Origin of the sequence: Sphingobacterium sp. UBA6645, assembly GCF_002455685.1 — a bacterium.
Classification (GTDB): Bacteria; Bacteroidota; Bacteroidia; order Sphingobacteriales; family Sphingobacteriaceae; genus Sphingobacterium; species Sphingobacterium hotanense.
Map to the genome: position 1 here is coordinate 1 of NZ_DKLH01000022.1, position 57,671 is coordinate 57,671.

The window sequence follows — 57,671 nt, forward strand, 5'->3', positions numbered from 1 at the left end:
TCTGTTTAAACCAAAGGTTCAGAAAGCATGTCTAATATCTAATGTCTATTAAAGATATCCAGAGAAGCCATGCTCTAATGTCTTATATCTGATAACTATTATCTCCTTTAAACGACTTCGATAATTTTATTTTAATAATGTAAGGAGAGAAATTATTAAGAAATTATTGGTTTTGTAGATAATTGTTTACAAAATTCGTATATTGCTTCGGGATAAGCGGTAAAATGAGAAATCATCCCATACCGACTACTATGTTTAGTAAATCCCATCCTACTTATACTAGCTATCTATGAAATCAATTAATGTTGCTCTAATAGACGACAGTTCTATTTATCGTGAATTGCTGAAGATGATTCTGCGCTCTGTTCCTGATTACAAGTTTAATATATTGTTTGAAGCTGAAACGTTAGTGGGTATAGAAGATAATAAACAATATCATGAAGAATTGGATGTGATTCTTTTAGACATCATGATGCCTGATATTGATGGTGTCACCGGGATTCCTATTCTACAAGACTTATTTCCTACTAGTTCAATTATCATGGTTTCGGATGTTGAAAGTCCGGAGGTAAAGGAGGAGTGCATTGAGAAGGGAGCGATGAGTTATATTATCAAGAGTGCGGTGCAAACTAGGCTTGCTCCAGAGATTATTGCGTATTGCAACAATTAAGTATATAACATATATTTAAAGAAAGGTCGGTATTTATATATCGACCTATTTTGTTTTATAAGAGCCTTATTTTATTGGATCTTGTGTTTTTCACTTTTAAGCGTGAAAGCACTATAATAACATTATTACATAAGCGTATCGCCTTTTTTTCCTAATTTACTGATTGTTATAACGACTCAACTTAATCGTACGGAAATTATTTTCCAAGACTTATGAAAAAGAAAACACTGATTATTGTTCTGGTAGCTCTGGCTGTACTAGGGGGTATGATTTTCTACCGGATTAGCAGTAATAAAGAAAAAGACGCCAAGAATGCCGGTCCAAGAGGCGGGGGGCGATCCGCTGCTAAGGTATATGGAAAAGTAATTCAAGGACAAACTTTCTCGGACTTTTTAACGCTATCGGGCTCGATTGAAGCGGACGAACAGATCGAATTGCATACAGAAATCTCCGGTATTGTGGAGTCCATTAATTTTTCGGAAGGTGGGCGTGTGGGCAACGGACAGGTGTTGATTACGTTAAATGATGCGGAGCTACAAGCTCAGCTTGCACAAGCAAGAACGAGGAATAACCTTGCCGCAGAGAATGAGCGCCGGGCAAAGCTTCTTCTCGAAAAGGAAGCAATCAGTCAGGAGGAATACGATATCGCGAGTGCTGATTTTCGTACTGCTCAATCTCAAATCCAACTCATCCAAGCTCAGTTGAGCAAAACAGTTATTCGTGCTCCTTTTTCCGGAACTATCGGCTTACGTAATATCTCCAAAGGAAGTTATATTACCCCAGCGACTAGTATTGCAAAGCTTGTCAATATGAATCGCCTCAAGGTATCCTTTTCCATTCCTGAGAAATATGCCAATAAAGTACGCGTTGGAAGTCAGATTAAATTTGATGTTCAAGGTGTTGAAGGTGATTTTTCCGCTAAGATTTATGCTACGGAACCTTCAGTAGAAGCGAATACTAGAACACTATTGGTGAAAGCCATTTCTACGAATACTGGAAATCAACTTATACCTGGTACTTTCGCCAATATCGTCTTTCCTTTAGAAACTATTGATAACGGGTTACTAGTTCCAGCCGAAGCCTTAATACCTATTCAGAATGGAAAGAAAATCTTCGTGATGAAGAATGGTTTAGCGACGGAGGTTTTGGTTGAAACCGGCGCAAGAACAGACGCAGATATCCTGATTATATCAGGACTTAATCCTGGTGATACTGTATTGACTTCTGGAGTTATGGCGCTTAGGAATGGAACACCTGTACAAGTGACGCTGCGATAAGAAAGGAAAAATGAGTTTATCTACCATAAGTATCAAAAGGCCCGTTCTGGCCATCGTCATGAATCTCGTGCTGATCCTGTTTGGAATCATCGGCTACACCTTTTTGGGGGTCCGGGAATACCCGTCCATTGATCCTGCGCAGATTTCAGTCCGTACGAGCTATGCCGGAGCCAATGCTGATATCATCGAATCGCAGATTACCGAACCTTTAGAAAAGTCGATTAACTCCATTGATGGTATCCGTAATATCTCTTCCTCTTCCAATCAAGGTTCTAGTAATATCACCATAGAATTCAATTTAGGGAAGAACCTAGAGGAAGCTGCCAATGATGTTCGTGATAAAGTATCTCAAGCGCAGCGAAATCTACCTCAGGATATTGATGCTGCACCGGTCGTGTCCAAAGCTGATGCCGACTCTGAGCCGATCATCACCATGACCATGCAAAGTGCAACACGGAATGTACTTGAACTATCAGATTATGCTGAGAATGTTATAGCCCAACGTCTGCAAACTATACCGGGCGTAAGTTCTGTCCAGATATGGGGACAGCGTAAATATGCGATGCGTCTATGGATAGACCCGAATAAGCTTGCTTCTTACGGATTGACCGTATTGGATGTTCGTGCAGCATTGAATACACAGAATGTCGAGTTGCCATCCGGTAAACTTACAGGAGCTAATACCGAGCTTGCCATTAAAACTATTGGTAACCTTGCTTCCGAAGAGGAGTTTAATAATATCATCATCCGCGCAGACAATAACCGTGTGGTTAAATTAGGCGATGTGGGGAATGCTGCTTTAGAAGCTGAGAATTTCGAAACAAAGATGTCGGATTCCGGATACCCGATGGTGAGTTTAGCCATTATACCACAGCCAGGAACCAACTATCTAGAGATTGCCGAACAATTCTATAAAGAATACGATAAACTGCAGAACGAATTGCCGGAAGGCTTCGAACTCAATATTGCTATCGATAATACGCTCTTCGTGAAGAAAGCCGTTTTGGAAGTAGTAGAAACGCTCTTGATCGCTATTGTATTAGTAGTATTGATTATCTACATCTTCTTCCGTAATTGGTCGATTGCCTTCAGGCCTTTGATTGATATTCCCGTATCCCTAATAGCTACATTCTTTATCATGTATTTATGTGGGTTCTCCATCAACGTATTGACTTTGTTGGCCATTGTACTCGCAACGGGTCTGGTGGTGGACGACGGTATTGTCGTCACGGAAAACATCTTCAAAAAGGTAGAAGAAGGGATGTCGCCAATACAGGCAGCGATCAAAGGATCCAATGAGATCTTCTTTGCCGTTATTTCGATCTCCATCACCCTAGCGGCCGTATTCCTACCTGTTATCTTCTTAGAAGGCTTCGTAGGGCGGTTGTTTCGAGAGTTTGGGGTCGTCATCGGGGCGGCCGTCCTCATATCGGCTTTCGTATCATTGACCTTGACCCCGATGCTGAATGCTTACCTGATGAAAGGCGGTGAGCAAAAGAAATCTAAATTCTATACGCGGACAGAGAAGTACTTCGAAATGATGAATACCGAATATGCCGGCGCGTTAAAAGGCTTTCTAAACCATAGATGGCTAAGTTTTGCCACTATTATCGGCTGTTTCGCATTGATCTACTTGTTTTACCAACTCTTACCGAAAGAAACCGCTCCTTATGATGATAGAAGTTATATCAGTTTAAGAGTCACAGCACCAGAGGGTGTCTCGTATGACTATATGGATCGTTTCATGACCGATCTGACCATGTTGATCAATGATTCGGTACCTGAGAAGAAGGTAAGCTTGGTGATTACTTCTCCAGGCTTCGGATCTGCTTCTTCCAACTCAGGATTTGTGAGGTTGGGATTAGTGCAGCCGGACGAACGCGAGCGAAGCCAAGCGGAGATCGCTGACGACCTATCCCGATTAACACGGGGCTATTCAGAAGGACGTGTCGCTGTTTCGCAGCAACCGACCATCTCAGTCAACCGACGTGGAGGTTTGCCAATACAGTACATCATCCAAGCACCTAACTTCCAAAAACTGGAAGAGAAGATTCCGGAATTTATGGAAGAATTGTCGAAAGAGAATACTTTCTCGATGACCGATGTGAACTTGAAATTCAATAAGCCGGAGGTATATGTATCGATTGATCGTGAAAAAGCACAGACACTTGGTGTGTCGGTCTTGGACGTTGCACAAACCTTGCAGATGTCTTTAGCTGGACAGCGCTTTGGCTACTTCATGATGAATGGTAAGCAATATCAGGTGATGGGACAGTTTGACCGTGCTGATCGTGCTACACCAATGGATTTGGCTGCTATTTTCGTTAAGAACAATCGCGGCGAGCTGATACAGTTGGATAATATCGTTGAGCTAGAAGAGCGCAGCAGTCCGCCACAACTTTACCATAACAACCGTTATATGTCGGCGACGGTGTCTGCTGGTCTCGCGCCGGGACGAAGCATGGGTGACGGTATTGATGCGATGGAACGGGTTAAAGAAAAAGTATTGGACGAAACCTTTACCACCGACTTAGGCGGTGAATCGCGAGATTTTGTAGAGAGTGGATCGAATACGATGTTCGCATTCGGGTTAGCAGTGTTACTGATCTTTCTAATCCTAGCAGCGCAGTTCGAGAGCTTCATCGATCCAATTATCATCTTGATCACCGTGCCGATGGCGGTGGCAGGAGCGATGTTTTCTTTATGGCTATTCGGACAGTCCTGGAACATCTTTAGTCAGATCGGAACCATTATGTTGATCGGGCTTGTGACGAAGAACGGTATCCTGATTGTTGAATTTGCCAATCAATTACGAGAACAAGGCTATAAAAAATACGAAGCGGTCGTGGTCGCTTCGGAATCACGCTTAAGACCTATCCTAATGACCTCTTTAGCAATTGCGTTAGGCGCATTGCCGATTGCGCTGTCTTTAGGCGCCGCATCGACCAGCCGTATGGGTATGGGGGTCGTAATTGTTGGCGGAACGATGTTCTCCCTAGTGTTAACTTTGTTCGTTATCCCGGCATTCTACCTGATGCTATCCAGAGATAAGAAGCCACATCCAGAATTTGAAAATATTGAAGAATAATAACATGAGAATAGTTGCTGTCATATCCTTTATTGTGTGCTTTGTGTCGATTTCTCGAGCGCAAGGACTATTGACGGTCAGGGAAGCAGTGGAAACTGCGTTAGAGAACAACTTTGAAATCAAGCTGTCGCAGAACGATCTACGCGTTGCGCAAGAGAATGTGACTTACGGCAATGCCGGGATGTTGCCGACTGTTACGGGAAATTTCTCTCAAAACAACAATCTTCAAAACTCCACGCAGACCCAAGCGTCAGGAGAGGAACGCTCCTTAAGGAATGCCAAGAACAATAGCATGAACTATGGCGTTAGCATTGGTTGGACCATCTTTGACGGTCTAGGCATGTTCTCGCGCTATGATATCTTAAAGGAAAATCAAAAGCTTGGCGAAGTCGAACTGAAGCGAACGGTATTGAATAAGGTGTCGGAAGTTATATCAACCTATTTCACGATTGTCGAGCAGAACAACCTCCTGCAAGCAATAGACTCCAGCATCATTATCTCGAAAGAAAGGTTGCAGACTGCAGAGAACAGGTTCTCCATTGGAAAGGCATCCCGCTTGGAAGTTCTGAATGTGCAGGTGAATTTAAATGAGGACGAGTCTACTCGATTGCGGCAGGCAGATGTTGTAAAAAACTTGAAGATTACCTTAAACAGCCTAATGGCACGCGACCTCAGTATAGAATTTGATGTTGAACGCGATGTTGAATACGACGATACCTTGATTCTAGATGAACTGATGCAGAAAGCTAAGCAGCACAATCCCGACCTGCAGCTTATCGCGATCAACAGAAGGATGGCCGAGCTCGAACTAAAAAGAGTGAAAGCCGCACGCTATCCAACGGTTCGACTCAATACCGGCTATAACTTCTCCGAGACTGAATCCAGCTTAGGATTCGTTTCCCAATCCAATTCGCGTGGATTAAATTATGGTGTTACAGCCTCCGTGAATATCTTCGATGGCTTTAACCAACGTCGCAATGAGCGTGTCGCAAAGATCCAGATTGAAAGCGCCGACCTATTGATCGAACAACAGAATCTGACCATCAACACAGCCATCGCAACAGCATTCCAAACTTATCAAACGAACCTATCCTTAGCTCGCCTCGAAGAGACGAATGAAGATATTGCACGCCAGAACTTAAACATAACCCTAGAGAAATATAAGATAGGCTCCATCTCCGCCGTCGAATTCCGCGACGCCCAAGAGAACTTCATCAACGCCGTATCCCGTTTCAACACCGCAAAACTGCAAGCCAAGCTCTCAGAACTTCAATTGAAAGAGATTATTGGGAATATCGATCTGAATTAGATATTAGATGATAGACATTAGACATTAGATGCGTAGGACGCCACTTAATTGACAATAGTAAGTAGACTCAATTATTTAGACCGTTATGCTCTAATATCTAAAATCTAATTTCTAAAATCTAATACGAACAAAGCCGCTCTTTCTAGAACGGCTTTGTCTTATAATTTACGAAATGTCTTTGAGTAGTTGAGGATGTTTTCTATCGTCTTTTCGTTTGGATCTTTTGCAATCTGTTGAATGCAGTTTTTGATCTTTTCAGCGAAAACCTCTAGTTGAGTATCTTCATGTAAGTCTGTACCAAGACCTTCGTAATTTACATCTTTTACAGGAGTAGAATTTTCCACCATAAGCATCTTGATTTATGTTTATTATCTAAACGGAAGATACAAAGTATTATTGTGAAAAATTTAACATTTTTTTACTTTTTCTTTGAAGACAGTTTGTTAGCTTCTACGACCGCCTTGTATGCATTCACAATACCGCCGCTTATGCTGATTTCATCTAAATAAACACGCTTCGAACCAGACTCGCCTTTGATCTTAACTTTCTGATCCACTTTCGTTACGCTCTTTAAAATCACGTCTTTCACTTGTGCTGCTGTCAAGTCAGGGTAGTAGGAGCGGATCAATGCTGCCAAACCTGCCACAACTGGCGATGCCATACTGGTCCCTTGTTGGTCTTTGTATTTCGAACCTGGTACGGTAGAGTTGATCTTTACCCCAGGAGCAAATACATCTACACTGCGGTAACCATAGTTAGAGAATTCAGCTAATAAGTCGCCGTCTACTTTCCAACCTGTAGCACCAACAGTGATCCAGTTCTTCGCTTCACCGACCACAGCATCAAGACTGTCTGTGAAATATTTCATCGGGTAGTTCTTTACGACATCATTGTCCTTCGAATCATTACCTGCAGCATGTACTAATAAAACGTCTTTCGATTCCGCATATTTGATAGCGTCATCTACCGTTTTCTTGTTATACACATAGCCTTTACCGAAGCTCATATTGATTACGCGAGCACCATTATCTACAGCATAACGAATAGCGTTCGCTACATCCTTATCGCGCTCATCACCATCAGGGACATTTCTAACGGTCATGATCTGTACATTGTTTGCCACACCGTTCACACCAAGCTTATTATCGCGCTTCGCACCAATAATACCTGCTACGTGCGTTCCGTGCTCCGCATCTGGACCAGTTACATCATTATTCCCATAATGACGTTCTGTAGCATCCTCATAATTATCACCAACGATATGTCTAGAATCGTATTCCTTATTTAAATGATACTCTACTTGATTAGAAAAATAGGTAGCACCTTCTTTCAGATCTTCGTAAAACTTATCGAATGTAGTTTTGTCAAGTTCCTTTTTCGCAATGCGGATCGCCATTTTCTGACGGTCAGAAGTTGCTTGGAAAGCATCTAAATCTGCTTTTGTAATATCCTTAGGCTCTTTGTTCAATCCTTTGATCATTCCATCGAACTCCTGCTTCAAACGGCCATAGTTCAAGTTTCCGAATTGTGCCTCATCCATTTTGGAAGTATAATCGGTGATCATTTTCTGATAAGCGACAAACTCTCTACGTTCCTTTTCAGACAGAGGCGTAGTTGGAAGAACAGAGATATATTTAGGTTCGTAAAGGCGAATCAAGCGAGTAACCTCTAAATTATCGTATGTTACGTTTTCACCCTTCGCATTTCCCAAAAAGTTCCATCCGTGAACATCGTCTATATAACCATTGCCGTCATCGTCTTTGCCATTACCAGGGATTTCTTTTGGATTGGTCCATAGCACATCCTTTAAATCCTCATGTTTGATATCGACACCGCTATCCAATACCGCTACGACTACAGGCGTCGATTTACGGCCTTTCAATAGTTCATAAGCTTTCTCTGTACTAATTCCCATTACCCCATCTTTCTGGAAATCTAGATTATACCAGTTTGCTGGAGGCGCGTCTTTATCTTGTTTTTCTTGAGCAAATCCCAATGTCGGCAAAAGTCCGAACGCTAAGTAGCATAATAGTTTATTTGTTTTATGCATGTTTCAAAATTTATGTTTTAGCAAATATAATTTATTCGCCGCTTGCGAATTGTTAATAAATCTAAAAAGCGGCTAATTTTGAGTATTTTTATCGTTGCAAAACAAACCATTTACTAGATATGAGCAATAAATTGATAATAAGTTTAATTTTAGCAACTATGATATCTTCTTGTTCTACAGATAAGAACAGCAATAAAAAGGCCATAAAATGGCCGGATGCGACCGCCCCTGTTGCGGCAGAAAAAGCCCATCAGCGCGTTATTCATGGCGAGTCTGTCGATGATCCTTACTATTGGCTGAACGATTATTTTAAGAAAGGTGCTGATTCATCAGCGGTCGTAGCCTACCTCGAGGCCGAGAATGCGTATACCGATACGATGATGAAGGATACAGAGGCGCTACAGAGCAAGCTGTTCACGGAAATGAAAAATCGTATTAAAGAAGCGGATGAGTCTGTTCCTTATTTGATGAATGGGTACTATTACTACCGCAAGACCGAAGAAGGAAAGCAATATTATAAATACTGTCGTAAGAAGGGCAGTTTGGATGCGCCAGAGGAGGTTATCTTAAATGTAGATGATATGGCGGAAGGATTTCCTTATTACTCGGTATCGGGCATAGCAGTGAGTCCGGACAATAAGATGGTAGCTTATGGTGTGGATACTGTTTCGAGAAGAGAGTATGTTATCCATGTGAAGAACCTGGAGACTGGTGAAATATTGAAAGATAGAATTTCACAGACATCGGGAGATCCGGTATGGGCGGCCGATAACAAGACCTTGTTTTATACCGCAAAACATCCGGTAACATTATTGAGCGAAAAAATAAAGAGACATAGCTTGGGTCAGCCGAGCAGTGCGGATGTCGTTGTTTATGATGAAAAAGATAATACCAACTACATTGGTGTTTGGAAATCGAAGGATGATAAATACATTTTCATCTATTCGGGTGGTACTTTGAGTTCGGAAACCCGTTTTATCAAGGCAGATGAACCTTCCGCAAACTTTACTGTTTTCCAGCCGCGAATTAAAGATGTATTATACAACGTGACGCCACTTGCTGATCGTTTCTTAATCCATACAAACGATAATGCGAAGAACTTCAAGATTATGGAGGCTCCATTAGACAAACCGGGAAAAGAAAATTGGAAAGAGTATATCCCGCACCGTGAGGATGTATTGATCGAGGGTATCGACGAGTTTGCTAATTATTTGGCGATTTCTGAACGCAAGAACGGCTTAACGAATTTGGCTATCCGCAATTTAAAAGATAATTCGCAACATTACCTTGACTTCGGCGAGGCCGCGTACACCGTTTATCCAAGTACAAACGCCGAGTATAATTCAGATGTCCTTCGTTACGGTTATACTTCATTAGTCACTCCTTCGTCAACCTTCGATTATGACATGAAGACCAAGGAGAAAACCTTGTTGAAACAGCAGGAAGTTTTGGGCGGATACGATGCAGGGCAATATGTAACAGAGCGTATTATGGCGAAAGCTAAAGACGGCGTGCAGGTTCCGATTTCCATTGTCTATAAAAAAGGAACGAAGAAGGACGGGCAAGCGCCATTATTATTATATGCTTATGGATCGTATGGTGCGTCGATGGATCCGAGCTTTAACTCCGGACGTCTTTCGCTATTAGACCGTGGATTCATCTATGCTATAGCGCATATCCGCGGTGGCGAAGAAATGGGACGTCAATGGTATGAGGACGGAAAGATGATGAAGAAAAAGAATACGTTCACCGATTTTATCGACTGCGGACAATTCTTGATCAATCAAAAATATACCTCCGAAGAACACTTGTATGCACAAGGCGGAAGTGCCGGCGGACTATTGATGGGCGCTATTATCAATATGGCTCCAACCTTATGGAATGGTGTTATTGCTCAGGTTCCATTCGTTGATGTGGTGAACACGATGTTGGATGAAACGATTCCATTGACGACGAACGAATATGACGAATGGGGCAATCCGAACAACAAAGAGGCATATGATTATATGAAGTCTTATTCTCCATACGAAAATATAGAAGCCAAGGAATATCCAAATCTTCTAGTGACTACAGGCTTGCACGATTCACAGGTGCAGTATTTCGAACCCGCGAAATGGGTTGCAAAGCTGCGCAAAGTGAAGAAAGGCGATAATGTGATCCTATTGAAGACTGATATGGATTATGGTCATGGCGGCGCTTCTGGTCGCTTCGACTATCTGAAAGATGTCGCTTTAAACTATTCGTTTTTGCTGAAGTTAGAAGGCATTACCGAATAGGTATAAGACATAAACAAACTCATACTTAGTCAAACCCAATAAACCCCCCTATCATAGCCCTTTCGAAGCGGTTGTGATAGGGGGGTGTATTGGGTTTAAAAGGGTTCTATGTCGAAGCAGTCTCGGCCAAAAATAGAATTGTCTAAGATAGAATCTTAGACAAGTAGATCGGAAGGTGCGACCCTTTAGGGGGGTACCTCAATTTAAAAATTGTTTAAAGTAATATTATTTGCCAGCGTCCGATTCGGCCTGGCATAGAAGTGAAGCTCGATAAGATTATTGATGCTCTTGTTGTTCGATTTCTCTTGAATCAATTTGGTGTTGCTTGTAGTTACGCACAGCATTCTTGCTGGCGGTTTGAGATACCAAGAAGCCGATGATAGCAATAACCGTCACCACGACAATCCCCCAAACATGCTTTTTCTTGTCCTGCTTTACTAACCAGTACATAAAATAAACGTAAGGGATGACAAATATGACAAAGAAGAAAATGCTAGGACCTACCATGTTGTTTTTAAAATTTGGAACAAAATTAAGTATTTATTTGTTCTTCAGAAAATTGGGTAGGTTATTAGATGGAATTCTGACAAAAGATTGATGATGCTGACTGTTTGGAACGAGGGTTATTATGAAGCAGATGCAAAACTGCTACAAGCTTGTAGCAGTTTTATCACGGGGCAAAATTTGTTATGATTATACAAAGTACAACCGCATTATGCAATTGCGTTTAACACCAATTTGTTTTAAGGACGTTATAAGTCTATTGTTCAAACAATGTTTTTTTAAACGTTTTAAAGATTCAAGAGTCTTATTAGCAGTCTGGCAATGATGGATTTGGCTTGTTGGAGATAAAATAAAAAATCTACAATTATATTGCATAAAAGAAAAAAATAATTGTTTACTTTTGCGCAGTCTGATTACAGCGATCAACAGAATATAATGAACTATAAAAAGGTATATATGAACACATTTGACCGAGCTTTACACAAGCTGGGGGTGAAGGTTTATTATGCGCTTCGTTCATTTAGTTGTCCGCTTCTACGATTCCGACGACCTATTCTGCCTCGAGCTTGATTCTGAGGCAGGCAAACTCCAATTTTAAGGTTCATCACGCTCGATGGATTCTGATCAAAATTTAATTTACAGTTTTTTAGAATACCTCGGTATTTATTTTTTAGGTCGACATTATTAATGACAATCTCTGATTTTTTGATTATTCCCGCAACAGCAGCTCATGTGGAGTATGCGGATGATATTTGTAATGAAATGTTCGAGTCTGCAAAGGCTCGCGGAACAGGTATTGCACGTCGTAAGCCGGAATATGTAGCCCGTAAGATGGATGAGGGCAAAGCGGTCATTGCTTTGCATAAAGATGGTCGATGGGCGGGTTTCTGTTATATCGAAACTTGGAGCCATGGTGATTACGTTGCTAATTCGGGGCTTATCGTCAATCCAGAATTTCGTAAGGTCGGCTTGGCAAAGGCCATCAAAAAGCGCGTATTCGAATTGTCTAGAGAGAAATATCCGAAGGCTAAGATATTTGGTTTAACAACGGGTTTGGCGGTGATGAAGATCAACTCTGATTTGGGGTACGAGCCGGTTACTTATTCGGAGCTGACGCAAGACGAGGAGTTCTGGAAAGGTTGTCAATCCTGTGTTAACTATGATATCTTGATGTCTAAAGACCGCAAAAACTGTATGTGTACGGCGATGTTATGGGATCCGGTCGAGAAAGAGCGGGAATTGAAGGAGAAGATACAGCGTCGTGCGGAAGCGAAAGAACGTTTGGATCGAATTTCGAAGAAGCAATCGTTGTTGAAGCGTATTGAAGCGAAGCTATGGAAATCGACCAAAAAGTTTGTTGCCAGTATAATTCCTGTAGGGGTGAAGCCGGTTAAAGGATTTTAAATTGTTATTTTTGTAATTATCAGCATATTAATCATTATAAGATGAAAAAAGTAGTTTTAGCATTTAGTGGCGGATTAGATACCTCATTCTGTTGCATCTATCTATCTCGTGATTTGGGTTTAGAAGTTCATTCTGTTATTGTAAACACGGGTGGATTCTCTGACGAAGAGTTGCAAGCTGTTGAAAAGAGAGCTTATGAATTGGGCGTTAAATCGCATACTACCATTGATGAAACTGAAGACTACTACCGCGATACGATTAAGTATTTGATTTTTGGAAACGTGTTGAAGAATGCGACTTATCCATTGTCTGTATCTGCAGAGCGTGTTTGCCAAGCGACAGCTATTGCAAACTACTGTAAGAAAATCGGTGCTGAGTGCGTTGCGCACGGTTCTACGGGTGCTGGAAACGATCAGGTTCGTTTTGATATGATCTTCCAGACTTTAATTCCGGGGATCGAAATCATTACGCCAATTCGTGATCTAAAATTATCGCGCGAAGCGGAAATTGAGTATTTAAACAATCATGGTGTTGAGTATTCCGCAGAGAAAGCTAAATATTCAATCAATAAAGGTTTGTGGGGAACATCAGTTGGTGGTGCTGAGACTTTGACGTCAAATCAGTACTTGCCGGAGTCGGCATGGCCTACGCCTGTTACTTCTAGCGAACCTCGCCAGATTACGATCGATTTTGAAAAAGGTGAGCCTGTGGCTTTGAACGGTGAGAAGATCGGTGCAGTGAAGGTTATTCAAGAGTTACAAGCGATTGCACAGCCTTATGGTATTGGTCGCGATATTCACGTTGGAGATACGATCATCGGTATCAAAGGTCGCGTGGGATTTGAAGCTGCTGCTTCTGTAATCTTGATCAAGGCACACCATACCTTAGAAAAACATACGTTGACAAAATGGCAATTATCTTGGAAGGACCAATTAGCGGCTTTCTACGGTAATTATATGCACGAAGGCCAAATGCACGATCCGGTGATGCGCGATATGGAAGCTTTCCTAAAGAGCTCGCAGGAGACCGTGACAGGCCGTGTATTCGTTGAGCTTCACCCATACCGTTTCGTTATTATCGGAATTGAATCAGAGCATGATTTGATGTCGAACAAATTCGGTAGCTATGGCGAAATGAACGAGGGCTATACGGGCGACGATGTGAAAGGTTTCTCGAAAATCTTTGGTAACCAGACCATCATCTGGCATAAAGTGAACGGCAAAGGCTAAGAAATATAATAAGGCACAGTAGTTTACTGTGCCTTTTTTAATTGAAGATACTATGGAAAAAATTAAAGTAGGAATTGTTGGGTCTGCAGGATATACCGGTGGAGAATTGCTTCGTATCCTGATCTTCCACCCCCAAGTGGATATTGTATTTGCTAATAGTGCGTCAAACGCTGGAAACAAGCTGTCTGATGTGCATAACGATTTGTTTGGTGATACTGATTTGACATTTTCCTCTGATTTTCATTCAAATATTGATGTTTTATTTCTGTGCGTAGGGCATGGTGATGCGAAAAAGTTTTTAGATGCAAATCCTGTGGATCCTAGCGTAAAGATTATTGATCTTTCGCAAGATTATCGTCTGCGTGCGAACACGGCTTATCAAGGAAAGGACTTTGTTTATGGTCTGCCCGAATTGAACAAGGATAAGATCAAAGAAGCGCAGTATATTGCTAACCCGGGCTGTTTTGCTACGAATATACAGTTAGCCTTATTGCCGCTGGCGAGCAAAGGTTTATTGCCGGAACAAATCCATGTGAATGCAACAACAGGATCAACAGGGGCAGGGCAGAAGCCATCGGCTACGACGCATTTCTCCTGGAGAAATAATAACCTATCTGCCTATAAATCATTTGAACATCAGCACCTGCAGGAGATCTCCGAATCCTTAGACCAGCTGCAGGAGGGTTTTCTTTCTACGGGTGAGGGGTCTTTGTTGGAGCGTGCAGCGGAGAAAATCAATTTTATTCCGCAGCGGGGTGATTTTGCGAGAGGTATTTTTTCGGCAATTTATGTTGACTTTGATTTATCGGAAGCTGCCGCATATGAGCTGTATGAGTCTTTTTATGCAAATCATCCTTTTACCCATGTTTCCAAAGCGAATATAGACTTGAAACAAGTGGTCAATACCAACAAGAGCATTATCCATTTGGAGAAGCATGATAATAAGTTGCTGATTTTGAATGCTACAGATAATCTACTGAAAGGTGCGTCGGGACAGGCTGTGCAGAACATGAACCTCATGTTTGGTCTGGATGAAAGAGAAGGGCTGAGATTGAAGTCTGTTGGATTTTAGGCTAGATATTAGATATTAGATTAGACATTAGATTTTAGAACTTTCTGGGCCGAGTATTTTTTCGGAAAGAACCTATTAGAATTAGATATTCGGTTTAAAAAATGGTTCATCCTTGAAATTAAGTTAAAATAAAAAGGAACCCGCTCAGCGAGTTCCTTTTTATTTTATCCGATGTTAGGCGTCTAATGTCTAAAATCTAACATCTAATGTCTAATAATTATCTTTCTAAAAGATTTACTTTTCTTTCGACCGATACGTTGTCACCAGTGATTGCATTACCGTCTTTATCGATTAGCGTAAGTTTCACTGTTGCTTCTCCTTTAGGAAGGTTCAATACCTCGTATGGGGTCCATTGATCCAAGATAAATTCTTGACCGTTGATTGTTGCTTTTACTTTGTTTCCGTCTGCAGAAAGCGTTGTATTGTTGATGAAGAAGTCTAACAATAATACATTCGTTTCATCGCCTTTGTAATCGCCTTTCGGACGGCTATAGAACAACGAAGGTTCTGTAGGTGTCGGCTCTTCTGTAATCTTCGCATCAGCACCTACTTTAAACTTAATCAATTTCGCTGCTTCAGCAGTTTTGATAGACTCGTGGAATGAGCGCGACAAGAAAGATAGCAAGTAATGCTCCGAGTTTACAGGAACTGTAAAGGTGTGTTCTGGCTTATATAATGCAACGTATGGTGTGTTATCCAAAATAAAGTGGATATGCTGTCCGTCGTGCGAATTTGCCATGTGGTGCGTATGTTCGGTCTGCTCAGTCAGATTAAAGTTCTGTACGTCGTATTTTACGGTAATCTTAGCAGAGTCTGCGCCAGCTTTGACAGATTCTATCGAAGCGATCTTTAAAGTTGCTCCTGGGAACTCTTTAGCATGTTGAAGGGGATTAACAGCGATAGCACCTACTGAATCGGCTAATGCTGTTGTATCTTTTACTTCTCCATCTTTGTTCTTCGTGGATTTGTTATCACATGATGCAAAGAGAGCTGTCGCCGCTAACAATGCACATACTGTTTTCATCGTTCTCATATTAAATTATTTAGTCGAATTAATGTTTATTATTTACGAACAAGTGAAAGCAATAATTGTTTGCATTTTATTGAAATACAATATCCAAGGACTCTTTGATTTTCGCTAAAGTCTGCGTTAGGTCTTCCTCCGTATGCGCTGCGGAGATAAATCCGACTTCATATCCCGAAGGACCAAAGTAGACGCCACGGTTCAATAATTCGCGGTGCATTTTCTTATAGAACTCCATGGAAGCAGGGTCGATTTGATCGGCACGTTGGATTTTCTCTTGTTCGGTAAACGCGAACCAGAAGATAGAACCTATCGTGAATATCTTGATTTGATAGCCACGTTCAGCGATAAAGCTACGTAGTTCTTCAACAAAAGCTTGAGTAGTTTGCTCTAATTTCTCGTAGAAACCTGGTTGTGCTAAGATGGATAATGCGGCGATACCTGCGGCCATGGCTACGGGGTTTCCTGCCAATGTTCCTGCTTGATACACTGCGCCATCGGGTGAGATACAGCTCATCAATTCTTTTGAAGCACCATATGCTCCAACAGGCATACCACCACCTATAATCTTACCGTAGGTCAGGATGTCTGGTTGAATATCATAGTATTTTGAAGCACCTTCAAAACCTAAGCGGAAACCGGTAATAACCTCATCGAAAATTAATAGGGCACCGTTTGTTTTCGTGATTTCGCGTAGGAATTTGATGTACTCTTTGTCTTGAATTAAAAGGCCATTATTTGCTGGCACCCCTTCGATAATAACAGCAGCGATTTGATCTTTGAAATCAGCAAAAACCTTTTCTAATGCTTCTTTATCGTTCAATGCAATCACGATGGTTTCATCAGCGAACGCCTTTGGAACACCAGCCGACGAAGTTTCACCAAAAGTAACCAATCCGGATCCGGCTTTCACAAGAAGAGAGTCGGAGTGTCCATGATAACATCCTTCGAATTTTACGATTTTATCACGTTTTGTATAACCTCTAGCTAAACGAATTGCCGACATGACGGCTTCCGTTCCGGAGCTCACAAAACGTATTTTCTCGATTTTCTTATTGTTGTTTAAGATCAATTCTGCAAGTTCATTCTCCAAGGCAGTCGGCGCACCAAAGCTTAATCCTTTGCCTAGTTGATTTTGTACCGCTTCGCGGATTTCAGGGTTGTTATGACCTAAGATTAGCGGCCCCCAAGAACAACAGTAGTCGATAAATTCATTGCCATCAGCGTCCCATAAATGAGCTTTGTCGCCACGTTCGATAAATAATGGTGTACCATAAACGGATTTGAAAGCACGAACCGGAGAATTTACGCCTCCCGGGAAATATTGCTTAGCTTTTTCAAATAACTCGGCTGATTTTTCGCGTGAAATATCTGAAACAGATGTTGTCATAGTATAATGTATTTTGTTAAGTACACAAAGATACGAGTATTTAGAACTTAGCGGTTTTTATTCTGTCCTTTTTCCCTGCTTGTCATTTGTTTCCTCAGGATTTAAGCTAGTCTTTACATTCGCTAGACTTTCGTGTTATAAAATGCGCAGCATGTTACAAAAGCGAATCATCTTTATAAAAAGTGAGGTACACAATTTCGATGGATAGACTTCAAGAGGAAACATTTTATTTAATATACACTCATACAAAAAATAAAATAGGTTTACAGCATCTTATTTAATCCAATAAAGTTATTGCTTACAAATAGCTTAACTGTTTTGCCTTCCGGGAGGAACCGGCAGTAGACGTTCTTTGAAATCTTGATAATCATACTTCTGCAATGCAGGAAAGCCTCAGAGGTATGATAATTCCATTTTGGTCTTTTGCGAATAAGATACACTCCGCATATATTAATAACAAATAAAAAAGCCACCGATAAGGTGGCTTTTTCTTGAAGGTGTAGCCGACCATAGGTCTAACTACTAAGTACTAACTACTAAATACTAGTCAGTCTATTTACCTTCTTCTAATACTTTAGTTACTAATTCAGCAGCTTCTTTTAATAAGATTGCTGAGTAAACTTGTAAACCTGACGCATCGATAAGGTCTTTTGCTTCTTTAGCGTTAGTACCTTGTAAACGTACGATGATTGGCACAGGGATATTTCCGATTTCGTTGTAAGCATCAATAACACCTTGAGCAACGCGGTCACAACGAACGATACCACCGAAGATGTTGATTAAGATAGCTTTTACGTTAGGGTCTTTTAAGATGATGTTGAAACCAGCTTTAACAGTCTCTGCATTTGCAGTACCACCTACGTCTAAGAAGTTAGCAGGCTCACCACCAGCTAATTTGATGATGTCCATGGTAGCCATCGCAAGACCAGCACCATTTACCATACATCCAACGTTTCCGTCTAATTTAACGTAGTTTAAGTTTGACTCACCAGCTTCTACTTCTGTAGGATCTTCTTCCGTGATGTCGCGTAATGCAGCGATATCAGCGTGACGGTATAAAGCATTCTCATCTAAGTTTACTTTCGCGTCTACTGCTAAGATTTTGTTATCAGAAGTTTTTAATACTGGGTTGATTTCGAACATAGAAGCATCGATAGAATCGTATGCTTTGTATAGAGCAGCTACAAACTTAACCATGTCTTTGTGTGCAGCGCCTGATAATCCTAAGTTGAAAGCAATCTTACGTGCTTGGAAGCCTTGTAAGCCTACTTTAGGATCGATCTCTTCTTTGAAAATTAAGTGAGGAGTTTTTTCAGCAACCTCTTCAATGTCCATACCACCTTCTGTTGAGTACATAATGATGTTGCGACCCGTAGCACGGTCTAACAATACAGACATGTAGAATTCTTTTGTTTCACTCTCTCCAGGGTAGTAAACATCCTGAGCGATTAAAACTTTGTTAACTTTTTTACCTTCTGGACCAGTCTGCGGAGTTACTAATTGCATACCGATGATGTCAGTAGAACGTTGTAATACTTCATCATGGTTTTTTGCTAATTTCACACCACCACCTTTACCACGGCCACCCGCATGGATTTGTGCTTTTACCACAACCCAATCCGAGTTGAATTCTTCTTTCATTCTTTTCGCAGCCTCAACAGCTTGCTCTGGGGTTTCAGCAACAATACCTTCTTGTACTGCTACTCCGAAACTCTTAAGTATTTCTTTTCCTTGATATTCGTGAATGTTCATTGATAAAAAAATTTGCTGTAAAAATAGCGTATTTATTCGGAAGGGACAAGTTATTATTTTCATAAATGTCTATTTCTGGCCGAAGTTTACCAATAGCAGAAAGGGAGCTGCTAATTTTTTTACTATTTTCGCAGTATGATCTTAAAGGCCAATAATATTTTTAAATCCTATGGTGATCTTCCGATATTAAAGGGAGTCAGCGTATCGGTTAATAAAGGTGAAATTGTTTCCATTGTAGGGGCTTCCGGCGCGGGAAAAAGTACGCTTCTGCATATTATGGGGACATTGGACAAGCCCGATAAAGGCACCTTGATGATCGAGGGGGTCGATGTGTTTTCATTGAGTGAGAAGAACCTGAGTGATTTTAGAAATAAGCATATTGGTTTTGTATTCCAATTTCATCATTTGTTGCCCGAGTTTACGGCATTAGAGAATGTTTGCATTCCTGCGTTTATCGCTGGGATGGACAAGGGCCAGGCGGAGAAGAGAGGGATGGAGTTGCTGGACGTTTTGGGGGTTGCCCATCGTGCGAAACATAAGCCCTCGGCGATGTCGGGAGGGGAGCAACAACGAGTATCTGTTGCGCGCGCCTTGATAAACGATCCTACTATCGTGTTAGCCGATGAGCCTTCGGGAAATCTAGATTCGGAGAATGCGGCATCTTTACATCAGTTGTTTTTCGACTTGCGCGATAAGATGCAACAGACTTTCGTCATCGTGACGCATAATGAGGACTTGGCTCGCATTTCAGATCGTACCATCCACATGCGCGATGGTTTAATTTACTAGTATGGAGAAGATATTGATTACCTATGGCACACGTGCGTTAGCACAGCGTGTGGCCCAAATGATAAAAGAGAAGTTTGAAGTGCAGTTTGCAACTTCGGAGTCCATTCCGTCGGTGCTACAAAAGCAGTATATCCCAATTCCTAATGGAGTCAATCCTACCTTTGCTCATGAATTGTTGAAACTCTGCCTGGATAATCAGATTAACTATCTGTTGGCATTGGGATTTAAAGAGCTCGAGACCCTAGCTGAAGCGAAGTTGCTGTTCGAAGAATATGATATTCATTTGCTTGGGCCGGATTTAGAGGAGTTGAAGGAACTCTTCGTGCTTCAAAATCCCAATAAGGAGCTGGAGCTGCAGCTCGTTCATCATGGCGTAAATGTGTTGGACGGACAGAGCGTTCAGTTTACAGGCTCGGGTCTGATGGTACTTTCGGATGAAGGTGAGGAGTTTGCATTGTGTACTATTTAATCAAATCATGACAATTTCAGAATTTCCAAAAGACAAGAAGGTCTATCTGTTCGAGTTGGACGATGTTTTGTATCCTAAGCAGGATTTCTTGTTACAAGTCTATTATTTATTTGCTCAATTTTTAGAGTTTACGGAGGCTAGGCCGATCTCGGCAGAGATGACTGCGTTTATGAAAGACACGCTTTTGTCGAAAGGCGAAGAAGCGGTGTTCGCTGCGACTGCAGAACAGTTTGCTCTGAAAGAAGAGTATCGCGAAAACTTTGAGCGATTACAGGTAAATGGGCATCTTCCGCTGAAGTTGTTCTTGTTTGATGAGATCAAGAATCTTTTCAAGGAACTCTCGGCATCAGGGAAACAGATCGCCGTTCTGACCAAAGGCAACCCTGCCTTACAGTTAAATAAATTGCGACATATCGATTGGGAGGGTTATGATAAGAAACTTAAAGTTTATTTTGTAGACGAGTTAGCCTTCCGAGATATTGAACCTTTTAGTTATATTGCTTCTGAAAATAATGTAAATGTGGAAGATTTACATTTCTCAGATACCAATTTGACTAGAAAAAAACCATGAAATTCAGAATTACCCTTGTTCTCGCTCTTTTCTTAGCAGCGTTCGCATCCTGTAAGAAGGATGGACCAAATCCGGATGCCGATAAAGAAATATTACTTCGCGACTCCACCTATTATTATTCGCTTGTACTATCATTATGGACAGATAAAATCCCTGAGCCTAAGATGAAAAGTAAAGATGAGATAGATTTACGTGCTTTTACAGGAAATCTTTCCACGGCGGAGCAAGTGTTGGATAAAGTGAAGAGCTATACGACATTGGATCGATTTAGTTTTATCGACCGCGAAGGGGTGGTTGGTGAAGAGATCGGGCAAGGACTACATAAAGAGTTCGGATTGGTACCTGATTATTTCTCGCCGGACCAAACAGCCCAAAATGCGAAGCTTTATATCAAGCTTGTACAGAAGAATTCCCCTGCCGAGGCTGCAGGAATTGTTCGCGGCATGGAGGTGTTGAGCATTGACGGCAATAGTAAAATAGACTATACCACGCAAAAGAATCAGGGTTTTGCTTTGGTGAATAAGTTATTTGGCGGATCAGAAAAAATTAGTCTTCAGGTTAAAAATCCGGCAGACGGAAAGGTTTCTACCGTTAATTTGAATGCTGCTTCGTATCAGATAGATCCTATTATTGCCAATAAAGTAGTAGAGCGTGGAGGGAAGAAAGTAGGCTATTTGGCATACACTTCCTTTGTTGAGGTGCTTACAAAGACCGGTACGAATAGTTATTACAACGGACTTGTACAGGCTGTTAAGAATTTGGAATCTCAGGGGATTCAAGAACTGGTTGTCGATCTACGTTATAACGGAGGAGGATCAACCAATGCTGCAGAGCTATTGACGAACTTGCTTGCTCCAACAAAAGTTGGAACAGGCGTCATGTACAGCTACAAGATTAATGAATATTTAAAGGGTTGGGGTTGGGATAATGAAAGCAATCCGGAGGCACCTTTCAGATCCGTGAAATTCAATAAAGAAAACAGCTTAAACCTTTCAAAGATCTATTTCCTCGTAACAAAAAGTACAGCCTCAGCGAGTGAATTGCTGATGAACTCACTAATTCCGCATATGCAAGTAGAAATCATTAGCCAGAACGACGCAGGTTCCTATGGTAAACCTGTTGGTTTCTTTGGACTAGGGGTTGTTGATGATTATGCTGAACTTTACATCACATCTTTCCAAACGCTCAACAGCGATGGTAATGGCGATTACTTCAACGGCTTAAGCGGTACAAAGAAGAACTCAACAGACGATATACATCATGCCTTAGGCGATCCGGATGAGCGTATGTTTGCAGATGCTTTATATCATATCGTTAATAAAACTTACCAGTCTGCATCAGCGTCTACTAGAAGATCAAGTACTGGACAAGAGATAAGACCAAAAGCATTTGATATTCCAATGAAAAACGATGTTTCAATGAGTATGTTCAAGTTTGCTAATGACAAGAATATGCCACAAATAAAATAATTTAGCTGGGGTATTAATCTTTTTTGATATCAACTGGTCTGAATTTTGGTGAGTATGTTTACTTGTTAGAATATCTCTAAAAAACATCTACTAGCGTTAAATTGAATGAAAAAATTAATACCCCTTTTTGCATTGCTGATATTATTCGGCTGTAAAAAAGATATAACGAAGATTAGCCCTCCACCGAGGCCGGAACCTCGGAATACTTCGAGAACAGAGGAGCAAAAGCTTCGTGATAGTGTTTATTACTATTATAAAGAGCAATCTTATTGGACTGAATCCATAGGGACTTACGACCCAATCTCTAGCTTTACGGATAAATACAGTACGCCAGATGACGTGCTCAGCGCTTTAATGCAGCAAACGCCATTCCATGCCGGCTATGATGGACCGATCGATCGGTTTTCAAGAATTGAGGATATCAGTTCCGACGGCGGTTCGCGTGCGAAGCGGGCAGACTTAGCAGATGGTTATGGTATTTACCTAACATTTGCACGTGTGAGTGGCGCCGTATATCTCTATGCGTATTTTATCGAAGGCGGATCACCAGCGGAGAGCAAAGGTATGCGTAGGGGAGACCGTATCATTGAGGTGAATGGAAATACGGATATGAGCCAAAACAATACCTCTTTTATACAATCTGCGTTGGATGGTCCTAAATTAAACCTGAAAGTATTGCGCGATGGCAAGGAGGTTGTCGTTCCGGAGATGACTTATACCAGTTATGATATCAATCCCGTTACTAAAGATTCTGTACTTACAATTGGCACTAAGAAATACGGCTATTTAGCATTGTCTTCCTTCGAAGAGATGACCGATGACCGCGGTAATAGCACTGCAATGTTGAACGATCTTAATGCAGCCTTTGATAATTTTCAGAAAAACAATGTCAATGAACTGATATTAGATTTTCGAGTAAACACTGGTGGATATGTTAGCACTGCGATTTACCTAGCCAACAAGATTATCAATAGCAAAGGAGATAATCAACTGATGTTCTCATATGATGTCAATAAGAATCTAGAGAAGTATAAATCCGGAAGGGGTGCTCAATTCGACGATGAAATCTTCGATAAAAACAATAATGCTGAAGTTCAAAAGGTAGTGTTCCTAGTAACTGAATATACCGCTTCTGCGGCAGAAATTGTTATTAGCGTACTGAAGCCGTACATGGACGTCAAACTCGTTGCAGAAGAGTCCGCGACGTTCGGAAAACCAGTTGGATTCTACCGACAAGATATTATGGGTAAGATCGGTCTTTGGGCGGCATCTTTCAAAGTTGTTAATGCTTCGGGATATACCGACTATTGGGATGGTATACCTGCTGATATCAGAAACATAACGGACAATGTCACGCTAGACTTCGGAAACCCGAATGAGAATATGATTGCCGCTGCATTGAACTACCTATCTACTGGATCATTGACGACGGCTGCTCGCGAAGCGAGAGCATCTACAAGAATAGGTTCATCGTCTGCAATTCCATTAAATAGAATAAATAAATTGCGCGAAAGGGACTTAATAAAGAATTAAAAGTTCATTATTAAATTCTTAACTTTACAGCATGGCAGGAAATAAACCGACCACAATAAAAGAAATCGCACGCAAGCTTAAGATTTCACCTTCCACGGTGTCAAGAGCGTTAAATGATCATCCAAGTATCGGCTTGGTTACTACCATGCGCGTTAAAAAGATGGCAGAAGAAATGGCCTATGAGCCAAACCAAACTGCTATCTTCTTCAAACAACGTAAGACTTTTACCATTGGGGTTATATTACCCAAACTTTCTGAACCCTTCTTTTCCGAAGCTATTTCTGCCATCGAGAATGTCGCTGAAGAGAAAAAATATACCGTACTGCTAGGTCAATCGTTAGATGATGAGCAACGCGAGCTGAACATCGTTCAAACTTTCAAAAAGCATCGTGTGGATGGTATCCTTGTATCATTAGGAAAAAATACGGGCGACACAGACTTTATGGAAGTGTTAGCAAAAACCGAGATCCCTGTTGTGTTCTTCGACTGTGTACCTGATTTACCGAATGTGCACAAGGTATATAGCGACCTATCCTCAGGTATGATAGAAGCAATTAGCGCATTTATTGAGCGCGGACATAACAAGATTGCTTTGATCAATGGTCCTGAGTCTTTGTTAGCAAGTAAAGACCGTACTGCTGCCTATACCGAGGCATTAACTAAGAATGGTATTCCGTTCGACAGCAATTATATTGTGCATACCGACTTAACGGAAACTGGCAATGAGGAGGCGATGGAGAAGCTATGCTCATTAGCAGACAGACCGTCAGCTGTTGTATCCTTTAATGATTTCGTGACGCTGGACCTTATCCGCTACGCGAAGCTTCGCGGTATTGTATTAAACCAAGATATGTATTTCATTAGCTATGCGAATTATCCTTTGTGGAAATATATGGACAATCCGCCGATGGGTAGTATCGAACAATATCCCGAACAGCAAGCTCATCGCGCTGCCGAGATATTATTCGACTGTATAGATAAGAAGGAATATGTAGAAACTCCACAGGAAGTCGTATACCCTTCAAAATTAGTATTGAAGTAAATTAAGCGAGCTGAATGCTATAGGTGATATCTACGCCGCCGGCAGCTAGCATATCATGTACAGAACAATATTTCTTCACGGCTAGTTCAGCAGCTTTCTGCGCTTTAACCTCGTCGATATTGCCCTTTAGTTTAAACGTAATGTGAATCTTCGTAAAGATGTTGGGGATCTCATCGCGTCTTTGTCCTTCGACCTCTACCTGTATATCTTCAATTTCCTGACGTTGCTTTTCCAAGATGGTCGTTAAGTCGAATACACTGCAAGATCCTAGCGCGATCAACACCAATTCCATTGGTCGAACCCCTTTTCCTTCGCCTCCAATAGAATCTGGACCATCAATATTCACTTTCACTGATGAAGAGGGCGCTGTTGCTTCAAAATGTACCGCCTGGTTTTTACGTTGTAGTTCTACTTTCATTGTTTCGATAATTGTGTCTATCAAAAATAGCTAATTTCCTATTCATTTGCGTATGGCAGTAAACCTCTTTACGCATAATTGACCATGTTCAAATTAAAACTCTTAAGAGAACGCTGTGTGCTAAGTGTAGCGGCAATTTGCTGATATCTGTAGCTTAATTGCCTTTATAACAAGATTTTGACAAAAGAGCAATCGGTTGTGTAAATAGGACAAACGTTTGCATGCACAAATCATTTTTGTTTTTTCAAAATTCGTTTTATCATTGTATATGGAGTTACGCATAATACTCCTAACCAAATTATACCGTTCATTTATTTGATAGTATTTTCAATTTGACTGTTTAGTTTGTTTTAAAATAGGTGATTTTTAGGGGGATTTCGTGTCCCCCTTAATTTTGTAAACCCAAGATTTTGTAAATTAGATCTTATTTAAATATTTACCATGAATAATTCGCGTAGAGATTTCTTGAAGAAGGCTGGCCTGTTATCGAGTGTTGCGATAACTCTACCGTCTTTGCAAAACGAAGTGTTTGCTTCCCAAAACTTTAATATGTCGGGCTTTGCAGCTCCGAAAATTGATAAAGTAAAGGTCGCAATTATTGGATTAGGAATGCGTGGTCCCGGTGCTGTGGATCGTATTTCATATATTGAAGGTGCAGAGATTGTTGCATTATGTGACAGACATGCAGACCGTGTAACCAAGGCTCAAACAATCTTAACCAAAAAAGGTCTTAAAGAAGCGAAAGCTTATTCAGGTGAAGATGGTTGGAAAACCATGCTGAAGAACGAAGAGTTAGATCTAGTTTATATCTGTACACCATGGGAATACCATGCTCCAATGGCTATTGAAGCAATGAAGTCGGGTGCTCATGCAGCAACTGAAGTTCCAATTGGTTTAACAATCTCGGAGATTTGGGAAGTTGTTAAGACATCAGAAGCAACTAAGAAGCACTGTATGATGTTGGAGAACTGTTGTTATGATTTCTTCGAAATGTTGACTCTTAATATGGCTCGTCAGGGCATGTTCGGTGAATTAGTACATGCAGAAGGCGCTTATATCCACGATTTATTAGATCTTAACTTCAACAAAAACGGTTATGACAACATGTGGAGATTGCGTGAAAACATTAAGATGAATGGTAACTTATATCCGACGCACGGTATTGGTCCAATCGCTCAATGTTTGAATATCAACTGTGGTGATAAAATGAATCATCTTGTTGCTATGCAATCTAACGACTTCATGATGGCTGATAAAGCGCGTGAATTGGCAGGTAAAGACTCATTCTTCCAAGAATTTGTTGGCAAACGCTACAGAGGAAATATGGATACTACCTTGATCAAAACAGAAAAAGGTAAAACGATGATGATCCAACATGATGTTACCTCACCTCGCCCTTATTCTCGTATCCACTTATTGAGCGGTACAAAAGGATTCGCACAGAAATATCCTAAAGAGGGTATCGCATTCGGACACAGCTATATTAAGCCTGAGGAATTAAAAGCGTTATACGACCAATACACACCAGAGCTAGTGAAGTTCATCGGTGAACAAGCAAAACAAGTTGGTGGTCATGGTGGTATGGACTTTATGATGGACTGGCGTTTAATTGACTGTTTAAGAAATGGTCTTCCATTGGATCAAACAGTATATGACGGTGCATCTTGGAGTGCAGTGGTTCCTTTGAGCGTTCAGTCGGTAGCAAAAAACAGCAGAACGGTGGATATCCCTGACTTCACTAGAGGTAATTGGAAAACCAATAAACCTCATGATATGACTTTAAACGGTGGTGGTAACACTGGAATCCGTGCTAAAGTAGAATCTAAAAAAGATGTTCAGTTGAATGTTCAGTAAGAATAGATATTAGATTAAAGATATTAGACATTAGAGTAGGAATTCCTAATCATAGGTCATATAGCTTGTAGAATCTGAAAGAATATAGAGGGGTTTTCCAATTTTTTGGAAAACCCCTTTTTTTCTGAAAGTGTCTGTTTTTAGAGGCCATCAAGAATTATCATTCCGGTTGGTATTTCAATGGAAACATGAAAGTTTTTGTGCAAATACTATTTTTACTTTATGTTTGGGCTAATTCATCCCGTAAGTAAGAAATGCTACTAAATTGGTAGACTATTTCTTTCAATTCTCAAAAAGCCTACTATATTTGTATTATTACCAGCAAAAGCCTCCATCTATGCGAAAACTTATCTTTACTACCTTAATTGCTTCGGCTTCTATATTGCCAGGATTTGCTCAGCAGGCCACTGCCGTGGATTCCTCGCAGATGCTATGTCATGCTGAGGCGGTACCGTCTCGTGCGACTGCGATTATGAAAGCAAATGTTGCACAACAGGGAAAAGATACGGTCAAGATGGTATACATAAAAGGAGGAACCTTTCAGATGGGGTCTTCAAATTTCACCGATGCAAAGCCTATTCACGAAGTGACGCTGTCACCGTTCTATATGGATGAGCATGAAGTCACGAATGATCAATATGCCGCGTTTGTAAAGGCTACAGGATATATCACGGTAGCAGAACGGCCTTTAGATCCAAAAGAATTTCCGAATGTAGATCCCAAGTTACTCGTTCCGGGGTCGGCAGTGTTCAAAGCGCCAAATCAGGTGCAGGGGATGCAGAACCACCTTCAGTGGTGGGATTATGTCCCGGGGGCAAATTGGCGTCATCCTGAAGGTCCAGAAAGCACGATAGAAGGAAAAGGCGATCATCCTGTCACCCAACTAGCTTACGAAGATGCTGAAGCATATGCGAAATGGGCAGGGAAGAGATTGCCAACCGAAGCCGAATGGGAATTCGCAGCCAAAGAGGGAAGACATACGGATGAAACCTATTATTGGGGTAACGAGAAAACACCGCATGGTGAATGGATGGCCAATATATTCCAAGGAACTTTCCCAACCAACAATAGCAAGGAAGACGGCTACGAATCAACAGCTCCCGTTAAGCATTTCCCACCCAACCTTTACGGATTATATGATATGGAAGGAAACGTATGGGAGTGGTGCTCCGATTTTTATAGACCAGACTACTACGCAAACAGTCCAAAAGAAAACCCGAAAGGTCCTGCAGAATCTTATGACCCCCAAGAACCCGGCGCCGTAAAACGCGTACAGCGTGGTGGCTCTTTTCTTTGCAACGATCAATACTGCGAACGCTATAAAGCCGGCAGCCGAGGAAAAGGAGAAGTAAACTCACCAACAAATAATGTTGGTTTTAGATGTGTGAAGTAGATATTAGACATTAGATATAAGAACCTGCAGCAGTGCCGGTTTTTTTGCATTTTAAGAGGAAAGAGAGTTGTCTTTGAACCAAGAAAGGAAGGATTTTAGGATATGCAGGATCCTGTTTATCTTTTCATCTTTCCTTTTCTGGTTCAAGACAAATTTTCCTTCCTTTCCTGATTCAAGACAAATTTTCTTCTTTTCCTGGTTCAAGACAACCAACATTCTAAATCTCTCCCCTTAAAACATAAAAAAAACCTGCACTGCAGCAGGTTCTTATATCTAATGTCTAAAATCTAATATCTAAATCTACTGTGCATTTAAGAACATTGATTTTTGACTATACAATTCTCTAAAGTGAGGATCGTTCAAATCTTTGATAAAACGAATTGCTTCACCAGTTGATTTCATCTCAGGACCTAATTGTTTATCAACCTCAGGGAATTTTGAGAATGAGAATACTGGTTCTTTGATTGCGTATCCTTCTAACTTGCGAACGATGCTAAAGTCTTTCAGCTTGTTTTCACCTAACATGACTTTCGTAGCGATATTGATGTAAGGAACATCGTAAGCTTTCGCGATGAAAGGAACTGTACGTGATGCACGAGGATTCGCTTCGATTACATATACGTTCTCATCTTTGATTGCAAATTGGATGTTCAATAAACCTCTTACGTTCAATGCTTTCGCTAATTTGATTGAATACTCTTCCATCTTTTGTTGAACGCCTTCCGATAGACTGAATGGAGGCAGTACCGCCGATGAGTCTCCCGAGTGGATACCTGCAGGCTCAATATGCTCCATCATACCGATGATGTGTACATCTTCACCATCACAGATAGAATCCGACTCTGCTTCTTCCGCTCTGTCTAAGAAGTGGTCAATTAAGATCTGGTTTCCTGGAAGGCTCTTCAATAGGTTAACTACTGCTTTTTCCAAGTCCTCATCGTTGATCACAATGCTCATCCCTTGTCCACCCAACACATAGGAAGGACGTACTAAAACCGGGTAACCAACTTCGTTTGCCACTTTCAATGCTTCCTCAGCATTCGTAGCAACACCATATTTAGGATAAGGAATTTCTAACTCTTTCAATAAATCAGAGAAACGACCGCGATCTTCCGCTAAGTCCATATTCTCGAATGAAGTACCGATGATTTTCACACCTAAAGCTTCTAAGCGCTCAGCCATCTTCAATGCCGTCTGACCACCTAACTGTACGATTACACCTTCCGGTTTTTCTAGTTCGATAATCTCGCGAACATGCTCCCAGAATACAGGCTCGAAGTATAACTTATCGGCCATGTTAAAGTCGGTAGAAACCGTTTCAGGGTTACAGTTAACCATGATTGCTTCGTACCCACATTCTTTTGCAGCTAATAATCCGTGTACACATGAGTAATCGAATTCGATACCTTGACCGATGCGGTTAGGACCTGAACCCAATACGATGATTTTCTTGCGATCAGAAACGATAGATTCGTTCTCATCTTCGAAAGTCGAGTAGTAGTAAGGCGTGTGTGCAGGGAATTCTGCCGCACATGTATCAACCATTTTATAAACACGACTTATACCTAATTCTTTACGACGGTCATAAACCTCATCTTCCGTCACATTCCCCAACAACCATGAAATTTGGTAATCAGAATATCCTTTTTGTTTCAAGGTCATGAAGAAATCACGAGGGATATTGTTCAATTGGTAGCGACGTAGTTCACCCTCCAATTGTACTAATTCTTGAATCTGTACCAAGAACCACTTGTCGATAAGCGTTGCTTTACGAATAGATTCCAATGGAACACCTAGTTCGAAAGCATCTTTAATATGGAAAAGACGATCAGCACTTGGATGCTCCAAGCTGTACATGATCTCTTCTAAATTTCTAGATTGACGACCATCAGCACCTAGACCTGCACGGCCAGTTTCTAATGATTGTGCTGCTTTTTGAAGCGCTTCGATGAACGTACGGCCGATTGCCATAACCTCGCCAACAGCTTTCATCTGCAGACCTAATTCTTTATTTGCACCTTTGAATTTATCAAAGTTGAAACGAGGAACTTTCACGATTACATAGTCTAACGTCGGCTCGAAATAAGCAGAGGTAGTCTTTGTAATTTGATTTTGAAGCTCGTCTAAGTTATAACCGATAGCTAATTTCGCAGCGATTTTCGCAATGGGGTAACCTGTTGCTTTTGATGCTAATGCTGAAGAACGAGATACACGAGGGTTGATTTCGATCGCGATGATTTCTTCATTCTCGGGATTCACTGAGAACTGAACGTTACAACCTCCAGCGAAGTTACCGATCGAGCGCATCATCTTAATTGCTTGATTACGCATATCTTGGTAGCACTTATCAGAAAGCGTCATTCCTGGTGCTACTGTGATCGAGTCACCCGTGTGGATACCCATTGGGTCAAAGTTCTCAATAGTACAGATAATGATTACGTTATCGTTTGTATCACGCAACAATTCTAGCTCAAATTCTTTCCAACCTAAAACCGCTTGCTCAACCAATACTTCGTGTGTTGGCGAAGCATGAAGACCACGATTTAAAGCCGCGTCAAAATCTTCTTTCTTATGTACGAACCCACCTCCGGTTCCAGCCAATGTATAAGAAGGACGGATAACCAATGGGAAACCAATGATTTGTGCCGCTTCTTTACCTTCTAAGAAAGAGTTAGCGATTTTTGAAGTCGCAACCCCAACGCCGATGTCGATCATTAATTGACGGAATTCCTCGCGGTTTTCTGTTTTTTCAATCGCTGCAACATCAACACCGATTACTTTCACGTTGTACTTGTCCCAAATACCGCGGTTTGATGCTTCAATACACAAGTTCAAAGCTGTCTGTCCACCCATTGTAGGTAAAACAGCATCGATTTGACGCTCTTGAAGAATCTGCTCAATACTTTCGCATGTTAATGGAAGTAGGTAAACATGATCCGCTACAACATTATCAGTCATGATTGTTGCAGGGTTAGAGTTGATGATGGAAACTGAAATACCCTCTTCTTTTAAAGATAAGGCTGCTTGAGATCCTGAGTAATCAAATTCACAGGCTTGACCGATGACAATAGGTCCAGATCCAATGATTAATACCGAATTAATGGAGGTGTTTCTAGGCATTATTATTTATTTCAATTGTTAAATACAAAAACTGTTGCCGACAAAACAGACAAGGAAATGTCTGATAGAAAGAGGGAATTCCGACTGCTTTGTCGGAGTGCAAAGTTACATTTTTTATTTTAATAATGAACGAATATTTGTTGAGAATTTTACTTTATCCAGACCCTCGCTCCATAACGCCCATCTAACACAATTCTACGCAACAAAAGGGAGAATGCTTCGTGTCATACCCCTTTCAAACCCAATGAATAGTAGTTAGTATTTAGTAGTTAGTATTTAGACCTAGGGCCGCTATGGATGTGGGACATTATACTTTGTTTTGAACCATGAAAGGAAGGATATAAGGATTGTCAGGATCCTGTTCATACTTGCATCCTTTCTTTCCTGGTTCAAGACAATACCTTATAAAATAAGCTGTACCCGATCCTGTTCATCGTTGCATCCTTTCTTTCCTGGTTCAGAACAATACCCTATCAAATAAGCTGTACCCGATCCTGTTCATCTTTACATCCTTCCTTTCCAGGTTCAAGATAACACCCTATCAAATAAGCTGTACCCGATCCTGTTCATCCTTGCCTCCTTCCTTTCCTGGTTCAAGACAATACCTTATAAAATAAGGCGTACTGATCCTGTTCATCGTTGCATCCTTCCTTTCCTGGTTCAGAAAAAAGTTAAAGGAGAAAATGCTGGCTGTCTTGAACCAAGAAAGGAACGATATAAGGATGAGCAGGATTCGGTCTAATGTCTTAAATCTTATTTCTAAAATCTAACTACAGGAAAGGAATGATTTTAGGATTGTCAGGATCTGGTCTAATATCTGAAATCTTATATCTAATATATAACTAATAAATTAAATATGTTTACCTTTGTGCTATGATTGAACTACCGGTTATTCCAGCAAACCAGACACAGCGTAAACCAGATTGGTTGCGTGTTAAGCTTCCTGTGGGTAAAGAATACCGCCACGTGAGAGGCCTGGTTGACGAGCATAAATTACATACGATTTGCGAAAGCGGTAACTGTCCGAACATGGGAGAGTGTTGGGGAGCAGGTACGGCTACTTTCATGATTTTGGGGAATATCTGTACGCGTTCGTGTTCTTTCTGTGCGGTAGCCACAGGACGTCCATTGGCCGTAGATACAGATGAGCCTAATCGTGTAGCAAACTCGGTGAAGTTAATGCAGGTAAAGCATTGTGTAATAACATCGGTTGACCGTGATGATTTGAAGGATGGTGGTTCGACGATTTGGGCGGAGACTATTTTGGCTATTCGTAGAGAAAGTCCTGAAACTACATTAGAGACTTTGATTCCAGATTTCAAAGGACAATGGGAAAACTTAGATCGTTTGATCGCTGTTCGCCCGGAAGTAGTTTCTCATAATATTGAAACGGTAAGACGTCTAACAAGAGAAGTGCGTATCCAAGCGAAATATGATCGCTCTTTGGAGTGTTTACGCAGAATTGCAGCTGCTGGTTTGCGAACAAAATCGGGTATTATGCTAGGTTTTGGCGAGACCGAAGAGGATGTGGTTGAGACGATGCAAGATTTATATGATGCAGGCGTGAATATATTGACTATCGGTCAATATTTACAACCTACAAAGGCGCATCACCCGGTAGTCGAGTGGGTTACTCCAGAAACTTTCGAGAAGTATAAAGAAATTGGTTTAAAGATGGGATTCAAGTATGTTGAATCAGGGCCGTTGGTTCGTTCATCTTACCACGCAGAGAAACATTTGTTTGATATGCAATAATACATTGAAACCTTAGCCTCGCTAAGGTTTTTTTATTTTCTGAAACTGTCTGTTCTCAAAATCCAGCAAGAACTTTCTTTCCTGTTGCTGTTTCAATAGTAAGATGAAAGTCTTAGTATGCTTTCCGCTCATTGATAAAGATTTGTTATATTTCATAAACCAAAACAACTCTTATGAAGCATACTTTTTGGAAACACGTGTTTTTGCCATACATCCTATTAAGTTTCACCATTATGCTGCTTTTGGGATTGATATTTGCAGCTTTTGCGATGGGAGGGAACTCTTTTTGGCCTTCCTGGGCTATGTGGATCGTTCCTATCGCAGTTAGCATTGTTGCCATTTGGTTCCTCCGCGATCGCTATTTTAAGGACTTATATCTCGGGCGACACCTCTTTGCTCAAGTTTATGCCGTCGACGTTTTCCTTTACGTATCGCTATGTTTAATTTCTGTGTTCATTTTTATTCCGACGGGCAAGAGCATTCGTTATAATTTAGCGGATGTTGTTCGTCTAGAATCGATAAATGATATTAAGCCTTATGAATCATTTGACTTTATTGAGTTGAACGATTGGCATGTAGACCGTATGCGTGTTATTCCCTTTTCCTATTTCGAATTTGCGGGAGGTGCTAACTTGGGTAAGGTCGAATTAAATACGCTGTTCGTTGTTCCCTTGTTTTCCAAAAAAGATCCATATTTGACGACCGCCAAGGCTTGGATGGGATTTAAGTACACTGACTACGTCTCGTTCATAAATGTGATTCGCGGTAATCAAGAAGACTTGGATGAACATTTACGTCGTTCATATAATCACTTCAAGATGCGCGATATTAGTGATTTTGCGTATTTGGAGGCATTGCCTAAGAATAAAGTGCGCAATATGTTTCAGGCGCTGGCAGCTACGCATACCTATTATAATAGCAAATACGATAACGTGTATGTGGGGCAAGAAGTCGAACGTGATATTCTTTCGTTATACTATCTACAGTTTACGCTATTTCTGTACCTGATTTTTGGATTACCTGTTGCGCTGTTATTCAGTTGGCTGATTTATCGTGTACAAAAGAAAAACGAGCTGCAAGAGCTCGCTACAACATAATTTTATTGATTTCTTTTGAATACCGATTCGCCTGCTACAAAGGTTTGCAGGGTTTTGATGTCACGGAGTTTTTCAGGAGCCGCTTGCATGATGTCTTCATCCAGGATAACGAAATCAGCGTCTTTACCTTTTTCAATACTTCCTCTTTTCTTTTCTTGGAAACAAGCATAGGCTGCCCAGATGGTCATTCCACGTAAAGCCTGCTCTCGGGTGATGGCATTCTCGAACTGAAAACCGCCTTTCGGGAAATTATTCTTATCGACTCGAGCGACTGCAGCGTGGAATCCATATAAAGGATTGTAATGTTCCACGGGAAAATCGCTCCCTAATGCTAGCAATCCATATTGTTCCAATAAATCTCTGTAGGCATAGGCGCCTTTCATACGGTCATGTCCCAGGCGATCTTCCGCCCAATACATATCTGATGTGGCGTGCGTAGGCTGCACCGAAGGGATGATGGAGAACTCTTTAAATTTCTTGAAATCACCGGGTGCAATGATTTGAGCATGCTCAATACGCCATCTACGATCTTTGGAATCCTTCAGATATTTACCATAGGTGTCCAAGATCAGGCGATTTGCCGAATCCCCAATTGCATGCGTATTTACTTGGAAGTTGCTTTTCGCCAACTGCTTGATCAAGTCGTCAAATTCTTCCGAGCTCTGCAAAAGGAAGCCGTTCGTCGGCGAGTCATGGTAGGGGTGTAGTAAGCAGGCGCCCCGTGATCCTAGGGCTCCATCTGCCATTAGTTTAAAAGAGCGAACAGTCAAACGTTCAGATTCAAATGTGCCGGAGCGAAGGTAATTCTTAACACTTTTAGGATTGGCAGCCACCATCGCATAATTTCGGATCTGCAGGGAGTCGGCATTGTAAAAGACCTTCAATACATCGATCTGTTGTTCCGTCAAGCCAGCGTCGACTATGCTTGTTAGACCGACGGAAAACAGGGAGTCCTGTGTTCTTTTGAGCATTTTTACCAGTACTTCATTATTCTGTTCAGGGATATGCTCGCTAACCAGTTTCATCGCATTGTCCAATAGGATACCATCCAATTCACCCTCTTCGTTAGAAGAAATCAGTCCGCCCTCGACCATAAATACACTGTCGATAGAAGCAGCAGCTAAAGCTTTGCTGTTGACCAAAGCGGCGTGATAATCAACGCGAGAAAGAAAGATTGGAATATCGGGGAAATATTTGTCCAACGAGTCTTTTGTTGGGAATTGCTTGTCGGGCCATAAGTTTTGATCCCAGCCATTGCCAATGATCCATTTCTTATCTGGATTTGCCGTTATATAAGTTTGTAATCTAGAGAGGAGTTCGTCGTAGGAGGCCGTCCCTAAGAGGTTGACCTCGTCCATAGCATCCGCTAGAAGGAAGAAGTGTCCGTGTGAATCGTAGAAACCAGGATAGACGAATTTACCGGCAGCATCAATCTTTTCTTTTGCATCGTATTTATTCAATAAATCCTGTGAATTACCACGATCGATGAATACACCGTTATTTATAGCAATCGCTTCGACCGTTCGAAAAGAAGAGTCTACCGTGTACACCTTTGCGTTGTATACGATTAAGTCGATCTGCTGATTGGTGGTGCAGGAAAACAAAAGGGATATACTGAATAGTATGCAAATATAAAGGCTTGCCTTTCTCATAATTATTGGTTGATTGCTAAAAGTACAAAGAAAAGTCTGTAAGAAGAAAAAGCTTCTTTTAATTTTAAAAGAAGCTTTTTCAGTATTCAAAATTCAAAATACAAAGATTGTTAGCAGTATTCGTCAAATGCTGCGACTAAGTTGTCAGCGATCATTTGAGCTGGACGGCCTTCAATCATGTGTCTTTCTATCATGTGCACTAATTGTCCATCTTTAAATAATGCCATTGCTGGAGATGATGGAGGGTAAGGCAACATGTATTGGCGTGCTTTATCTACCGCGTCTTTCTCCATACCTGCAAATACCGTAACCAATTTGTCCGGATGTTTAGCATTTTTAACTGCAGCTTTCGCAGCTGGACGAGCATTTGCTGCCGCACAACCACATACCGAGTTTACAACAACGAATACTGTTCCTTCAGAAGGAATCGCCGCATCCACTTCTTCAATACTTTTTAATTCTTGGAATCCTGCGTCTACAAGTTCTTGACGCATTGGAGCTACTAGATATTCTGGGTACATTTTCTTTACTTTTTAGTTTATGCAAATATAGGCTTAAAACTGAGTTACGTCAAGCAAGGTTCCTCAAGTTAATGTCAATTTCTGTAGGTATAATGCTATTGTATTTTGAATTGACTTGGCTATCAAGTAATTTTGTACCGCAAAAACTAAAATAAAGATTATTTATGTCATCATTAGAAACTACCTACGTACCTTACAAAGTGAAAGATATCTCTTTAGCCGAATGGGGTCGTAAAGAAATAGAATTGGCAGAAGCAGAGATGCCAGGATTAATGAGCCTTCGTAAAGAGTTTGGTGCTTCTAAACCATTAAAAGGTGCTCGTATCGCGGGCTGTTTGCACATGACGATTCAAACTGCAGTGTTAATCGAAACATTGGTAGAATTAGGTGCGGATGTATCTTGGTCATCATGTAACATCTTCTCAACACAGGACCATGCTGCTGCGGCGATTGCTGCTGCGGGAATTCCGGTTTATGCTTGGAAGGGTATGAACGAAGAGGAGTTTAACTGGTGTATTGAGCAGACTTTGTTCTTTGGCGAAGAACGTCAGCCTTTAAATATGATTTTAGATGATGGTGGCGATTTGACCAATATGGTGTTCGATCAATTTCCTGAGTTAATTGATGGCATCAGAGGTCTTTCTGAAGAGACTACAACTGGTGTGCACCGTTTATACGAGCGCATGAAAAACGGAACATTGCACTTGCCTGCAATTAACGTGAATGACTCGGTTACAAAATCGAAATTTGATAACAAATATGGCTGCCGTGAGTCTTTAGTAGATGCGATCCGCCGTGCTACTGACTTAATGTTGGCCGGTAAGGTTGCGGTTGTAGCAGGCTACGGAGATGTAGGTAAAGGTTCCGCAGAATCTTTACGTTCTGCTGGAGTACGCGTAATCGTTACGGAAATTGACCCTATCTGTGCGTTGCAAGCGGCAATGGAAGGCTACGAAGTGAAGAAAATGGCTGATGCGATTGTTGAAGCAAACATCGTAGTAACCACAACAGGTAATAAGGATATCGTTCGTCCGGAACACTTCAAAGCAATGAAAGATAAAACTGTAGTTTGTAATATCGGACACTTCGATAATGAAATCGATGTTGCCTGGTTAAATGACAACTACGGATCTACTAAAGTGGAAATCAAACCGCAAGTTGATAAATATACAATCGACGGTAAGGATATTATCTTATTAGCCGAAGGCCGTTTAGTAAACTTAGGATGTGCAACTGGTCACCCTTCTTTCGTAATGTCAAACTCGTTCACTAACCAAACTTTAGCGCAATTAGAGTTGTGGACAAACACAGATCAATACGAAAAGCAAGTGTACACACTTCCTAAACACTTAGATGAGAAAGTTGCTCGTTTACACTTAGCACATATCGGTGTAGAGTTAGAAGAACTAACACAAGAACAAGCAGAATATATCGGTGTTACGGTAGAAGGCCCTTACAAGCCGGAAGCGTATCGTTATTAGATATTAGATATTAGACATCAGATATTAGATGTAAGATTTAAGAACCTGCAGCAATGCAGGTTTTTTTGTGGTTTGTTTTGAAGAAAGGAAGGATTTTAGAATTGGGATTTTGTCTTTGAAATAGGAAAGGAAGGGAATTTTGTTTTGAACAGGGAAAGGAAGGGAATTTTGTTTTGAACAGGGAAAGGAAGGATAAAAGGATGAGCAGGATCGTGTATTACGTTTGATAGCGGATGAATTATATTTTTTATAGGAGACGTTTAGTGAAACGTCTTCTGAAACGCACGATTATGATCTGAATCCCATCATTCTCCACTATACCTGATCCTGTCAATCCTTGAATCCTTCCTTTCCTGGTTCAGAAATAGTATTTAGTAGTTAGTACTTAGTATAAAGAACTATGGTGGGCAATTTGTCCCTCACTTTTACCGCATGCCAAATATCCTGCTCATCCTTGCATCCTTCCTTTCCTTTCTTCAAGACAAATTCCAATATCTAACATCTAAAATCAATTTCCGCCATAGGTCTAACTACTAACTACTAAATACTAACTACTTTTTTTTGTTTTATTCAATTCTTCTCCATATCTTAGCCGTCGCTTATAGAGAAAGGCAGAGGGAATAGACCCGATGAAGCCTTAGCAACCTGTCTCTTGACAAGGTGCTAAATTCTACCTTTGAAAAAGGAATGATAAGCCAAGTTCACTAGTCCTAAGTGGCCTTCTCTAGCAAAGTAAAATAGTAGATTAAAAATTTATTCAATACTGTATGTTATTAACGAACAACTTAGGATACCCACGTGTGGGTGCATTCCGCGAGCTAAAGAAAGCTAACGAAGCTTACTGGGCGAAGAAAATTAGCGCGGAAGAATTATTGCAAGCTGGACTGAAAATCCGTGAAGGCAACTGGAAGACTCAACAAGAAGCGGGTATCGATTTGATCCCATCGAATGACTTCTCATTTTACGATCAAGTATTGGACTTATCTTTAACTGTAGGTGCAATCCCTGCTCGTTACAATTCATTATTAAATAAAATCGATCGCCAATATAACTTAGACTTATATTTTGCGATGGCTCGTGGTTTCCAAGAGGGTGGCGTAGATGTTACTGCTATGGAAATGACAAAATGGTTCGACACGAACTACCACTATATCGTTCCTGAGTTTGTAAAAAACCAAGAATTCAAATTAACTTCTGAAAAATTCTTAAGCGAATATAACGAAGCTAAACAATTGGGTATTGAGACTAAACCAGTTATCATTGGCCCAATCTCTTACTTATTATTAGGTAAGGAAAAAGAATCAGGATTTAACCGTATCGACCTTATCGATAACTTACTTCCTGTATACGAAGAAATCTTATCAAAGTTAGCGGAAGCTGGTGCTCAATACGTTCAAATCGACGAACCTTTCTTAGCGCTTGATATTGATGATGCTACTCGCGCATTGTACGGTAAAGTTTTTGAAAAACTTGCTGCTGCTGCGAAAGGCGTTAAATTAATCGTTGCTACATATTTCGAAGCTCTACGCGACAACGAAGACACAGCAGTTAGTCTTCCGGTATACGCGTTACACCTAGACTTAGTTCGTGGTGAAAAACAGCTTGACACTATATTATCAAAAGTTCCAGCTTCATTGACTTTATCTTTAGGTATTGTCGAAGGAAGAAATATCTGGAAAAATGATTACGAAAACTCTTTAGTAAAAATCAAACAAGCAGTTGATGCTTTAGGTAAAGACCGCGTATGGGTTGCTCCTTCATCGTCATTATTGCACGTTCCATTTGATTTAGATAACGAAAATAACGAAGAGTCGCTTCCTAAAGAAGTTAAAAACTGGTTAGCATTTGCTAAACAAAAATTAGCGGAAGTTAAGGACTTAGCGGTATTAGCAGAAGGTGAAGTTGATGCTGCGACTCAAGAACGTTTCGAAGCTAACAAAGCTGCTGCAGAAAGCCGTCGTACTTCTCCATTGATCCACAAGCCAGAGGTTAAAGAACGCGTTAGCAACATTACTGATGATGATGCAAAACGTACTTCTCCTTTTGACGCACGTAAAGCTGCTCAACAAGCTAAATTTAACTTGCCAGGATTCGCAACTACAACAATCGGTTCATTCCCACAAACGAAAGATGTTCGTAAATGGAGAGCTGATTTGAAAAAAGGAGCAATCTCACAAGAGCAATACGACAAAGAAATCGCTGAAGAAACTGAAAGAACAATCCGTTTACAGGAAGAATTAGATATCGATGTATTAGTACACGGTGAATTCGAGCGTAACGACATGGTTGAGTACTTCGGTGAGCAATTAGCAGGATATGCATTTACTCAAAACGGATGGGTTCAATCCTACGGTTCTCGTTGCGTTAAACCTCCGGTAATTTATGGTGATGTATACCGTCCTGAAGACATGACTGTACGTTGGTCAGCTTATGCACAATCGTTGACTAACCGTCCAGTGAAAGGGATGTTGACAGGTCCTGTTACGATCTTACAATGGTCTTTCGTGCGTAATGATCAACCTCGTTCAACAACGACATATCAAATCGCTTTAGCTATTCTTGACGAAGTTCAGGCATTAGAAAAAGCAGGTATCAAAATTATTCAAATTGATGAGCCAGCTATTCGCGAAGGTCTACCATTGCGTAAAGCAGATCAACAAGCATATTTAGATTGGGCTGTACGTTCATTCCGCGTTTCTTCGTCAAACGTTGATGATGATACGCAGATCCACACACACATGTGTTACTCAGAATTCAACGATATCATTCAAGATATCGCTGCAATGGATGCTGACGTGATCACGATTGAGACTTCACGTTCTCAAATGGAATTATTAGATGCATTTGCTGACTTTAAATATCCAAACGATATTGGTCCTGGTGTATATGATATCCACTCTCCACGCGTTCCTAGCACGGAAGAAATGGTGAATTTACTTCGTAAAGCAAAAGCGGTAGTTCCTGCTGAGCAATTATGGGTTAACCCTGACTGTGGTTTGAAAACTCGTGCTTGGCCTGAGACAAAAGCAGCATTAGAATCTATGGTGGAAGCCGCTAAGATTTTAAGAGCTGAATAAACTAAGCTTGTAGTAATATAAAATATCGTATGAAACGGTCTGCGTAGTGATATGCAGACCGTTTTTGTTTATTTTCTTGGATAAACATTTATACAGATCGTTCCAATCGCTTTTCGGTAGCATGTTGGTTTACAAATCATTAGTATGATGTATCGAGAAACGAAGTTCGATTCGGGCTTTGTACTCAAACTATTTGTAGCTATGGTTGTTTTTAATAGTAAAGGAAATAAAATATGAATATGAATAGATTGACATTAGGATTAATGGTTTTTGCGGTGACTAGTTTATTGAGTAGTTGTGCTGCAATTGAGGGTATCTTTAAAGCGGGGATGTGGTCCGGCATTATCATGGTAGTTATTGTTGTTGCCTTGATTATTTGGTTAATTTCAAAATTCATGAACCGCGGCGGTGGAGTAGATTAAAATCTTTTACTAAAACTTTACTTCTACTTAATATAATTTGCTGTAATTTAAAGCAAATTTCATATCACATGAAGCATACGCTGCTATTAGTCTGCCTGATTAACTTGATCCTCCCGGTTCTAGCACAATCAGGATACCCAAAACCCTCGAATATGAAAGATGTTTTGTTTTATATCCAACATAATCGGGGGCATAATACTTATATCTTCGCTTTGAATCGACTTGATGATGGCAACATCAATAAGAAGGATCCGATCGAAGTGTATCGTGAATTATTTGATGAGGACGGCAAGATAAAGCCGCTCTCTGTAATTCAGCGGAATTTCGCCTATGGCATCTCTACGCAAGTAGTGGATTCAGATTCCTACGAGGCATCAATCGTGTCGCTGCCAAGCCAAAAGTTTTTCCTGCACATCAAGTCAAATAAGGGTTCCTATGTTGAAACCACGGTGAACAACGTGAAGATGCGTGTAGAGCGTATTTTTATTCAGCAGAAGGAGGGAACTTCGGGCCTTGGAACCAAGGTGGACCATATTATTTTCTATGGGAAATCGGGACACCGATCTGTCGTAGAGAAACTCGAGATAAAAGAGTAAGCCCCATTATTTTGATAATTACCGATTTTCTATCCTGCACATCAAAGTACAGGACAGTCTTATCGATTATTTGCCTTAATTTAGACGTTTAACGTTCTAACCGATCATTTTAGATCCATGAGTAAAAAAATACTATTCAAATACAATTCAAAATATCCTTCAGTAACTGATTTAAAGCGTAAAGCTAAATCAAGAATTCCCAAGTTTGCTTTCGATTACCTCGAAGGAGGCTGTAATGAAGAGCTTAACTTAGCAAGAAATGAGAATGATTTTGACGATATTCTTCTAAAGCCACAGTATCTGCATGTTGCTGGCGATATTGATATGTCGGTAAACCTGTTCGGCCGAACTTATGCTGCTCCCTTCGGTATTTCACCGATTGGATTGCAAGGACTAATGTGGCCTAATGCACCTGAAATATTGGCGAAAGCCGCTGCCAAGCATGATATACCCTATACCTTAAGTACCGTTTCTACCAGTTCGATAGAACGCATCGCCGAGGTCTCCGATGGGAAGGCATGGTTTCAGCTTTATCATCCTACGGAAGATCGATTAAGAGATGATATTTTACGCCGTTTAAAAGATGTAGAATGTCCTGTTTTGGTGGTACTCGTCGATGTTCCTTCATTCGGCTTACGGTATCGGGAAATTAAATCGGGTCTTTCTATGCCGCCCAAGATGAATATTCAGAATATATTGCAGGCAATGGTCTGTCCGGCATGGGGGATTAAAACACTTCAGCACGGGATTCCTTCCTTTGCCACGTTGAAACCCTATATGGAAAAGGGATTAGATCTCGCGCAGCTTGGACAATTCATGAACCGTACATTCACTGGGAAAGTGAATGTGGAGAAAGTGAAAGCGATTCGCGATATTTGGCAAGGACCTTTGGTGTTAAAAGGTATTACAACCGATGAAGATATGGAAGCTGCAATTCAGGTCGGTGCCGATGGGGTCATTGTTTCCAACCATGGTGGCCGACAGATTGATGCAGGTGAATCTTCTATACATTCATTGATGAAATTAGCTTCAAATCCTGTGTATAAGGAAAAGATAAAGATTATGTTGGATGGTGGGATACGCTCTGGCGTGGATTTAGGTAGAGCCTATGCCGTGGGTTCGGAGTTTAACTTTATGGGCCGCCCATTTATGTATGGCGTTGGGGCATTAGGGGATGAGGGTGCGGATCATACCATAACCATGTTCAAAGCACAATTGTATCAGGTCATGCAACAATTAACGCTTGAAAATATAACACAGTTTCCGGGTAGACTGATAAGATAAAAACAAAGCCACCTATTTTAGGTGGCTTTGTTTTTATATAAATGCTATTTAAAAATTATTTCGTTTCGAAGAATCTATCTTTTTCCAAATTTGTCTTCATAGGCTTTCTCCAGCGCGAACATCTCATCGCGTAATTTCGCTGCCTCTAAGAATTCCATCTCTTTTGCAGCTTTTTCCATACGCTTGCGCACTGTTTCTATCGCTTTTTTCATTTCATTATCGCTCATATATTCGATAAGTGGATCGGCAGCAACAGAAGCTGCCGCATCTGGTTCTATATAAGCTTTTGGTCCTACCCCCATATCAGCGACCGAAGTTTGCTCCAGAATCTCTTCTTTTGTTTTACCAACCGTACGAGGGGTAATGCCATGTTCTAAGTTGTAACTGATCTGCTTATCACGACGTCTGTTCGTTTCATCGATGGTAATCCGCATACTATCAGTCATCTTGTCCGCATACATAATCACGCGGCCTTTTTCATTACGTGCTGCACGTCCGATCGTTTGGATTAAGGAACGTTCAGATCGCAAGAAACCCTCTTTATCGGCATCTAAAATAGCCACCAAGGTCACTTCTGGTAAGTCTAAACCCTCTCTTAATAAGTTGACCCCGACAAGGACATCAAATTCGCCCAAGCGCAGTCCGCGAAGTATTTCCACGCGTTCTAAGGTTTTTACTTCCGAGTGGATATAGCGTACTTTGATATTCAAGCGGGTCATGTATTTGGTAAGCTCTTCCGCCATACGCTTCGTCAAAGTCGTCGCCAGCACTCTACCGCCCTCTTTAATGGTCTTATCAACTTCTTCCAAGAAATCGTCGACCTGGTTGATTGCAGGTTTAACTTCTATGATCGGGTCTAAAAGGCCTGTAGGACGAATGACTTGCTCGACAACAACACCTTCGGTCTGTTGCAATTCGTAATCCCCTGGAGTAGCCGATACATATACCGTTTGATTGGTCAGGGATTCGAATTCCGGGAAGTTCAATGGTCGGTTATCTAATGCCGCCGGTAATCGGAAACCGTGCTCTACTAATGAAATCTTTCTTGAGCGGTCGCCACCATACATCGCACGCAATTGAGGGATGGTCACGTGGCTTTCATCAATAACCATGAGGTAATCATCCGGGAAATAATCGATCAAACAGAAGGGGCGCATGCCTGGTTGTCTGCCATCAAAAAATCGAGAATAGTTCTCAATTCCCGAACAGTAGCCCAGTTCGCGCATCATTTCTAAATCGTAATTAACACGCTCTTCAAGACGCTTTGCTTCCAACATTTTACCCTCATCTTCCAGTTGTGCTTTGCGATGGACCAATTCTTCCTGAATGCCCCAGATCGATTGGGTGAACTTCTCTTTCGGCGTAACGAAAAGATTGGCCGGAAATAAAGCTAGGGTTTCATGCTTTTGAAGCGTTCGTCCCGACACAGGATCTATTTCACTAAGCTCGTCTATATCGTCGCCGAAAAAGGAAATGCGATAGGCGTTATCCATATAAGCAGGGTAGACATCGACTGTATCGCCTTTTACTCTAAACGTACCGCGTTTGAAATCTGCCGTAGTCCTTGCGTAAAGTATTTCGACCAATTTATGTAAAAAGGCATTTCTACTAATGGTGGTACCTACGCCAAATCGAAAGATTGAGCGCGAGAAATCTTCTGGGTTACCCATACCGTAAATACACGATACGGATGAGACTACAATAACATCTCTTCGTCCAGACATAAGCGCAGAGGTCGTTGCTAAACGGAGTTTTTCGATTTCCTCATTGATCGCTAAATCTTTCTCTATGTACGTGTTGGATGAAGCTATGAATGCTTCCGGTTGGTAATAGTCATAATAGGACACGAAATAATGCACTGCATTATTGGGAAAGAATTGTTTGAACTCTCCATATAACTGTGCTGCCAATGTCTTATTGTGGCTTAAAATGAGGGTTGGTTTCTGCGTTTCTTGAATAAGATTCGCCACGGTAAATGTTTTACCAGATCCCGTTACGCCTAATAATGTTTGATATTGTTCTCCTTGCTCGACGCCCGCTACTAATTCTTTGATCGCTTGAGGCTGATCGCCAGTAGGTTTATATTCAGATGTTAATTGAAATTTCATGCTTACCTTTCCACGCTAATTTATCAAATATTATTCCGTTTCCATAATAACTGATTAACGCACTCAATTGCGGAAAATAATTATTAAATTGCTTAACAACAAGACTTTTTGTCATGATAACGATCTTAACAAAACAGAACAGTATTGCCAATCATTTTTTGGCAGAATTAAGAGATGTACGGATACAGCAAGATCGGATGCGGTTTCGCCGCAATCTTGAGCGCCTCGGTGAGGTGATGGCCTATGAGATCAGTAAGACACTGGAATACCATTACGTCGATGTGGAAACACCGCTCGGTGTCGCAAGCACGCATTTGATGCCTCAGCAGCCGGTGATTGCCACGATTATGCGCGCGGGTCTACCGTTTCATCAGGGATTACTAAATGTTTTTGATCGCGCTGATAGCGCCTTTATCGCAGCCTATCGCCATACCAAGAAGAGTGGTGAGTTTGAAATCCATAAGAAATATCAAAACACGCCGAATCTTGATGAAAAAGTGGTCATCATGGCCGATCCTATGTTGGCAACAGGAAAAAGCTTAGTGCTCTGTTGTAAAGATTTATTGAGTGAATACAATATCAAAGAGCTTCATATCGCTACTGTCATTGCTTCGGAAGAGGGGATACAGCATGTGAGAGCCTTCTTGCCGGAGGTGCAGATCTGGGTGGGAGCGGTCGATAATGAGCTGACCAGCAAGTCTTATATCGTTCCAGGTTTGGGGGATGCGGGCGACCTGGCATATGGTAATAAGGAATAACCTCCTAGCACAAGAGTAAACAAACATTTAGCAATTAGTTAATATATAATAAAAATATAATGAACAGTTTATCAGTACATTTAGATAACAAAACCTTTGTATATGGAATGGCAAAAATACAATGGAGAATTATTAAAGCTCCCGATCCTATCCGCAGTTGAGGACACTATTATCCGCGAACAGAACCTAGGTAACAAATTAAAGGTTTATATCGGTACCGACTCCCAGGTCAAGCGAGGTATCGTCGAGTTCGCGACTGTCATTGTCTTCCTTCGGGAACACCGCGGTGGCTTTATGTTCATCCACAAAGACCGCAAAATGCACAACATGAGCATCAAAGAGAGGATGCTACTTGAAGTACAATACTCCATCGAAACAGCCTACGAGCTTTGTCCACTTCTCGATCAGTATTCCGTAGACCTTGAAGTCCACGCTGACATCAACACCAATCCCAACTTTCAATCCAATACCGCACTCAAAGAAGCCATGGGCTATATCTTAGGAATGGGATTCATCTTCAAGGCGAAACCAGAATCTTTTGCAAGTACAAACTGCGCCAATAAATTGGTTCAATAGCTTGTAGAAGACCTTTCTTTCCTAATTATTGCTATCTTTAGTTATCCTTAATAACTGAAGAATGCAGGATTTTCTCTCTCAACTTTACCAACAATTTCTAGAAACTAGCCTGTTGGAGTGGCTTGCTACCATCTCCGGGTTCATCTGTGTATTCCTCGCAGCAAAACAAAATATATGGAACTGGCCTATCAGTATTATCAGCGTCAGTCTCTATCTATATATCTTCTATCAGGCTAAACTATATGGAGATTCTACTTTACAAATTTATTTCCTCGGGACGGCTGTATACGGATGGTATTATTGGAATAGGCGAGCGCACTCTGAGGAGAAGCCGATTACATCCTTCAATAGTAAACAACTGGGATTGACTATAGCAATTATTTTATTGATTGCGGGTATTCTCGGCTATTTTCTAGATCATAAAACGGATTCTGATGTGCCTTACATCGATGGTTTCTGTACAGCGACCAGTTTAGTTGCGCAGTTTTTGATGACACGCAAAGTTCTTCAAAATTGGCTGCTGTGGGTATTTGTCGATTTATGCTATATTCCGCTCTATATTCATAAGGATTTAATTCTGACGGCGATTCTCTACATCGCATTCACGATCATTGCATGGAATGGATATAGGGATTGGCGAAAAAGCTATCTTAATTTTCAGTAATATTGTCCCTTTATGCAGGCTACTGAAAACAAGACCATCAAGATCGCCGTTGTCGGACCGGAGTCTACCGGAAAATCTACCATGGCGAAATACCTCGCGAAAGAATTAAAGACGCTGGCCGTTCCGGAGTACGCTAGATATTACTGCGAGCATTTGAATCGTGAATACACGCTCCAGGACGAAGTCAATATGTTTTATGGGCAAGTAGCCCTCGAAGAGGCTTTCCTTGCCACTGAGCCTTCTGTAATCGTCTGTGACACTACAATTCTGACGGTCAAGATATGGTGTGACCACCTTTTCGGTGAAACTCCGAAAGAAGTAACCGATGAAATTAAAAAAAGGCAGTATGATTTTTATCTACTCATGGATATCGACCTTCCTTGGGAAGATGATCCACTACGCGATTTTCCAACCGAAAGAGCGCACTTTATGCAGGTCTGGAAAGACGAACTAGACGCATTAAATGCCAACTATAAAGTGGTATCAGGATTAGGAGAGGAACGACTGAAAAACGGACTTCGGGAAGTGGAAGGGAGATTTTAGAATCTAGACTTTAGATTTTAGACATTAGATATTAGACATTAGATATTAGAAACTGCAGCAGTGCAGTTTTTTTTATTTTGGAATGGGGAGAGGTGGAGGTTGTGGGCGAGAAAGGAAGGATGTTTTTGCACCTTTGGTTTAGAGAGGAAGAGGTAGATTGTTTTGAACCAAGAAAGGAAGGATTTTTTGTCTTTGAACCAGGAAAGGAAGGATTAAAAGATTTGCAGGATCTTGTTAATCCTTACATCCTTTTTTTCCTGGTTCAAGACAACATAATGCTTAAAAAAAGAACCCGCATTGCTGCAGGTTCTTATGTCTAATGTCTCAAATCTAATATCTAAATCTAGCTTACCAAAAGCTTATACCCTTTACCATGTACATTCACGATTTCTACATTCGGGTCTTCTTTCAGGTATTTTCTCAACTTACTTAAGAAAACGTCCATACTACGGCCGGTGAAGTAGTTGTCGTCGTGCCAGATTTTGACTAATGCTTCTTCACGGGTTAAGACGTCATTCTTTTTTAAGCAAAGAAGGCGCAGAAGTTCGGCTTCTTTTGTCGACAATTTCTGTTGTTGACCTTTGTAAGAGATAATCTGACTTGTATAATCGAAGAAGTAATCGCCGATTTCGAATTTATCTGCAACTTCTTCTTCTTTGTCTTTTGCAGCTCGTTTTAGGAGTGCATTTATTCTTAGCAATAATTCTTCGACGCGGAAGGGTTTGGTGATATAGTCATCGCCGCCTAACTCGAAGGCCTGCGTCTTATCTTCCATCATTCCTTTCGCTGTTGCGTAGATGATTGGTATTGTTTGATTGATCTTCCGAATGTCTTTACCTAAAGAGAAACCATCCTTCTTAGGCATCATGACATCGAGGATACATAAGTCAAAATTATCCTTTCTAAAGGCTTCTAATGCTTCTTGACCATCCTTGCTCAATACTACATCGAATTTGCCTTTTAGTTCCAGATAGTCTTTCAAAAGATCGCCCAAGTTAGGGTCATCTTCCGCTAATAATATTTTTTGATTCATATAATTCCTTTGCTATTTTATTAAGCAACCTCTTGTGAGGCATGCTTTAATGGTAAAGTTACTTCAAATTGTGTGCCTTTATCTTTCTCGCTTTTCACAGTGATCTTTCCGTTGAGGCGTTTAATAATGTCATTAACATAACTTAGTCCCAATCCAAAACCCTTGACATTATGGATATTTCCAGTCGGAATACGGTAAAACTGATCAAAAATCTTCTCCGCTTGATCTTTTGTCATTCCAATTCCTTTGTCAGAAACAGCGATTACGATATTCTTCCCACGGTTGAATGTTTTAAAAGTTATTTCAGGACGTTCTTTACTGTACTTAATGGCATTATCAACCAAGTTGTACATTACATTCGATAAGTGAAGCTCATCACCAATCACCAAATCATGCTCCGCATCCAGGTGTATATTTAAGGTTCCTTCGGCTTTTTCTAATTGCAGCTTCATACTTTCTAACACCGCATTTGCCAAATTGTTGATCTGTACGTTGGTTCGTTCGATTTTTAAATTCTCTTTTTCGAGTCGAGCAATATTGAGGACACGCTCGATATGAGAACCTAGGCGCACGTTTTCATCATAAATTATATTGGCAAGCTTGCTCACCCTTCGCTCGTCCGCAGAGATTTCCGGATCTTTTAATGACTCCGAAGCAATCATGATAGTGGCAACAGGGGTCTTGAATTCGTGCGTCATATTGTTGATGAAATCCGTTTTCATCTCGGAGATCTTCTTCTGACGGAAGATAATGCTTAGCGTATAGGCGAAACAGCCTATAAGCAATGCCAGCAGGGCTAAGATTGGCAGCAACCAATAACCCATGGTGCTCGCTATTACAGAGCCTTTATTAGGGAAATATACACGCAGCTCACCAGGAGATTTACCTTCATCGCTCTGGAATAGTCGCGCTTTGTAAATCATTGGAGGGGTATCGGTTTCTTTAATCTTCTCATCTTTATAGTTAAAGATTGCTTGGAAGACCAAAGGACTATTCTCTGAATTACGAACCTGCATCACGAATGAGGAATTGATTCCACGTTGGTCTAGTTCATTGATCAGTAAGTCTACAGCCTGCGTTTTGTCGATACGTTGTTCTAAAGGACGCTTCGATAATTGCATACCGATCGCTACATCCTCCATAATAGCACTCTGTTTTCCACCCATGATCTTCAGGGAATCGAAAAGTGTTTCTGCACCGATCAATTTCTGATTGCGGAGTTTGTTCAATTTCTTCTCTAATACATCAATTTGTGAGAGCACGCGCAGGTCAACAGGAGGAGGGAGGGTTCTGATTTCGAAAGTCGCTGTGATTGCGGAATTCGGTCCGAAAATAGGGATGACATAGCGTGCGCTATCGTCTTTTGCTTTCACTTCTTTGACTTCGCGGATAGCATAAACGCGCGCAAATTCTCCAATAGTCATTTCGCTAGTATAACCCTGCTCTAAGGTAATTCGAACTAGATGATTGTATTCTTTACGGCGGATGTAGGTTTCGTAGAAATTGTTGCTGATCAAAACGGTTGGATACTGTTGATTCAAGCGGGTTTCCATCTCATTGAAGCGCTGCGTATGTGAAAATGCAAGGCGTTGTAACAACTTGATGCTATCCTGATATTTAACTTGGAGCGCTAAAATCTGTTCGTTCTTCTGCAAGCGTTCCTGATCCTGTCTGAATTTCTCTTGATTTTCACGTTCCTGCTGGCGGGCAAACTCATATATTTCGATACGTTCAATTTTATTTGCGACGGCCGTCAGCGAGGCTTTCACTGCCTCGTCAAATAGCTTTGACTTCTGTTTGAATGATTCCCGGATGAAGTAATACTGCATGGCCATAACACCCAAGAGCGCAATGGACATTAATCCAATAATCAACGTAATACTTCTTTTCTTCATTTGTTACAAAAATAATAAGGGATTTATGTCGTTTTCTTCATTTAACACAATTTAACAGCGGTTGCCATGGTTTTCTAATTCGCATAGCCTTGATATTGAGTATATTTAGGTGGTTAAAAGACTTGCTTATGAAAACGATTGCCCCATTATTTGTTTTGATATTTGGTTTTCTTATAAACTCTCAAGCACAAAATAAGGAAAATATCATCCCTAAGCAAAAGGGCTTACCGGACTGGGCAGATAGCGTTAAGATCAAACGTCCTGACTTTAAGATTATGGCGGACGGGACACCGAATATTCTACCTCAAGATAGTACCAACACGAATCCTGTCGATATTCCCAATAGTCAGATGAATCGTCGGTTGATACAAAAGGACGATTCCATTATACTGATCAAACCTTTAGATGGGAAGAAGAATTCGCCAATGCCGGGTACTGAGCCTTTGGATCAAAAGAAGAAATAAGTTTTAAGGAAATAAAAAGGCCATCTGTTAGACGGCCTTTATTATTCTTATGCATTCTGCTTACATTACTTCTGAAACGCGGATAGTATTTGTTCTACCTTTTGCGTGAAGTGGAGTAGAAGAAGTGTTGATTACGATTTGTCCTGGCTCAACCAAATGGTATTTCTTCAATAAGCCATTCACATCCTGGATAGTACCATCTGTGCTTTCGTACTTGTCATAGATGAAGGATTGTACACCCCATACTAGACTTAATTGCGTTAATAATTTCTCATTACCGGTGAATACGTAAATATCAGCATCTGGACGGTAGCTAGAAATTTCTAATGCGGTGTAACCCGAGGCAGTCATAACAGCGATAGCCGAAGCTTTGGTCTTTTCTGCTAAGAAAATAGAGGATCCACAGATTGCGTCAGGGATACGTGTTACTTCAACAGTACCTAATGTTTCTTTCTCGCTGTAATAAGGATAAGAAGTGCTTTCTACGTGGGTAATTACTTTCGCCATGGTCTCGATTACGATCTCCGGGAATTCACCAACTGAAGTTTCACCACTTAGCATGACGGCATCTGCACCATCAATTACTGAGTTCGCAACGTCATTCACTTCTGCGCGCGTAGGACGAGGCGTAGTAATCATACTCTCCAACATTTGGGTAGCAATAATTACTGGTTTCGCTAGATTACGACATTTTTGAGCGATGATTTTTTGCAATCCCGGAACTTCTTCCATTGGCATCTCAACCCCTAAATCTCCACGAGCAACCATCACAGCATCTGTCGCTTCGATAATTGCATCGATATTATCGATTGCTTCTGGTTTTTCAATTTTCGCAATAACGCGAGCATGAGAACCTTTCTCTTTGATAATCTCTTTACACTGCTTGATATCTTCTGCGGAACGAACGAATGACATGGCGATCCAGTCAGCACCGTGGTCTAATGCGAAGTTTAAGTTATCTAAATCCTCTTCAGTTAATGAAGGGATAGACACTTTTGTGTTTGGCAAGTTAACCCCTTTTCTCGATGTTAGGATACCTCCGTGTACAACTTCACATTTTACTGTGTCTTTGTGATTTGTACTCAAAACGCGCAATTGAAGTTTTCCATCATCTAACAAGATGATTTCGTCTTCTTTTACGTCGTTCGGGAAGTTTTCGTAAGTGATATAGATGCGGTTCTCGTCGCCAATTAATTCTTCTGTAGTGATTTCAACCTGACTTCCGTTGATTAGGATTGCTCCGCCTTCTTTCATTTTGCCGATACGGATTTTCGGTCCTTGTAAGTCTGCAAGGATACCTACCTTAAACGGGAACTCTTGGTTGATTTCTTTAATAGTGTTGATTACTTTCTGGTGGTCTTCTTGGCTTCCGTGCGAGAAGTTTAAACGGCAAACGTCTACTCCTTTAGCAATCATTCGGGTCAATACTTCTTTTTTTGAGGAAGCGGGGCCTAAAGTAGCTACAATTTTGGTTCGCTTTTTTAGTTTATCCATGTAATGTCTTTTTTTTAATGTTTTAAATCAATATTATTTGCAGTGTTCCACACTTTTCCCCGGAGGGTTTCGATTTAGGTTTTGGTGTATATCTTACACTATCTAAAAATAATTCGCTAAAATATCAGATTTTCTTTAGATTTCAATGCCGTTGGGTCTATTTCTTTTACAAGTAGTACTTCCGGTATTGCTTTAATGTTCTCTATTAGCGCTTCTAGATCTTCTTCATCAATATAATGTTTTATCAGCAGAAAGTAGTCAAAGCTCACAATCTCTGGGATCAAAGTACCTCCTTCAATAGACTTATTGCTAAGTAGATAGAATTCGAAGTCGTAAGTTTGATTATTGTAACGGTAGGTGATGAAATGATGTTGTACGCTGGGTTTGTTTTTCTTCGTCTCGTAGATGATGTGGTAGTCGAGTTCGTTTTGCGGTTTTTCTTTTTCCTTGCCGTTATGGTCTATGTAATCTTCTTTACCATGTACGAGTTTGAGCCCGGTGTGTTTGTTGATAAAGTGACAAAGCCGATAGTCTCTTAAGACGGAGCTTATGCCAATCAGGATAAAATCCAGTTCGAGGTCAAAGTCGGTTTCAAGTTTAAAAGTTATCTTGCTCAATCTATGATTTCTTTCAGTTCAGATAGCAAAAATACGGTTTTCAATAGATTAAAGAGGGTGCTTTACGTAAAAATATCATTAAATAAGGATTAAGTTTGTAAAAGCGTATTTCTTTTGTTATTATTGAATAGAGTTAGTTTTTAGCAGGTTGGAAAACCTTTCTTGGGGTAACTTTGTTCTTTATTTGTTTTCAAAAGTCAAAAAGATTTGATTTTTGGGGAAATTTATTTTTTCTTTGCACAGATTTATTAAACAATTAAACTAGAAAATCATGTCAGATATCGCATCAAGAGTAAAAGCTATTATCGTTGAAAAGTTAGGTGTAGATGAAAACGAAGTAACACCAGAAGCTTCTTTCACGAATGATTTAGGTGCAGACTCACTTGATACAGTTGAGTTGATCATGGAATTCGAAAAAGAATTCAACGTTGCTATTCCAGACGATCAGGCTGAGAACATTAGCACAGTAGGTCAAGCAATCGCTTATTTAGAAAAAAACGTTAACTAACTAATTTTATTAGGCCAAACATATTAATGGAGCTTAAAAGAGTAGTTGTAACAGGATTGGGTGCACTTACACCCCTAGGTAACACCGTCGCAGAATACTGGGATGGGTTAATTAATGGTGTAAGTGGTGCCGCTCCTATTACGCATTTTGATGCGTCAAAATTCAAAACCCAATTTGCTTGTGAAGTGAAGGGGTTTGATCCACATAACTATATGGACCGTAAAGAGGCTCGTAAAATCGACCCTTTCGTTCAATATGCAATTGCATCGACCGACGAAGCTGTCAAAGATGCGGGATTAGAGTTTGATAAACTAGATACCAATCGTATTGGTGTAATTTGGGGGTCAGGTATTGGGGGCTTGACTACATTTTTGGATGAGGTTGCTGGATTTGCAAAGGGCGATGGTACACCACGCTTTAATCCTTTCTTTATACCGAAGATGTTAATTGATTTAGCTCCGGGACATATCTCTATGCGACATGGCTTGAGAGGTCCTAACTTTTCAGCAGTTTCAGCTTGTGCTTCTGCAACAAACGCGATGATTGATGCATTCAACTATATCCGTATGGGTTTAGCTGATGTGATCATTAGCGGAGGTTCTGAGGCGACAATTAATGAAGCTGGTATTGGCGGGTTCAATGCAATGCATGCACTTTCCACTCGTAATGATGATCCGAAAACGGCATCACGTCCTTTTGATAAGGATCGCGACGGTTTCGTTTCTGGCGAGGGTTCAGGTGCTATTATATTAGAAAGTTTAGAGCATGCTTTAGCACGTGGTGCTAAGATTTATGCTGAGATTGCCGGTGGTGGTATGAGTGCAGATGCATATCACATTACTGCTTCGCATCCAGAAGGATTAGGTGCTCGCTTAGCGATGAGCAAAGCTTTGGCTGATGCGAATTTAGACGCAACAGCTATTGATTATATTAACGTGCATGGTACATCGACTCCAGTAGGCGATGTTAGTGAGACCAAAGCTATTATTGAGCAATTTGGGGATCATGCATATAAATTGAATATTAGTTCTACAAAATCAATGACGGGTCACCTATTAGGTGCTGCGGGAGCAGTGGAGTCGATTGCATCGATTCTTGCTGTACAAAATGATATTGTACCTCCTACAATCAATCATTTTACGGACGATCCTGAAATTGACAATAGATTGAACTTTACTTTCAACAAAGCACAGAAACGTGTTGTTAATGCTGCATTAAGCAATACATTCGGATTCGGTGGACACAATGCTTCTTTGATTGTTAAAAAATACAAAGCATAGTTTTGGTTGAAAGAAAAAGATAAGGAATTGAATAGGTAGTTTTCTCCAAAAACTACCTATTTCTTCTTAAAGATGTTGGTATGCCGATTAGTGTTTATAAACTGTATTTATCTCCCCAAAAAGCTTACTTCAAGAAGTTAAAGAATATCTTAGGCTTTGTGCCGGGGAATGTCAGGTTATACCAAATGGCGTTTCGACATAAATCGGTTGCTAAGCCGATTAAAGAGGGGGTTAAAAATAGCAATGAGCGTTTAGAGTTTTTGGGTGATGCTGTTCTGGGTTCAGTAGTAGCAGAACTATTGTTTAAACTTTACCCTTATAAAGATGAAGGTTTCTTAACAGAAATGCGTTCGAAGATTGTTTCACGTGCAAACTTGAATCAGCTGTCGCGCAAACTTGGTTTCAACGAACTCATTGAATTTGATGCCCGCATGATCAGTTATCCTAATAAGCAGGGTTCTTTATTGGGCGATGCATTCGAAGCATTGATCGGAGCCGTGTATCTGGATAAAGGGTATAAATTCACTCGTGAATTTTTATTGTCACGCATCATCAAACCACACGTCGATATACACACCCTAGAAATTACTGAAACCAACTTCAAAAGCCGTTTGATCGAATGGTGTCAACACAATGGAAAAGAGGTTGCCTTCATTCAGATCGATAACCCCGAAGGAGAGTCTGCCAAGATGTTCTCTGTTAAGGTGGTGGTAGACGGAGAAGACTGCGGTATAGGTCGCGACTTCAATAAGAAAAGCGCCGAGAAAATGGCCGCAGAAAAAGCCTGCGAGTATTTGAAGATATTTGAATAGGGTAGTATTTAGTAGCTAGTATTTAGTAGTTAGACCCAAGTCGGAAGATATTTCTAATTTTTTTAAAGGAATTTGGTAGTCCCATCCCTCTGTTCATGCTTCATGTTCATATGCATCTCTTTGCAAAAAAATAAGGCTTAATTATCCACCCTAGGTCTTAATACTAAATGCTAACTACTAAATACTATTTTTGCTACCTTTGCCCTCATGGCATCAATTAAACCATCATTAGCTAAAGGAACACGTGATTTTACTCCGGTAGAAATGGAGAAACGTAATCACATTTACAATACATTAAAGACGATTTTCAAGAAGTATGGGTACAGTGAGATTCAGACTCCCTCGTTTGAGAATTTGAGTACATTGACCGGGAAGTATGGAGACGAAGGTGATAAGTTGATTTTTAAGATCTTAAATTCTGGGGATTACTTATCGAAGGCCCCGGAGAACTTATTGGCCGAGAAGAACTCGACTGCTTTGATTTCTTCGATCTCGGAAAAGGCTTTGCGCTATGACTTGACTGTTCCTTTTGCTCGCTATGTGGTGATGCATCAAAATGAAATTTCTTTACCTTTCAAGCGTTTCCAAATACAGCCGGTGTGGCGTGCGGATCGTCCTCAAAGGGGGAGATACCGTGAGTTTTACCAATGTGATGTCGACGTGGTTGGCTCTGATTCTTTGCTGAATGAGGCAGAGTTTGTATTGATCTATCATGAGGCTTTGACGAAATTGGGTTTGAAGGATTTCAATATCAAGTTGAACAACCGTAAGATCCTTTCTGGTATTGCTGAAGTCGTAGGAAAACCTGAATTGATCGTCGATATGACGGTAGCTATCGATAAACTCGATAAGATTGGTTTGGAAGGGGTAAACAAAGAACTCTTGGAGCGTGGTTTTACGGAGGCTGACTTAGCGGTCCTAAAGCCTATCATTGAGCTCAACGGCTCAAATCAAGAGAAATTGGATTCGCTGAAGTCTGTGTTAGCTAATTCCTCTGTTGGTTTAAAGGGGGTAGAGGAGATTGAAACAGTATTTGAATATCTTCGAAAACTCGGTCAGTCTGCAATTTTAGAAAGGGAAGTGGAAGTGGATATAACGCTGGCTCGTGGTCTTAACTATTACACAGGATGTATTTTCGAGGTGAAGACGAACGAGGTGCAGATGGGGAGCATTGGTGGAGGTGGTCGTTATGATGACTTGACCGGTATGTTCGGGTTAAAAGATCTGACTGGCGTAGGAGTTTCCTTTGGGGCGGATCGCATCTATGATGTTTTGGAAGAATTGCAGTTGTTTCCACCGAGCAATGGCGAGCGGACGAAAGTGTTGATCAT

At 40.9% G+C, this 57,671-nt stretch carries 48 protein-coding genes and 1 riboswitch (1 of these 49 running past the window's edge); of the genes, 33 read left to right on the forward strand and 15 right to left on the reverse strand.

Features of this window, described 5'->3' with window-relative positions:
• The first annotated feature begins 289 nt into the window (after positions 1 to 289).
• From B2400_RS03670 to B2400_RS03685, 4 genes are all read left to right on the forward strand, one after another.
• Positions 290 to 670, forward strand: a complete 381-nt coding sequence (locus tag B2400_RS03670) for a response regulator (protein WP_149524773.1) — start codon at positions 290 to 292, stop codon at positions 668 to 670.
• A 212-nt stretch (positions 671 to 882) separates the two neighbouring features.
• Positions 883 to 1,947 carry an efflux RND transporter periplasmic adaptor subunit gene (locus B2400_RS03675; protein WP_293930942.1) on the forward strand — a complete coding sequence of 355 codons (1,065 nt, stop codon included), beginning with the start codon at positions 883 to 885 and terminating at the stop codon, positions 1,945 to 1,947.
• A gap of 10 nt (positions 1,948 to 1,957) precedes the next feature.
• Complete coding sequence (locus B2400_RS03680) at positions 1,958 to 5,035, forward strand: efflux RND transporter permease subunit (protein WP_293930945.1); 3,078 nt, start codon at positions 1,958 to 1,960, stop codon at positions 5,033 to 5,035.
• Positions 5,036 to 5,039: 4 nt separating this feature from the next.
• On the forward strand, positions 5,040 to 6,344 hold the full coding sequence (locus tag B2400_RS03685) for a TolC family protein (protein ID WP_149524776.1): 1,305 nt from the start codon (positions 5,040 to 5,042) through the stop codon (positions 6,342 to 6,344).
• Positions 6,345 to 6,502: 158 nt separating this feature from the next.
• Here the strand turns inward: B2400_RS03685 and B2400_RS03690 are convergent, their stop codons facing one another.
• Positions 6,503 to 6,691 carry a hypothetical protein gene (locus B2400_RS03690; RefSeq protein WP_149524777.1) on the reverse strand — a complete coding sequence of 63 codons (189 nt, stop codon included), beginning with the start codon at positions 6,689 to 6,691 and terminating at the stop codon, positions 6,503 to 6,505.
• Positions 6,692 to 6,762: 71 nt separating this feature from the next.
• Positions 6,763 to 8,394, reverse strand: coding sequence for a S8 family peptidase (locus B2400_RS03695; RefSeq protein ID WP_293930951.1), 1,632 nt, complete (start codon positions 8,392 to 8,394; stop codon positions 6,763 to 6,765).
• Between the two features lie 158 nt (positions 8,395 to 8,552).
• On the opposite strand from B2400_RS03695, the gene B2400_RS03700 reads away from it, so the two are divergent.
• Positions 8,553 to 10,670: a S9 family peptidase gene (locus tag B2400_RS03700; protein WP_293930954.1), complete on the forward strand. Its 2,118-nt coding sequence runs from the start codon at positions 8,553 to 8,555 to the stop codon at positions 10,668 to 10,670.
• Between the two features lie 276 nt (positions 10,671 to 10,946).
• Here B2400_RS03700 and B2400_RS03705 read toward each other — a convergent pair whose 3' ends face one another.
• Positions 10,947 to 11,120 (reverse strand): hypothetical protein, encoded by a 174-nt coding sequence (locus tag B2400_RS03705; RefSeq protein WP_286652439.1) that lies wholly within the window; start codon positions 11,118 to 11,120, stop codon positions 10,947 to 10,949.
• Positions 11,121 to 11,861: 741 nt separating this feature from the next.
• On the opposite strand from B2400_RS03705, the gene B2400_RS03710 reads away from it, so the two are divergent.
• Genes B2400_RS03710 through argC form a run of 3 tightly spaced genes read left to right on the forward strand, consistent with a single transcriptional unit; the run spans position 11,862 to position 14,879 of the window.
• Positions 11,862 to 12,578, forward strand: coding sequence for a GNAT family N-acetyltransferase (locus B2400_RS03710; protein ID WP_293930957.1), 717 nt, complete (start codon positions 11,862 to 11,864; stop codon positions 12,576 to 12,578).
• Positions 12,579 to 12,619: 41 nt separating this feature from the next.
• Complete coding sequence (gene argG, locus B2400_RS03715; RefSeq protein ID WP_149524782.1) at positions 12,620 to 13,807, forward strand: argininosuccinate synthase; 1,188 nt, start codon at positions 12,620 to 12,622, stop codon at positions 13,805 to 13,807.
• 52 nt (positions 13,808 to 13,859) lie between these two features.
• On the forward strand, positions 13,860 to 14,879 hold the full coding sequence (gene argC / locus B2400_RS03720; RefSeq protein WP_286652286.1) for an N-acetyl-gamma-glutamyl-phosphate reductase: 1,020 nt from the start codon (positions 13,860 to 13,862) through the stop codon (positions 14,877 to 14,879).
• 217 nt (positions 14,880 to 15,096) lie between these two features.
• Here argC and B2400_RS03725 read toward each other — a convergent pair whose 3' ends face one another.
• The 3 genes from B2400_RS03725 to sucC all read right to left on the reverse strand — a co-directional run bounded on the left by B2400_RS03725 (position 15,097) and on the right by sucC (position 19,045).
• The gene (locus tag B2400_RS03725) at positions 15,097 to 15,912 is read right to left on the reverse strand and encodes a hypothetical protein (RefSeq protein ID WP_149524784.1); all 816 of its coding nucleotides are present in this window, start codon (positions 15,910 to 15,912) and stop codon (positions 15,097 to 15,099) included.
• 67 nt (positions 15,913 to 15,979) lie between these two features.
• Positions 15,980 to 17,293, reverse strand: a complete 1,314-nt coding sequence (gene hemL / locus B2400_RS03730; protein ID WP_286652288.1) for a glutamate-1-semialdehyde 2,1-aminomutase — start codon at positions 17,291 to 17,293, stop codon at positions 15,980 to 15,982.
• 552 nt (positions 17,294 to 17,845) lie between these two features.
• Entirely contained in the window at positions 17,846 to 19,045 is a 1,200-nt protein-coding gene (sucC, locus tag B2400_RS03735; protein WP_149524786.1) for an ADP-forming succinate--CoA ligase subunit beta, read from the reverse strand.
• A gap of 138 nt (positions 19,046 to 19,183) precedes the next feature.
• Between sucC and B2400_RS03740 the strand changes: the two genes are divergently transcribed.
• From B2400_RS03740 to B2400_RS03765, 6 genes are all read left to right on the forward strand, one after another.
• The gene (locus B2400_RS03740; protein ID WP_394344163.1) at positions 19,184 to 19,834 is read left to right on the forward strand and encodes an ABC transporter ATP-binding protein; all 651 of its coding nucleotides are present in this window, start codon (positions 19,184 to 19,186) and stop codon (positions 19,832 to 19,834) included.
• A gap of 1 nt (position 19,835) precedes the next feature.
• Positions 19,836 to 20,303, forward strand: a complete 468-nt coding sequence (locus B2400_RS03745) for a hypothetical protein (protein WP_149524788.1) — start codon at positions 19,836 to 19,838, stop codon at positions 20,301 to 20,303.
• Positions 20,304 to 20,310: 7 nt separating this feature from the next.
• Complete coding sequence (locus tag B2400_RS03750) at positions 20,311 to 20,874, forward strand: HAD family hydrolase (RefSeq protein WP_149524789.1); 564 nt, start codon at positions 20,311 to 20,313, stop codon at positions 20,872 to 20,874.
• A complete protein-coding gene (locus B2400_RS03755; RefSeq protein ID WP_286652289.1) occupies positions 20,871 to 22,343 on the forward strand; it encodes a S41 family peptidase in 1,473 nt (490 codons plus the stop codon). Before B2400_RS03750 ends, B2400_RS03755 begins: the two co-directional genes overlap by 4 nt.
• Positions 22,344 to 22,448: 105 nt before the next feature.
• Positions 22,449 to 23,876 (forward strand): S41 family peptidase, encoded by a 1,428-nt coding sequence (locus B2400_RS03760; protein WP_286652290.1) that lies wholly within the window; start codon positions 22,449 to 22,451, stop codon positions 23,874 to 23,876.
• Positions 23,877 to 23,907: 31 nt separating this feature from the next.
• Complete coding sequence (locus B2400_RS03765; protein ID WP_149524792.1) at positions 23,908 to 24,918, forward strand: LacI family DNA-binding transcriptional regulator; 1,011 nt, start codon at positions 23,908 to 23,910, stop codon at positions 24,916 to 24,918.
• Position 24,919: 1 nt separating this feature from the next.
• Here the strand turns inward: B2400_RS03765 and B2400_RS03770 are convergent, their stop codons facing one another.
• The gene (locus B2400_RS03770; RefSeq protein ID WP_149524793.1) at positions 24,920 to 25,336 is read right to left on the reverse strand and encodes an OsmC family protein; all 417 of its coding nucleotides are present in this window, start codon (positions 25,334 to 25,336) and stop codon (positions 24,920 to 24,922) included.
• Between the two features lie 441 nt (positions 25,337 to 25,777).
• Here B2400_RS03770 and B2400_RS03775 point away from each other — a divergent pair, with 441 nt between their 5' ends.
• Positions 25,778 to 27,190: a Gfo/Idh/MocA family protein gene (locus B2400_RS03775; protein ID WP_149524794.1), complete on the forward strand. Its 1,413-nt coding sequence runs from the start codon at positions 25,778 to 25,780 to the stop codon at positions 27,188 to 27,190.
• A gap of 337 nt (positions 27,191 to 27,527) precedes the next feature.
• Entirely contained in the window at positions 27,528 to 28,583 is a 1,056-nt protein-coding gene (locus tag B2400_RS03780) for a formylglycine-generating enzyme family protein (protein WP_149524795.1), read from the forward strand.
• A gap of 300 nt (positions 28,584 to 28,883) precedes the next feature.
• Here the strand turns inward: B2400_RS03780 and carB are convergent, their stop codons facing one another.
• A complete protein-coding gene (carB, locus tag B2400_RS03785; protein WP_149524796.1) occupies positions 28,884 to 31,703 on the reverse strand; it encodes a carbamoyl-phosphate synthase large subunit in 2,820 nt (939 codons plus the stop codon).
• A gap of 873 nt (positions 31,704 to 32,576) precedes the next feature.
• On the opposite strand from carB, the gene lipA reads away from it, so the two are divergent.
• Positions 32,577 to 33,458, forward strand: a complete 882-nt coding sequence (lipA, locus tag B2400_RS03790; RefSeq protein WP_149524798.1) for a lipoyl synthase — start codon at positions 32,577 to 32,579, stop codon at positions 33,456 to 33,458.
• A gap of 173 nt (positions 33,459 to 33,631) precedes the next feature.
• Positions 33,632 to 34,555: a hypothetical protein gene (locus tag B2400_RS03795; protein ID WP_293930983.1), complete on the forward strand. Its 924-nt coding sequence runs from the start codon at positions 33,632 to 33,634 to the stop codon at positions 34,553 to 34,555.
• A gap of 2 nt (positions 34,556 to 34,557) precedes the next feature.
• Here the strand turns inward: B2400_RS03795 and B2400_RS03800 are convergent, their stop codons facing one another.
• Complete coding sequence (locus B2400_RS03800; protein ID WP_286652443.1) at positions 34,558 to 36,207, reverse strand: amidohydrolase; 1,650 nt, start codon at positions 36,205 to 36,207, stop codon at positions 34,558 to 34,560.
• A gap of 110 nt (positions 36,208 to 36,317) precedes the next feature.
• Positions 36,318 to 36,728, reverse strand: a complete 411-nt coding sequence (locus tag B2400_RS03805) for a BrxA/BrxB family bacilliredoxin (RefSeq protein WP_293930986.1) — start codon at positions 36,726 to 36,728, stop codon at positions 36,318 to 36,320.
• A gap of 164 nt (positions 36,729 to 36,892) precedes the next feature.
• On the opposite strand from B2400_RS03805, the gene ahcY reads away from it, so the two are divergent.
• The 5 genes from ahcY (at position 36,893) to B2400_RS03830 (ending at position 43,588) form a co-directional block, all read left to right on the forward strand.
• Positions 36,893 to 38,209, forward strand: a complete 1,317-nt coding sequence (gene ahcY / locus B2400_RS03810; protein WP_286652442.1) for an adenosylhomocysteinase — start codon at positions 36,893 to 36,895, stop codon at positions 38,207 to 38,209.
• Positions 38,210 to 38,805: 596 nt separating this feature from the next.
• Positions 38,806 to 38,906: riboswitch (SAM riboswitch) on the forward strand.
• 70 nt (positions 38,907 to 38,976) lie between these two features.
• Entirely contained in the window at positions 38,977 to 41,286 is a 2,310-nt protein-coding gene (gene metE, locus B2400_RS03815) for a 5-methyltetrahydropteroyltriglutamate--homocysteine S-methyltransferase (protein ID WP_149524803.1), read from the forward strand.
• 239 nt (positions 41,287 to 41,525) lie between these two features.
• Positions 41,526 to 41,708 (forward strand): hypothetical protein, encoded by a 183-nt coding sequence (locus B2400_RS03820; RefSeq protein WP_149524804.1) that lies wholly within the window; start codon positions 41,526 to 41,528, stop codon positions 41,706 to 41,708.
• Between the two features lie 68 nt (positions 41,709 to 41,776).
• Positions 41,777 to 42,304 carry a DUF4833 domain-containing protein gene (locus tag B2400_RS03825; protein WP_293930992.1) on the forward strand — a complete coding sequence of 176 codons (528 nt, stop codon included), beginning with the start codon at positions 41,777 to 41,779 and terminating at the stop codon, positions 42,302 to 42,304.
• A 117-nt stretch (positions 42,305 to 42,421) separates the two neighbouring features.
• A complete protein-coding gene (locus B2400_RS03830) occupies positions 42,422 to 43,588 on the forward strand; it encodes an alpha-hydroxy acid oxidase (RefSeq protein WP_293930995.1) in 1,167 nt (388 codons plus the stop codon).
• Between the two features lie 74 nt (positions 43,589 to 43,662).
• On the opposite strand, the gene uvrB is transcribed toward B2400_RS03830, so the two are convergent.
• Positions 43,663 to 45,696, reverse strand: a complete 2,034-nt coding sequence (uvrB, locus tag B2400_RS03835; RefSeq protein ID WP_149524807.1) for an excinuclease ABC subunit UvrB — start codon at positions 45,694 to 45,696, stop codon at positions 43,663 to 43,665.
• Between the two features lie 113 nt (positions 45,697 to 45,809).
• Between uvrB and upp the strand changes: the two genes are divergently transcribed.
• The 5 genes from upp (at position 45,810) to B2400_RS03860 (ending at position 48,557) form a co-directional block, all read left to right on the forward strand.
• A complete protein-coding gene (upp, locus tag B2400_RS03840; RefSeq protein WP_149524808.1) occupies positions 45,810 to 46,454 on the forward strand; it encodes a uracil phosphoribosyltransferase in 645 nt (214 codons plus the stop codon).
• A gap of 102 nt (positions 46,455 to 46,556) precedes the next feature.
• Entirely contained in the window at positions 46,557 to 47,030 is a 474-nt protein-coding gene (locus B2400_RS03845; protein WP_293931000.1) for a ribonuclease H-like YkuK family protein, read from the forward strand.
• A gap of 61 nt (positions 47,031 to 47,091) precedes the next feature.
• Positions 47,092 to 47,694: a nicotinamide riboside transporter PnuC gene (pnuC, locus tag B2400_RS03850; RefSeq protein ID WP_149524810.1), complete on the forward strand. Its 603-nt coding sequence runs from the start codon at positions 47,092 to 47,094 to the stop codon at positions 47,692 to 47,694.
• A 12-nt stretch (positions 47,695 to 47,706) separates the two neighbouring features.
• Positions 47,707 to 48,237 carry an AAA family ATPase gene (locus B2400_RS03855; RefSeq protein ID WP_149524811.1) on the forward strand — a complete coding sequence of 177 codons (531 nt, stop codon included), beginning with the start codon at positions 47,707 to 47,709 and terminating at the stop codon, positions 48,235 to 48,237.
• Positions 48,238 to 48,338: 101 nt separating this feature from the next.
• Positions 48,339 to 48,557, forward strand: a complete 219-nt coding sequence (locus B2400_RS03860; RefSeq protein WP_293931005.1) for a hypothetical protein — start codon at positions 48,339 to 48,341, stop codon at positions 48,555 to 48,557.
• A gap of 23 nt (positions 48,558 to 48,580) precedes the next feature.
• Here the strand turns inward: B2400_RS03860 and B2400_RS03865 are convergent, their stop codons facing one another.
• Positions 48,581 to 49,270, reverse strand: a complete 690-nt coding sequence (locus tag B2400_RS03865) for a response regulator transcription factor (protein WP_149524813.1) — start codon at positions 49,268 to 49,270, stop codon at positions 48,581 to 48,583.
• 20 nt (positions 49,271 to 49,290) lie between these two features.
• Complete coding sequence (locus B2400_RS03870; RefSeq protein WP_149524814.1) at positions 49,291 to 51,165, reverse strand: sensor histidine kinase; 1,875 nt, start codon at positions 51,163 to 51,165, stop codon at positions 49,291 to 49,293.
• Positions 51,166 to 51,293: 128 nt separating this feature from the next.
• On the opposite strand from B2400_RS03870, the gene B2400_RS03875 reads away from it, so the two are divergent.
• Positions 51,294 to 51,629, forward strand: coding sequence for a hypothetical protein (locus tag B2400_RS03875; RefSeq protein ID WP_293931009.1), 336 nt, complete (start codon positions 51,294 to 51,296; stop codon positions 51,627 to 51,629).
• 60 nt (positions 51,630 to 51,689) lie between these two features.
• On the opposite strand, the gene pyk is transcribed toward B2400_RS03875, so the two are convergent.
• Together pyk and B2400_RS03885 are read right to left on the reverse strand one after the other, a co-directional pair.
• On the reverse strand, positions 51,690 to 53,123 hold the full coding sequence (pyk, locus tag B2400_RS03880; protein WP_293931011.1) for a pyruvate kinase: 1,434 nt from the start codon (positions 53,121 to 53,123) through the stop codon (positions 51,690 to 51,692).
• A 116-nt stretch (positions 53,124 to 53,239) separates the two neighbouring features.
• Entirely contained in the window at positions 53,240 to 53,740 is a 501-nt protein-coding gene (locus B2400_RS03885) for an IPExxxVDY family protein (protein WP_149524817.1), read from the reverse strand.
• A 271-nt stretch (positions 53,741 to 54,011) separates the two neighbouring features.
• Between B2400_RS03885 and B2400_RS03890 the strand changes: the two genes are divergently transcribed.
• The 4 genes from B2400_RS03890 to hisS all read left to right on the forward strand — a co-directional run.
• Positions 54,012 to 54,248, forward strand: coding sequence for an acyl carrier protein (locus tag B2400_RS03890; protein ID WP_079643602.1), 237 nt, complete (start codon positions 54,012 to 54,014; stop codon positions 54,246 to 54,248).
• 26 nt (positions 54,249 to 54,274) lie between these two features.
• Positions 54,275 to 55,528, forward strand: coding sequence for a beta-ketoacyl-ACP synthase II (gene fabF, locus B2400_RS03895; RefSeq protein WP_149524818.1), 1,254 nt, complete (start codon positions 54,275 to 54,277; stop codon positions 55,526 to 55,528).
• A gap of 80 nt (positions 55,529 to 55,608) precedes the next feature.
• A complete protein-coding gene (rnc, locus tag B2400_RS03900) occupies positions 55,609 to 56,340 on the forward strand; it encodes a ribonuclease III (RefSeq protein WP_149524819.1) in 732 nt (243 codons plus the stop codon).
• A 207-nt stretch (positions 56,341 to 56,547) separates the two neighbouring features.
• A protein-coding gene (gene hisS / locus B2400_RS03905) for a histidine--tRNA ligase (protein WP_149524820.1) crosses the window boundary here: on the forward strand, positions 56,548 to 57,671 show its 5' portion. The gene runs 256 nt beyond the window's last position; 1,124 of the gene's 1,380 nt are visible here — the first part of the coding sequence; its start codon is at positions 56,548 to 56,550; its stop codon lies beyond the right edge, outside the window.

Excerpts from the sequence above, each read along its gene's own strand:
- rnc (WP_149524819.1), top strand. The coding sequence starts at position 55,609 with ATGCCGATTAGTGTTTATAAACTGTATTTATCTCCCCAAAAAGCTTAC.
- B2400_RS03760 (WP_286652290.1), top strand. The coding sequence starts at position 22,449 with ATGAAAAAATTAATACCCCTTTTTGCATTGCTGATATTATTCGGCTGT.
- B2400_RS03865 (WP_149524813.1), bottom strand. The coding sequence starts at position 49,270 with ATGAATCAAAAAATATTATTAGCGGAAGATGACCCTAACTTGGGCGAT.
- fabF (WP_149524818.1), top strand. The coding sequence starts at position 54,275 with ATGGAGCTTAAAAGAGTAGTTGTAACAGGATTGGGTGCACTTACACCC.
- B2400_RS03800 (WP_286652443.1), bottom strand. The coding sequence starts at position 36,207 with ATGAGAAAGGCAAGCCTTTATATTTGCATACTATTCAGTATATCCCTT.
- B2400_RS03755 (WP_286652289.1), top strand. The coding sequence starts at position 20,871 with ATGAAATTCAGAATTACCCTTGTTCTCGCTCTTTTCTTAGCAGCGTTC.
- B2400_RS03780 (WP_149524795.1), top strand. The coding sequence starts at position 27,528 with ATGCGAAAACTTATCTTTACTACCTTAATTGCTTCGGCTTCTATATTG.
- B2400_RS03770 (WP_149524793.1), bottom strand. The coding sequence starts at position 25,336 with ATGAAAGTAGAACTACAACGTAAAAACCAGGCGGTACATTTTGAAGCA.
- B2400_RS03725 (WP_149524784.1), bottom strand. The coding sequence starts at position 15,912 with ATGAGAACGATGAAAACAGTATGTGCATTGTTAGCGGCGACAGCTCTC.
- B2400_RS03820 (WP_149524804.1), top strand. The coding sequence starts at position 41,526 with ATGAATAGATTGACATTAGGATTAATGGTTTTTGCGGTGACTAGTTTA.
- B2400_RS03670 (WP_149524773.1), top strand. The coding sequence starts at position 290 with ATGAAATCAATTAATGTTGCTCTAATAGACGACAGTTCTATTTATCGT.
- carB (WP_149524796.1), bottom strand. The coding sequence starts at position 31,703 with ATGCCTAGAAACACCTCCATTAATTCGGTATTAATCATTGGATCTGGA.
- B2400_RS03690 (WP_149524777.1), bottom strand. The coding sequence starts at position 6,691 with ATGGTGGAAAATTCTACTCCTGTAAAAGATGTAAATTACGAAGGTCTT.
- pnuC (WP_149524810.1), top strand. The coding sequence starts at position 47,092 with ATGCAGGATTTTCTCTCTCAACTTTACCAACAATTTCTAGAAACTAGC.
- B2400_RS03765 (WP_149524792.1), top strand. The coding sequence starts at position 23,908 with ATGGCAGGAAATAAACCGACCACAATAAAAGAAATCGCACGCAAGCTT.
- B2400_RS03745 (WP_149524788.1), top strand. The coding sequence starts at position 19,836 with ATGGAGAAGATATTGATTACCTATGGCACACGTGCGTTAGCACAGCGT.
- B2400_RS03855 (WP_149524811.1), top strand. The coding sequence starts at position 47,707 with ATGCAGGCTACTGAAAACAAGACCATCAAGATCGCCGTTGTCGGACCG.
- argC (WP_286652286.1), top strand. The coding sequence starts at position 13,860 with ATGGAAAAAATTAAAGTAGGAATTGTTGGGTCTGCAGGATATACCGGT.
- metE (WP_149524803.1), top strand. The coding sequence starts at position 38,977 with ATGTTATTAACGAACAACTTAGGATACCCACGTGTGGGTGCATTCCGC.
- B2400_RS03875 (WP_293931009.1), top strand. The coding sequence starts at position 51,294 with ATGAAAACGATTGCCCCATTATTTGTTTTGATATTTGGTTTTCTTATA.
- lipA (WP_149524798.1), top strand. The coding sequence starts at position 32,577 with ATGATTGAACTACCGGTTATTCCAGCAAACCAGACACAGCGTAAACCA.
- B2400_RS03870 (WP_149524814.1), bottom strand. The coding sequence starts at position 51,165 with ATGAAGAAAAGAAGTATTACGTTGATTATTGGATTAATGTCCATTGCG.
- B2400_RS03830 (WP_293930995.1), top strand. The coding sequence starts at position 42,422 with ATGAGTAAAAAAATACTATTCAAATACAATTCAAAATATCCTTCAGTA.
- upp (WP_149524808.1), top strand. The coding sequence starts at position 45,810 with ATGATAACGATCTTAACAAAACAGAACAGTATTGCCAATCATTTTTTG.
- B2400_RS03890 (WP_079643602.1), top strand. The coding sequence starts at position 54,012 with ATGTCAGATATCGCATCAAGAGTAAAAGCTATTATCGTTGAAAAGTTA.
- B2400_RS03775 (WP_149524794.1), top strand. The coding sequence starts at position 25,778 with ATGAATAATTCGCGTAGAGATTTCTTGAAGAAGGCTGGCCTGTTATCG.
- B2400_RS03680 (WP_293930945.1), top strand. The coding sequence starts at position 1,958 with ATGAGTTTATCTACCATAAGTATCAAAAGGCCCGTTCTGGCCATCGTC.
- B2400_RS03710 (WP_293930957.1), top strand. The coding sequence starts at position 11,862 with ATGACAATCTCTGATTTTTTGATTATTCCCGCAACAGCAGCTCATGTG.
- argG (WP_149524782.1), top strand. The coding sequence starts at position 12,620 with ATGAAAAAAGTAGTTTTAGCATTTAGTGGCGGATTAGATACCTCATTC.
- uvrB (WP_149524807.1), bottom strand. The coding sequence starts at position 45,696 with ATGAAATTTCAATTAACATCTGAATATAAACCTACTGGCGATCAGCCT.
- B2400_RS03675 (WP_293930942.1), top strand. The coding sequence starts at position 883 with ATGAAAAAGAAAACACTGATTATTGTTCTGGTAGCTCTGGCTGTACTA.
- hemL (WP_286652288.1), bottom strand. The coding sequence starts at position 17,293 with ATGACAACATCTGTTTCAGATATTTCACGCGAAAAATCAGCCGAGTTA.
- B2400_RS03805 (WP_293930986.1), bottom strand. The coding sequence starts at position 36,728 with ATGTACCCAGAATATCTAGTAGCTCCAATGCGTCAAGAACTTGTAGAC.
- B2400_RS03685 (WP_149524776.1), top strand. The coding sequence starts at position 5,040 with ATGAGAATAGTTGCTGTCATATCCTTTATTGTGTGCTTTGTGTCGATT.
- B2400_RS03795 (WP_293930983.1), top strand. The coding sequence starts at position 33,632 with ATGAAGCATACTTTTTGGAAACACGTGTTTTTGCCATACATCCTATTA.
- ahcY (WP_286652442.1), top strand. The coding sequence starts at position 36,893 with ATGTCATCATTAGAAACTACCTACGTACCTTACAAAGTGAAAGATATC.
- B2400_RS03695 (WP_293930951.1), bottom strand. The coding sequence starts at position 8,394 with ATGCATAAAACAAATAAACTATTATGCTACTTAGCGTTCGGACTTTTG.
- B2400_RS03750 (WP_149524789.1), top strand. The coding sequence starts at position 20,311 with ATGACAATTTCAGAATTTCCAAAAGACAAGAAGGTCTATCTGTTCGAG.
- B2400_RS03845 (WP_293931000.1), top strand. The coding sequence starts at position 46,557 with ATGGAATGGCAAAAATACAATGGAGAATTATTAAAGCTCCCGATCCTA.
- B2400_RS03700 (WP_293930954.1), top strand. The coding sequence starts at position 8,553 with ATGATATCTTCTTGTTCTACAGATAAGAACAGCAATAAAAAGGCCATA.
- B2400_RS03705 (WP_286652439.1), bottom strand. The coding sequence starts at position 11,120 with ATGTACTGGTTAGTAAAGCAGGACAAGAAAAAGCATGTTTGGGGGATT.
- sucC (WP_149524786.1), bottom strand. The coding sequence starts at position 19,045 with ATGAACATTCACGAATATCAAGGAAAAGAAATACTTAAGAGTTTCGGA.
- B2400_RS03825 (WP_293930992.1), top strand. The coding sequence starts at position 41,777 with ATGAAGCATACGCTGCTATTAGTCTGCCTGATTAACTTGATCCTCCCG.
- pyk (WP_293931011.1), bottom strand. The coding sequence starts at position 53,123 with ATGGATAAACTAAAAAAGCGAACCAAAATTGTAGCTACTTTAGGCCCC.